This window comes from Streptomyces sp. NPDC050145, from assembly GCF_044460245.1.
Taxonomy (GTDB): Bacteria; Actinomycetota; Actinomycetes; order Streptomycetales; family Streptomycetaceae; genus Streptomyces.
The window spans coordinates 1-54,005 of record NZ_JBITJS010000001.1; the positions used below are offsets into that span (position 1 = coordinate 1).

56 protein-coding genes (1 of these 56 running past the window's edge) are annotated in these 54,005 nt (G+C 72.3%); 29 read left to right on the forward strand and 27 right to left on the reverse strand.

The features are described 5' to 3' along the window. Positions 1-427, forward strand: a 427-nt coding sequence (locus ACIBTU_RS00005; protein ID WP_399123556.1) for an amino acid ABC transporter ATP-binding protein, incomplete at its 5' end; no start/stop codon positions are given. 102 nt (positions 428-529) lie between these two features. Here the strand turns inward: ACIBTU_RS00005 and ACIBTU_RS00010 are convergent. Further along, the gene (locus ACIBTU_RS00010) at positions 530-1,249 is read right to left on the reverse strand and encodes a FadR/GntR family transcriptional regulator (protein ID WP_399123557.1); all 720 of its coding nucleotides are present in this window, start codon (positions 1,247-1,249) and stop codon (positions 530-532) included. Between the two features lie 58 nt (positions 1,250-1,307). Here ACIBTU_RS00010 and ACIBTU_RS00015 point away from each other — a divergent pair, with 58 nt between their 5' ends. After that, a complete protein-coding gene (locus ACIBTU_RS00015; RefSeq protein WP_399123558.1) occupies positions 1,308-2,093 on the forward strand; it encodes a gamma-glutamyl-gamma-aminobutyrate hydrolase family protein in 786 nt (261 codons plus the stop codon). Continuing rightward, on the forward strand, positions 2,090-3,583 hold the full coding sequence (locus tag ACIBTU_RS00020) for an amino acid permease (protein WP_399123559.1): 1,494 nt from the start codon (positions 2,090-2,092) through the stop codon (positions 3,581-3,583). The genes ACIBTU_RS00015 and ACIBTU_RS00020 overlap by 4 nt, the downstream gene beginning before the upstream one ends. On the opposite strand, the gene ACIBTU_RS00025 is transcribed toward ACIBTU_RS00020, so the two are convergent. Continuing rightward, on the reverse strand, positions 3,538-3,999 hold the full coding sequence (locus ACIBTU_RS00025; protein ID WP_399123560.1) for a hypothetical protein: 462 nt from the start codon (positions 3,997-3,999) through the stop codon (positions 3,538-3,540). The two genes, ACIBTU_RS00020 and ACIBTU_RS00025, sit on opposite strands and share 46 nt — an antisense overlap. A 74-nt stretch (positions 4,000-4,073) precedes the next feature. Between ACIBTU_RS00025 and ACIBTU_RS00030 the strand changes: the two genes are divergently transcribed. Further along, positions 4,074-4,493, forward strand: a complete 420-nt coding sequence (locus tag ACIBTU_RS00030) for an ankyrin repeat domain-containing protein (RefSeq protein ID WP_399123561.1) — start codon at positions 4,074-4,076, stop codon at positions 4,491-4,493. A 14-nt stretch (positions 4,494-4,507) separates the two neighbouring features. Here ACIBTU_RS00030 and ACIBTU_RS00035 read toward each other — a convergent pair whose 3' ends face one another. Continuing rightward, complete coding sequence (locus ACIBTU_RS00035; protein ID WP_399123562.1) at positions 4,508-6,154, reverse strand: phytoene desaturase family protein; 1,647 nt, start codon at positions 6,152-6,154, stop codon at positions 4,508-4,510. A 437-nt stretch (positions 6,155-6,591) separates the two neighbouring features. Between ACIBTU_RS00035 and ACIBTU_RS00040 the strand changes: the two genes are divergently transcribed. Then, positions 6,592-6,780, forward strand: a complete 189-nt coding sequence (locus ACIBTU_RS00040) for a DUF6381 family protein (RefSeq protein ID WP_384625962.1) — start codon at positions 6,592-6,594, stop codon at positions 6,778-6,780. Between the two features lie 184 nt (positions 6,781-6,964). After that, positions 6,965-8,326, forward strand: a complete 1,362-nt coding sequence (locus ACIBTU_RS00045) for a cation:dicarboxylate symporter family transporter (protein WP_399123563.1) — start codon at positions 6,965-6,967, stop codon at positions 8,324-8,326. 9 nt (positions 8,327-8,335) lie between these two features. Here the strand turns inward: ACIBTU_RS00045 and ACIBTU_RS00050 are convergent, their stop codons facing one another. Then, the gene (locus ACIBTU_RS00050) at positions 8,336-8,713 is read right to left on the reverse strand and encodes a winged helix-turn-helix transcriptional regulator (RefSeq protein WP_399123564.1); all 378 of its coding nucleotides are present in this window, start codon (positions 8,711-8,713) and stop codon (positions 8,336-8,338) included. 92 nt (positions 8,714-8,805) lie between these two features. On the opposite strand from ACIBTU_RS00050, the gene ACIBTU_RS00055 reads away from it, so the two are divergent. From ACIBTU_RS00055 to rocD, 4 genes are all read left to right on the forward strand, one after another. Continuing rightward, positions 8,806-9,465, forward strand: a complete 660-nt coding sequence (locus ACIBTU_RS00055; RefSeq protein WP_399123565.1) for an NADPH-dependent F420 reductase — start codon at positions 8,806-8,808, stop codon at positions 9,463-9,465. Positions 9,466-9,485: 20 nt separating this feature from the next. Beyond that, positions 9,486-10,013 carry an Lrp/AsnC family transcriptional regulator gene (locus ACIBTU_RS00060; protein ID WP_399123566.1) on the forward strand — a complete coding sequence of 176 codons (528 nt, stop codon included), beginning with the start codon at positions 9,486-9,488 and terminating at the stop codon, positions 10,011-10,013. A 144-nt stretch (positions 10,014-10,157) separates the two neighbouring features. After that, entirely contained in the window at positions 10,158-10,943 is a 786-nt protein-coding gene (ddaH, locus tag ACIBTU_RS00065; protein WP_399123567.1) for a dimethylargininase, read from the forward strand. Continuing rightward, complete coding sequence (gene rocD, locus ACIBTU_RS00070) at positions 10,940-12,163, forward strand: ornithine--oxo-acid transaminase (RefSeq protein WP_399123568.1); 1,224 nt, start codon at positions 10,940-10,942, stop codon at positions 12,161-12,163. Before ddaH ends, rocD begins: the two co-directional genes overlap by 4 nt. A 162-nt stretch (positions 12,164-12,325) precedes the next feature. Here rocD and ACIBTU_RS00075 read toward each other — a convergent pair whose 3' ends face one another. Beyond that, positions 12,326-13,588 carry a hypothetical protein gene (locus ACIBTU_RS00075; protein ID WP_399123569.1) on the reverse strand — a complete coding sequence of 421 codons (1,263 nt, stop codon included), beginning with the start codon at positions 13,586-13,588 and terminating at the stop codon, positions 12,326-12,328. Between the two features lie 66 nt (positions 13,589-13,654). After that, complete coding sequence (locus tag ACIBTU_RS00080; RefSeq protein WP_399123570.1) at positions 13,655-14,650, reverse strand: helix-turn-helix transcriptional regulator; 996 nt, start codon at positions 14,648-14,650, stop codon at positions 13,655-13,657. Positions 14,651-14,741: 91 nt separating this feature from the next. Between ACIBTU_RS00080 and ACIBTU_RS00085 the strand changes: the two genes are divergently transcribed. Further along, positions 14,742-15,116, forward strand: a complete 375-nt coding sequence (locus ACIBTU_RS00085) for a VOC family protein (protein ID WP_399123571.1) — start codon at positions 14,742-14,744, stop codon at positions 15,114-15,116. Between the two features lie 5 nt (positions 15,117-15,121). Here ACIBTU_RS00085 and ACIBTU_RS00090 read toward each other — a convergent pair whose 3' ends face one another. Then, entirely contained in the window at positions 15,122-15,955 is an 834-nt protein-coding gene (locus ACIBTU_RS00090) for a PIG-L family deacetylase (protein WP_399123572.1), read from the reverse strand. Positions 15,956-16,100: 145 nt separating this feature from the next. On the opposite strand from ACIBTU_RS00090, the gene ACIBTU_RS00095 reads away from it, so the two are divergent. Together ACIBTU_RS00095 and ACIBTU_RS00100 are read left to right on the forward strand one after the other, a co-directional pair. Beyond that, positions 16,101-16,604, forward strand: coding sequence for an AAA family ATPase (locus tag ACIBTU_RS00095; protein ID WP_399123573.1), 504 nt, complete (start codon positions 16,101-16,103; stop codon positions 16,602-16,604). Between the two features lie 41 nt (positions 16,605-16,645). Beyond that, on the forward strand, positions 16,646-18,016 hold the full coding sequence (locus ACIBTU_RS00100; RefSeq protein WP_399123574.1) for an FAD-dependent oxidoreductase: 1,371 nt from the start codon (positions 16,646-16,648) through the stop codon (positions 18,014-18,016). A 45-nt stretch (positions 18,017-18,061) separates the two neighbouring features. Here the strand turns inward: ACIBTU_RS00100 and purU are convergent, their stop codons facing one another. From purU to ACIBTU_RS00125, 5 genes are read right to left on the reverse strand one after another with little or no spacing between them, the layout of a single operon-like run. Further along, positions 18,062-18,913, reverse strand: a complete 852-nt coding sequence (purU, locus tag ACIBTU_RS00105; RefSeq protein WP_399123575.1) for a formyltetrahydrofolate deformylase — start codon at positions 18,911-18,913, stop codon at positions 18,062-18,064. Between the two features lie 7 nt (positions 18,914-18,920). Then, entirely contained in the window at positions 18,921-19,547 is a 627-nt protein-coding gene (locus tag ACIBTU_RS00110) for a sarcosine oxidase subunit gamma (RefSeq protein WP_399123576.1), read from the reverse strand. Continuing rightward, a complete protein-coding gene (locus tag ACIBTU_RS00115; RefSeq protein ID WP_399123577.1) occupies positions 19,537-22,398 on the reverse strand; it encodes a 2Fe-2S iron-sulfur cluster-binding protein in 2,862 nt (953 codons plus the stop codon). Before ACIBTU_RS00115 ends, ACIBTU_RS00110 begins: the two co-directional genes overlap by 11 nt. After that, positions 22,395-22,703 carry a sarcosine oxidase subunit delta gene (locus ACIBTU_RS00120; protein ID WP_399123578.1) on the reverse strand — a complete coding sequence of 103 codons (309 nt, stop codon included), beginning with the start codon at positions 22,701-22,703 and terminating at the stop codon, positions 22,395-22,397. Before ACIBTU_RS00120 ends, ACIBTU_RS00115 begins: the two co-directional genes overlap by 4 nt. A 20-nt stretch (positions 22,704-22,723) precedes the next feature. Then, a complete protein-coding gene (locus ACIBTU_RS00125) occupies positions 22,724-23,947 on the reverse strand; it encodes a sarcosine oxidase subunit beta family protein (RefSeq protein WP_399123579.1) in 1,224 nt (407 codons plus the stop codon). Between the two features lie 185 nt (positions 23,948-24,132). On the opposite strand from ACIBTU_RS00125, the gene ACIBTU_RS00130 reads away from it, so the two are divergent. Further along, positions 24,133-24,801 (forward strand): GntR family transcriptional regulator, encoded by a 669-nt coding sequence (locus ACIBTU_RS00130; protein ID WP_399123580.1) that lies wholly within the window; start codon positions 24,133-24,135, stop codon positions 24,799-24,801. An 18-nt stretch (positions 24,802-24,819) separates the two neighbouring features. On the opposite strand, the gene ACIBTU_RS00135 is transcribed toward ACIBTU_RS00130, so the two are convergent. Further along, the gene (locus ACIBTU_RS00135; RefSeq protein ID WP_399123581.1) at positions 24,820-24,945 is read right to left on the reverse strand and encodes a hypothetical protein; all 126 of its coding nucleotides are present in this window, start codon (positions 24,943-24,945) and stop codon (positions 24,820-24,822) included. A 58-nt stretch (positions 24,946-25,003) separates the two neighbouring features. Next, positions 25,004-25,588 (reverse strand): TetR/AcrR family transcriptional regulator, encoded by a 585-nt coding sequence (locus ACIBTU_RS00140; RefSeq protein ID WP_399123582.1) that lies wholly within the window; start codon positions 25,586-25,588, stop codon positions 25,004-25,006. 149 nt (positions 25,589-25,737) lie between these two features. Here ACIBTU_RS00140 and ACIBTU_RS00145 point away from each other — a divergent pair, with 149 nt between their 5' ends. From ACIBTU_RS00145 to ACIBTU_RS00155, 3 genes are all read left to right on the forward strand, one after another. After that, positions 25,738-26,601 carry a class I SAM-dependent methyltransferase gene (locus tag ACIBTU_RS00145; RefSeq protein WP_399123583.1) on the forward strand — a complete coding sequence of 288 codons (864 nt, stop codon included), beginning with the start codon at positions 25,738-25,740 and terminating at the stop codon, positions 26,599-26,601. A gap of 12 nt (positions 26,602-26,613) precedes the next feature. Then, positions 26,614-28,542 (forward strand): SMI1/KNR4 family protein, encoded by a 1,929-nt coding sequence (locus ACIBTU_RS00150; protein WP_399123584.1) that lies wholly within the window; start codon positions 26,614-26,616, stop codon positions 28,540-28,542. A 108-nt stretch (positions 28,543-28,650) separates the two neighbouring features. Continuing rightward, positions 28,651-29,370: a hypothetical protein gene (locus ACIBTU_RS00155; protein WP_399123585.1), complete on the forward strand. Its 720-nt coding sequence runs from the start codon at positions 28,651-28,653 to the stop codon at positions 29,368-29,370. Here the strand turns inward: ACIBTU_RS00155 and ACIBTU_RS00160 are convergent. Both ACIBTU_RS00160 and ACIBTU_RS00165 read right to left on the reverse strand, forming a co-directional pair. Continuing rightward, positions 29,354-30,967, reverse strand: coding sequence for a flavin monoamine oxidase family protein (locus ACIBTU_RS00160; RefSeq protein ID WP_399123586.1), 1,614 nt, complete (start codon positions 30,965-30,967; stop codon positions 29,354-29,356). The two genes, ACIBTU_RS00155 and ACIBTU_RS00160, sit on opposite strands and share 17 nt — an antisense overlap. A 49-nt stretch (positions 30,968-31,016) precedes the next feature. Continuing rightward, positions 31,017-32,543 carry an APC family permease gene (locus ACIBTU_RS00165; protein ID WP_399123587.1) on the reverse strand — a complete coding sequence of 509 codons (1,527 nt, stop codon included), beginning with the start codon at positions 32,541-32,543 and terminating at the stop codon, positions 31,017-31,019. Positions 32,544-32,796: 253 nt separating this feature from the next. Between ACIBTU_RS00165 and ACIBTU_RS00170 the strand changes: the two genes are divergently transcribed. From ACIBTU_RS00170 to ACIBTU_RS00195, 6 genes are all read left to right on the forward strand, one after another. Beyond that, positions 32,797-33,870 (forward strand): maleylacetate reductase, encoded by a 1,074-nt coding sequence (locus tag ACIBTU_RS00170; RefSeq protein WP_399123588.1) that lies wholly within the window; start codon positions 32,797-32,799, stop codon positions 33,868-33,870. Continuing rightward, positions 33,867-34,763 (forward strand): intradiol ring-cleavage dioxygenase, encoded by an 897-nt coding sequence (locus tag ACIBTU_RS00175; protein ID WP_399123589.1) that lies wholly within the window; start codon positions 33,867-33,869, stop codon positions 34,761-34,763. Before ACIBTU_RS00170 ends, ACIBTU_RS00175 begins: the two co-directional genes overlap by 4 nt. Positions 34,764-34,773: 10 nt before the next feature. Next, a complete protein-coding gene (locus ACIBTU_RS00180; RefSeq protein WP_399123590.1) occupies positions 34,774-35,841 on the forward strand; it encodes an Lrp/AsnC family transcriptional regulator in 1,068 nt (355 codons plus the stop codon). Positions 35,842-36,006: 165 nt separating this feature from the next. Then, on the forward strand, positions 36,007-37,473 hold the full coding sequence (locus tag ACIBTU_RS00185; protein WP_399123591.1) for an amidase: 1,467 nt from the start codon (positions 36,007-36,009) through the stop codon (positions 37,471-37,473). A 22-nt stretch (positions 37,474-37,495) separates the two neighbouring features. Next, complete coding sequence (locus tag ACIBTU_RS00190; protein ID WP_399123592.1) at positions 37,496-37,759, forward strand: hypothetical protein; 264 nt, start codon at positions 37,496-37,498, stop codon at positions 37,757-37,759. Further along, positions 37,756-39,183 carry a sodium:solute symporter family protein gene (locus ACIBTU_RS00195; protein ID WP_399123593.1) on the forward strand — a complete coding sequence of 476 codons (1,428 nt, stop codon included), beginning with the start codon at positions 37,756-37,758 and terminating at the stop codon, positions 39,181-39,183. The genes ACIBTU_RS00190 and ACIBTU_RS00195 overlap by 4 nt, the downstream gene beginning before the upstream one ends. 50 nt (positions 39,184-39,233) lie before the next feature. On the opposite strand, the gene ACIBTU_RS00200 is transcribed toward ACIBTU_RS00195, so the two are convergent. After that, a complete protein-coding gene (locus tag ACIBTU_RS00200) occupies positions 39,234-39,431 on the reverse strand; it encodes a hypothetical protein (protein WP_399123594.1) in 198 nt (65 codons plus the stop codon). Between the two features lie 29 nt (positions 39,432-39,460). Beyond that, a complete protein-coding gene (locus ACIBTU_RS00205) occupies positions 39,461-40,102 on the reverse strand; it encodes a maleylpyruvate isomerase family mycothiol-dependent enzyme (protein WP_399123595.1) in 642 nt (213 codons plus the stop codon). A 70-nt stretch (positions 40,103-40,172) separates the two neighbouring features. Here ACIBTU_RS00205 and ACIBTU_RS00210 point away from each other — a divergent pair, with 70 nt between their 5' ends. Beyond that, positions 40,173-40,643: a MarR family winged helix-turn-helix transcriptional regulator gene (locus ACIBTU_RS00210; RefSeq protein ID WP_399123596.1), complete on the forward strand. Its 471-nt coding sequence runs from the start codon at positions 40,173-40,175 to the stop codon at positions 40,641-40,643. A gap of 33 nt (positions 40,644-40,676) precedes the next feature. On the opposite strand, the gene ACIBTU_RS00215 is transcribed toward ACIBTU_RS00210, so the two are convergent. The 5 genes from ACIBTU_RS00215 to ACIBTU_RS00235 all read right to left on the reverse strand — a co-directional run bounded on the left by ACIBTU_RS00215 (position 40,677) and on the right by ACIBTU_RS00235 (position 45,690). Beyond that, on the reverse strand, positions 40,677-41,150 hold the full coding sequence (locus ACIBTU_RS00215) for a hypothetical protein (protein ID WP_399123597.1): 474 nt from the start codon (positions 41,148-41,150) through the stop codon (positions 40,677-40,679). A gap of 74 nt (positions 41,151-41,224) precedes the next feature. After that, positions 41,225-41,683, reverse strand: coding sequence for a hypothetical protein (locus tag ACIBTU_RS00220; RefSeq protein ID WP_399123598.1), 459 nt, complete (start codon positions 41,681-41,683; stop codon positions 41,225-41,227). Positions 41,684-41,741: 58 nt separating this feature from the next. Next, a complete protein-coding gene (locus tag ACIBTU_RS00225) occupies positions 41,742-41,948 on the reverse strand; it encodes a DUF5988 family protein (protein WP_399124202.1) in 207 nt (68 codons plus the stop codon). A gap of 170 nt (positions 41,949-42,118) precedes the next feature. Next, positions 42,119-44,074: a GMC family oxidoreductase N-terminal domain-containing protein gene (locus ACIBTU_RS00230; RefSeq protein WP_399123599.1), complete on the reverse strand. Its 1,956-nt coding sequence runs from the start codon at positions 44,072-44,074 to the stop codon at positions 42,119-42,121. 41 nt (positions 44,075-44,115) lie between these two features. Further along, complete coding sequence (locus ACIBTU_RS00235; RefSeq protein ID WP_399123600.1) at positions 44,116-45,690, reverse strand: long-chain-fatty-acid--CoA ligase; 1,575 nt, start codon at positions 45,688-45,690, stop codon at positions 44,116-44,118. 245 nt (positions 45,691-45,935) lie between these two features. Here ACIBTU_RS00235 and ACIBTU_RS00240 point away from each other — a divergent pair, with 245 nt between their 5' ends. Next, positions 45,936-47,099, forward strand: coding sequence for a TetR/AcrR family transcriptional regulator (locus ACIBTU_RS00240; RefSeq protein WP_399124203.1), 1,164 nt, complete (start codon positions 45,936-45,938; stop codon positions 47,097-47,099). Between the two features lie 109 nt (positions 47,100-47,208). Here the strand turns inward: ACIBTU_RS00240 and ACIBTU_RS00245 are convergent, their stop codons facing one another. Next, positions 47,209-48,417 (reverse strand): oxygenase MpaB family protein, encoded by a 1,209-nt coding sequence (locus ACIBTU_RS00245; protein WP_399123601.1) that lies wholly within the window; start codon positions 48,415-48,417, stop codon positions 47,209-47,211. 172 nt (positions 48,418-48,589) lie between these two features. Between ACIBTU_RS00245 and ACIBTU_RS00250 the strand changes: the two genes are divergently transcribed. Continuing rightward, the gene (locus ACIBTU_RS00250; RefSeq protein ID WP_399123602.1) at positions 48,590-49,753 is read left to right on the forward strand and encodes an acyl-CoA dehydrogenase family protein; all 1,164 of its coding nucleotides are present in this window, start codon (positions 48,590-48,592) and stop codon (positions 49,751-49,753) included. Positions 49,754-49,818: 65 nt separating this feature from the next. Here the strand turns inward: ACIBTU_RS00250 and ACIBTU_RS00255 are convergent, their stop codons facing one another. After that, positions 49,819-50,643 (reverse strand): NAD(P)H-binding protein, encoded by an 825-nt coding sequence (locus ACIBTU_RS00255; RefSeq protein WP_399124204.1) that lies wholly within the window; start codon positions 50,641-50,643, stop codon positions 49,819-49,821. A 110-nt stretch (positions 50,644-50,753) separates the two neighbouring features. Here ACIBTU_RS00255 and ACIBTU_RS00260 point away from each other — a divergent pair, with 110 nt between their 5' ends. Beyond that, positions 50,754-51,173: a winged helix-turn-helix transcriptional regulator gene (locus ACIBTU_RS00260; RefSeq protein ID WP_399123603.1), complete on the forward strand. Its 420-nt coding sequence runs from the start codon at positions 50,754-50,756 to the stop codon at positions 51,171-51,173. A 134-nt stretch (positions 51,174-51,307) separates the two neighbouring features. Continuing rightward, positions 51,308-52,162, forward strand: a complete 855-nt coding sequence (locus ACIBTU_RS00265; protein WP_399123604.1) for a Rieske 2Fe-2S domain-containing protein — start codon at positions 51,308-51,310, stop codon at positions 52,160-52,162. Positions 52,163-52,189: 27 nt separating this feature from the next. Here the strand turns inward: ACIBTU_RS00265 and ACIBTU_RS00270 are convergent, their stop codons facing one another. Both ACIBTU_RS00270 and ACIBTU_RS00275 read right to left on the reverse strand, forming a co-directional pair. Next, positions 52,190-53,146, reverse strand: a complete 957-nt coding sequence (locus ACIBTU_RS00270; protein ID WP_399123605.1) for a DUF389 domain-containing protein — start codon at positions 53,144-53,146, stop codon at positions 52,190-52,192. Positions 53,147-53,226: 80 nt separating this feature from the next. Continuing rightward, positions 53,227-53,613: a hypothetical protein gene (locus tag ACIBTU_RS00275; RefSeq protein WP_399123606.1), complete on the reverse strand. Its 387-nt coding sequence runs from the start codon at positions 53,611-53,613 to the stop codon at positions 53,227-53,229. Positions 53,614-53,743: 130 nt separating this feature from the next. Here ACIBTU_RS00275 and ACIBTU_RS00280 point away from each other — a divergent pair, with 130 nt between their 5' ends. Beyond that, positions 53,744-54,005 carry the beginning of a phytase gene (locus ACIBTU_RS00280; protein WP_399123607.1) on the forward strand. It continues 1,046 nt past the right edge of the window, so 262 of the gene's 1,308 nt are visible here — the first part of the coding sequence; the start codon lies at positions 53,744-53,746; its stop codon lies beyond the right edge, outside the window.

The following is a 54,005-nucleotide window of genomic DNA, read 5'->3' on the forward strand; positions in this document are numbered from 1 at the left end:
GGAGGCCCCGGTCCAGGTCAAGAAGCAGTCCAGGGCCGCGGCGCGGACCCGGGCGGGCGAGCTCCTGGAGCGGGTCGGTCTCGCGGACAAGGCGAAGAACTACCCCTCCCAGCTGTCCGGCGGTCAGCAGCAGCGCGTCGCGATCGCCCGGGCGCTGGCGATGGACCCCAAGCTGATGCTGTTCGACGAGCCGACCTCGGCCCTCGACCCGGAGCTGGTCGGTGACGTCCTCGACGTCATGCGCGACCTCGCCGAGTCCGGCATGACGATGATCGTCGTCACCCACGAGATGGGTTTCGCCCGCGAGGTCGGTGACAGCCTCGTCTTCATGGACGGCGGCGTCGTCGTCGAATCCGGCCACCCCCGCGACGTCCTGACCAACCCCCAACACGACCGCACCAAGTCCTTCCTCTCGAAGGTCCTCTAGTCTCCGGCCGAACGCAAAGAGGGGGCGCCCGGGGTCACATCCCGGACGCCCCCTTTTTTCGTTCTTCGTCCGCGGGCCGGTGGGGGCTGGTTGCGCAGCCGCCTACTGGACGAACGGCAAGAACAGATCCGCCGTCGCCTCCGCGTGGACCGTGAACTGATTTCGCGCCCGCACCGGATCGCCGCCCTCGATGGCCCCGACCAGCGCCCGATGCAGCTGGTCGGGCGTGCTGCGGGCCTCCACCCCGCCCGGATCCTCCGCCAGGAGCCGCGTGAGCTCGTCCTGGATGCCCTGCTCGGCCTCCATCAGCCGCCGGGAGCCGGAGAGTTCGGCGATGTGGAGGTGGAGCCCGGCGTCCAGGGTGCGATAGGCCTCCGGGTCGGCGACCGCCGAGTCCGTCGCGGCCTCGAGTTCGCGCAGCCGCGCGAGACCCGCCTCGGAGGCATGCCGCGCCGCCCGGGCGGAGGCCTCCCCGGACACCGCGATCCGCCACACCGTGAGCTCCTCGATGTCGGCCTGCGTGTACGGGTGCAGGGCGGTCAACTCCCGGATGCGGGTCAGGACTTCGGGGACCACGTACGTGCCCGCGCGGTGTCCGCGCCGGGTCTCGATCAGGCCGTCCTCCCGCAGCACCGCCATCGCGTGCCGCACCGTCATCACGGCCACCCCGAACATCTCGGCCAGGGCCTTCTCCGGCGGGAAACGGTCACCGCCGACGAGGATCCGCGCGCCGATCAGCTCGTTGAGCCGCCGCGCGACGGCCTCCGCCGCTCCCGCCGAACGCACCGGCGCGATGTGTTCTGTCCAGCCCTTGTCGTCCATGAAACCTATCCTCTAGATTTCGCATCTCCACCGCAAGTCGCGATCAGCAGGAGAGCCTATGAGCACGACCGAGCCCCCGGCACCGGCACCCCGCGTCGGGATACCCGTACGCCTGAGCGACGCCGCGGCGCCCGGCGCCGACCAGCGCGTTCTCGAGGCCAACCGCATCTTCGAGGACATCGTCGACCTGATCCGCGCCGCGGGCGCCGAGCCCGTTCTCCTGCGGCCGTCCGAGGACGGGAGCCCGCTCGACGACCGGCTCTCGGCCTGCCGCGGCTTCGTGGTGCCGGGTGGCGGCGACGTCGATCCGGCCCTGTTCGGAGCCGACCCGGACCATCCCGCGCTGTACGACGTCAATCCCGCGCAGGACCGGCTCGACACGGCCGTGATCCGGTACGCCCTGGACGGCCGGCTCCCGCTCCTCGGCATCTGCCGCGGCATGCAACTGCTCAACGTGATGCGCGGCGGCACCCTCCATCTCGACCTGGAGAAGACCTCCGTCGCACACGAGCCGGAACCCGGCCTCGACTGGGCCGTGCACGACGTCGCGCTGTCCGCCGGGAGCGCGGTGGCCGAGGTGTTCGGGCGCGAGCGGATGCCCGTGTCGTCCGGTCACCACCAGGCCGTCGACCGGATAGGCGACGGACTGCGGGTGTCGGCCCGCGCCGACGACGGCTGTGTGGAAGCCGTCGAGGCCGTCGAGTCCGGGGACGACGCCGCATGGACCGTCGGTGTCCAGTGGCACCCCGAGGCGTTCGTCCCCAGCGACGAGCTGCGACTGCCGTTGTTCCGCGCGCTGGTGGAGCAGGTGCGGGCCGAGCCGCGTACGGAGGTCCGGTCATGAAGGACGAGAACGGGACGGTGGCGCAGCGCACGGACGCGACCGGCGAGGCGGACCGGGTCGCGCCGCCGGCCGGCACCGCCACAGGGGGTGGCCCGGCGGTGCTGGCCCGGAGCCTGCGCAGCCGGCACATCACCATGATCAGCATCGGCGGTGCGGTCGGCGCGGGACTCTTCGTCGGCTCGGGTGTGAGCATCCAGCAGGCGGGCCCGGGCATCCTGATCGCGTACGCCGTCACGGCCGCCGTGGTCATCCTGATCATGCGCATGCTGGCCGAGATGTCGATGCCGCGACCGGACACCGGCGCCTTCGCCGTGTACGGCCGGCTGGCCTTCGGCCGTTGGGCCGGGTTCGCGAGCGGCTGGCTGTACTGGGTCGGCTGGCCCCTGGGGTTGTGCGTCGAGTCGATCGCGCTCGCCCAGATCGTCCACGGCTGGCTGCCGGCCCTGCCGGTCTGGCTCACGGCCCTGGCCATGGTCGCCGTCGTGAGCGCGGTCAACCTGACCTCCGTACGCGCCTACGGCGAGATGGAGTTCTGGGTCGTCTGGATCAAGGTCGCGGTGATCGCCCTGTTCATCGCGGTCGGCATCGTCGCGGTCGCCGGCCTGCTGCCGGGAACGCCCGCACCCGGAGCCGGGAACCTGGTGGACCACGGCGGCTTCCTGCCCATGGGGCTCAGCGGTGTCGTCATCGCCACCTCGGGCGCCATGTTCTCCTTCTCCGGCACCGAGATCGTGACCATCGCCGCGGGCGAGGCGCAGGACGCGGCGGACGCCATCCGCAAGAGCACCCGCACCATCCTGGTCCGCGTCACCGTGTTCTACCTCGGCTCGCTGTCCGTGGTCGTCCTGCTCCTGCCGTGGAACAGCGCGGCCGTCGGGGAGAGCCCGTTCGCCGCCACCCTCAGCCACCTCGGCCTGGACGGCGCGTCGACCCTCCTGAACATCGTGCTGTTCGCGGCCCTGCTGTCCACGATGAACTCCCAGCTCTACGCCAGCTCCAGGATGCTCTTCGCGCTGGCCCGGGACCATGACGCCCCGGCCTGCCTCGCGCGCGTCTCGCGGCGCGGGGTGCCGTACACGGCGATCCTGCTCACCGTCGCGGTCGCGGTGCTCTGTCTGCTGCTCCAGGTGTTCCATCCGACGACGGCCTTCACCCGGCTGGTGAACATCACCGGAGACACCGTCTACATCACCTGGATCGGCATCGCGGCCTCGCACTTGGTGCTCGGCCGCCACGACCGGACCGGCGGGCGCCGACCCGCGGCCGGCACCGGGGTCTGGCTCTTCCCGTGGCTCACCTGGGCGACCCTGCTCGCTCTCGTCGCGCTGTACGCGGTGATGATCTCCCTGCCGGAGGCGCGCGAGGACGCTGTACTGGCCCTGGGGTTCACCGTGGCCATCGCGCTCGCGGGCCTGTGGCTGCAACGGAGGCGGCCGGTGCCCGGTCAGCCGAGCGGGCTCCAGTCGAACCAGCCTCGGGAGGTCTCGTAGAGGGCCGTGGGCTCGTCGCACCCCTGGGTCGTCCAGATCTCGTGGGCGACGGCGTCCGCGCGCGCCGCACAGCCGTCCGCCAGCACCACCGAGAGCAGGATCACCGGCAACAGGAGTACGGGTACGACGCGTTGGCGGCGCACGCGGGACAGCACCAGGGCTGCCACGGCCAGGACGAGGCCGGTCAGCAGGAGCCATCGGTTCGTGGCGGCTTCGTGGGCGAGCCGCTCGGACAGGAGGTGGACGTCCGGGCACAGGATGTACGTCTCCGGCCCGTTGAAGAGTGACAGGCAGCGTTCCAGGACCGCGGCCAGCACGATGAACAGGCCGACGACCGGCAGCAGACTCGGATCTTTCTCCGTAGCCGTAGCCGAAGCTGTGGTGGTGGCCGGTTCCGGCTCGGGCGCTCTCCCCATCGGCCCCTGCTCCTCGATCAACTCGCTGAATATCCGGCCGAGTTTACGGGGGCGGGGCGCTAGCCTCACCGGCTATGAAGGAGCGCCGTCAGAAGAAGCTGTCCCGTCGCCTGTTCGAGGCGATCCTGTCCGGGGACGCCCCGAGCGTACGGGCCCTGTTGCGCGGGGGAGCGCACCCCGAGCGGCGGGACAGCGACGGGACGACCCCGCTGTATCTGGCGGCCGTGCAGGGCGAGGCCGAGGTGGCCCGGTTGCTGCTGCGGGCCGGCGCTCTCCCCGACACGGAGAGCGCCGGACTCGGCTCCGAGGGCACCCCGCTGTGCGCGGCCGCGTGCTGGGGACACAGCGACACCGTCCGCGTACTGCTGGCGCACGGCGCCGACCCCGACCTCCGCGAGGACCGGGGCACGGGCCTGGCCCCGTTGGACTGGGCGAACCACGGCCCGCACCCCGTCACGGCCGAGTTGCTCCGGGCGGCGTCTCAGGCTCCCTGACCGGGGCCGGAGGCTCAGCTCTCCAGAAGTGACATGGCCGCGTTGTGGCCCGGGATGCCGCTGACGCCGCCACCGCGGACGGCGCCCGCTCCGCACAGCAGGACGTTCGGGTGCGCGGTCTCCACGCCCCAGCGGCCGGTGCCCTCGGTGCCGTAGGGGAAGGACAGGTCGCGGTGGAAGATGTGGCCGGACGGCAGCCCCAGGTCCGCTTCGAGGTCCAGCGGGGTCTTGGCCTCGATGCACGGGCGGCCGTCGGCGTCGACCGCCAGGCAGTCCGCGATCGGCTCGTCCAGCACGGCGTCCAGCGAGGCCACCGTGGCGCGCAGGGCCGCCTCGCGCGCCGCGTCCTGGTCGCCGGCGAAGAGCCGGGCCGGCATGTGCAGGCCGAACAGGGTCAGGGTGTGGAACCCGCGGTCCACGAGGTCGGCGCCGAGGATCGACGGGTCGGTGAGGGAGTGGCAGTAGATCTCGGACGGGGCCGTCCCCGGGATGCGCCCCGCCGCGGCATCGCGGTAGGCGGCCTCCAGCTCGCTGTACGACTCGGCGATGTGGAACGTACCGGCGAAGGCGTCCCGGGGGTCCACGGCGCGGTCGCGCAGGCGCGGGAGGCGGCGCAGCAGCATGTTCACCTTCAACTGCGCGCCCTCGGGGGCGGGTTGGTTCGCATCGGGTGCGTCACCGAGGAGGCGGGCGAGGGTGGAGGGGGCGACGTTGGCCAGGACCGAACCGGCGGCGACGCGCCCCTCCGTCTCCGGAGACCGGTAGCGGACCTCCGCGCCGGTGTTGTCCGAGTCGATACCCAGGGCGTCGTGGCCGACGACGATCTCGGCCCCGGCCGCGCGGGCGGCGTCCGCGAGCGCGCCGGTGAGCGCGCCCATGCCGCCGACGGGGACGTCCCAGTCCCCGGTGCCGTTCCCGATCACGTGGTAGAGGAAGCAGCGGTTCTGCACCAGGGACTCGTCGTGGGCGTGCGTGAACGTGCCGATCAGTGCGTTGGTGAGCACGACGCCCCGCACCAGGTCGTTCTCGAACCGCGCCTCGATCGCCTCGCCCAGCGGACGCTCGAACAGCGCCTCCCAGGCCTCCTTGTCGTCGACGATCCGCTCCAGCTCGGCGCGGCTGGGCAGCGGCCCGGTCAGCGTCGGGAAGACCCGCCGCGCGACCCGCCCGGTCATCGCGTAGAACCGCTGCCAGGCCTCGAAGTCCCGGTCGGAGCCGGTGAGCCGGCGGAAGGACTCACGGGTCCGGGCCTCGTCGTTCTGCACGAGCAGCCCGGTCGGGCGCCCGTCCACGACGGCAGGGGTGTACGAGGAGATCCGGCGCTGCCGCGTCCGAAAGCGCAGTCCGAGATCCTCGACGATCCGGTGGGGCAGCAGGCTGACCAGGTACGAGTACCGGGAGAGCCGCGCGTCCAGGCCCTTGAACGCCTGGGCCGACACGGCGGCCCCGCCGACGTGGTCCTGGCGTTCGAGCACGAGGACGCTGCGCCCGGCGCGGGCGAGGTAGGCGGCGGCCACCAGGCCGTTGTGCCCACCGCCGACGATCACGACGTCGTACGAGGACCGGGCCGGACGGGAGGGGGCGGGGGAGGCGGAAGCGGAAGCGGCGGAGTGCACAAGGGCTCCAGAGGGTGAGGCGGAGTGGCAGGGGGACGCGCGCACACTCGCTCCCCGGGACACGGTTCCCCGGCCTGCGGAAAGGGAAGCAGGCCTGACGCACCCTGGAATCGCAGGGGAAAAGGGGAAACGGCCGCCGGAGAGCGAGCGGATCTACAGCCCGGTCTGCCAGTGCGGCTCAGGAATGACGGGGCACAGGACCGCGTACAGCCGCACCATCACCGATCCCGGTGCGGGCGTCATGTCGCGGCTCCGTCGCTTGGTCACCGGGATTTTCTAACACGGCGCCCAGGGCCGGGCAATACCGCGACCACGGACCGGACTTGCGCCTCCGCGATGCCGATGGGGCCCGGTCCGAGGGGCTCCCGGGCTGCGCGTCCCGCGTCTGCGGCGCACGCTGGAGGCAGGGCGCGGCGGTCCGCGGCACGCGTATCCGCGCGCCGGCGGGGCAGGCGGGTCTCTACCGACGATGCGAGGTCGACATGAGTTCTGAGGAAATCCACGAGCGCCTCCAGCACATGCGCGAGAAGGCCGAGAAGCTCCACGAATCGGCGGAACGGGCCAGTGACCCGAAGGAGCGCGAGCGCCTGGAGGAGAAGTCCCGCAAGCTCCGCTCCCGCACCGAGCAGGAGAGCGCCATGCGCAGCGGGGACATCTACCCCATGGAGTGAGACCCCCGAGGCCCATGGAGTGAGTCCCTGAGGCCTCAGATGACCCGAGGACTGGAGCAAGGGACGAAATTCACTCAGCGTCCGGTGACCCCTTCCCTGTGTGATGGGTACAACGACATAGTTGCGGCCGAACGGAAGTCATATTCCGTACTTCGGAAGTTCTTGCGCATCTGGAGAGTCGCACATGTCGAACACCGGTCCGTCCCCGGCCCGACGTATCGCGCGTTTCCTGCGGAAGTCACTGTTCGCCCAGGTCGCCGGAGCCCTCGTGCTCGGCGTCCTGGTCGGGCGTCTGTGGCCGCACGCGGGCACCGCTGTCCAACCCCTCGGCGACGGCTTCGTCCGTCTGATCAAGGCGATGATCTCGCCGCTCGTCTTCTGTGTGGTCGTCGCAGGCATCACCAAGGCGGGCGACCTGAAGGCCTTCGGCCGCATCGGCCTCAAGGCCCTCCTCTGGTTCGAGGCGGCCACCACGATCGCCCTCGTCGTGGGCCTCGTCGCCGGCAACGTCGTCCGCCCCGGCGCGGGCATGAACGTCGACCCGTCCACGCTCGACGCCTCCGCCGTCGACGACAAGACGGGCGGCGGATCCCTGCCGTCCACCAGCGAGTTCATCCTGCACTCGCTGCCCGACAGCGCCATCGGCGCCTTCGCCGAGAACTCGCTGCTGCAGGTGCTGGTCCTCGCCTGCCTGGTCGGCGCTGCGCTGCTCCACCTGGGCAGCACCCGCGTCCCCGCGATCCTCCCGGCCATCGAACAGGCCCAGGACGTCGTCTTCGCCATCGTCGGCTTCATCATGAAGCTCGCCCCGCTCGCCGTGTTCGGCGCGACCGCCCACCTGGTCGGCGAGTACGGCATCAGCGCGATGACGACCTACGGGAAGCTCATCGCCGTCTGCTACGGCGTCGCCCTCGCCTTCCTGATCCTCCTCGGCGTCGCGCTGAAGGCCCTCACCGGCGTCAGTCTCTGGAAGTTCGTCCGCTACACCCGCGAGGAGATGCTGCTCGCGCTCGGCACCGCCTCCAGCGAGTCCGTCATGCCGCGCATGATGCAGAAGCTGCGCCAGGCCGGCTGCCGCGAGGACGCGGTGGGACTCGTCCTGCCGACCGGCTACTCCTTCAACCTCGACGGCGCCTCCATCTACCTCTCCGTCGGCACCCTGTTCATCGCCCAGGCCGTCGGCGTCGACCTGACGCTCGGTCAACAGGTCACGGTGGTCCTGGTGTTGATGCTCACGAGCAAGGGCATGGCCGGCGTCCCCGGCTCGGCCTTCCTCGCCCTGTCGGCGACCGCCGCCGCGCTCGGGGTCATCCCGGCCGGAGCCGTGGCCCTGCTCCTGGGCGTCGACCGCATCATGGACTCCATGCGCGTCGCCACGAACCTGCTCGGCAACTGCGTCGCCGTCTTCGTGGTGTCGAAGTGGGAGGGCGTGTTCGACAAGGTCCGTATGACGAAGGTCCTCGGCGGCGAGATCCCGTTCGTCCCCGAGCAGGAGCGGGTCGGCGCCACGGCGCAGCCCGCCGACCCGAAGCAGATCTCGGGCTGACCGCCCCGTTCACGTGCGCGGGCCCGTCACCGACGGGTCCGCGCACGCCGCTTCCTGAGCGGCCATCACCTCGTCGCCGTGCTCGAAGGCCCACGCGCCGAAGGCGTCGATCGGCGCGAGCAGGGTCCGGCCCAGATCGGTGAGCCGGTACTCGACCCGGGGCGGCGCGCCCGGCAGCACCTCCCGCTCGACCAGCCCGTTGAACTGCAAGCGGCGCAGCGTCTCCGTGAGCACCTTGGAGCTGATGCCCCCGATCCGCTCCCGGAGCTCGACCGGCCGCACCGGCCCGTCCCGCAGCGCCCAGAGCAGCACCGCGTTCCAGGTGTTGGAGAGCAGGTCGAAGGCGAGGCGGGCCCGGCAGTCGGCGAGGAAGGCGTCGGTCGTCACGTACCAAATGGTGCCTGAGTCGGCTCCTAGCGTCGGGGTGAACGTGCGAAGCGGCACGGAACTTCGCAGCGGCACAGAACTGGGAGCACGAGATGAGAATCGGCGTACTGGGCACGGGCAACATGGCCGACGCGCTGGCCGGCCACTGGGCGCGGGCCGGACACGAGGTGACCATCGGCGGACGGGACCCGCGCAAGGCGGAGCGCCTCGCGGCACGCGTCGGAGGCGGCGCACGGGCGGCCGGCCTGCGCGAGGCGGCCGCGTCCGCCGAGGACGTGGTGCTCGCCGCACTCCCCTTCGGAGCGGGAACCGACGTCGTACGGGACCTGCGCGCGTCCCTCGACGGCAAGACACTGCTCGACTGCTCCAACCCGGTCGGCCCCGGCTTCCGCCTGCTGACGGAAGGAGCCCCCTGCGCCGCGCGGCAACTGGCCGCGGCGGCCCCCGGCGCCCACGTGGTCAAGGCGTTCAACCTCTGCCACGAGGACGTCTGGCGCATGCGGCCCCCGGTCTTCGACGGACGCCCCCTGTCCGTCCCGGTCTGCGGGGACGACGAGACATCCGTGGCCCGCGTGCACCAACTCGTACGGGACACCGGCTGCGCCCCCGTCACCGCCGGCGGCCTCGACCAGGCCGGTCTCCTCGAAGCGACCGCCGCCCTGTTCATCACCCTGTGGGTCGCAGAAGGCGCGGACGCCCAGGCGATCGCGCCTCCGCTCGCCTACGCGACCGGGCCCGCGCCGCGCGGCTGAGCGCTGGGTACCGTACCGCCATGAACAGCAAGCACGTGGCGTTCGACGAGCTCGACCGGAAGATCGTCGCGGCGCTCATCGCGAACGCCAGAACGAGTTTCGCGGAGATCGGCGCGGCCATCGGCCTGTCCGCCACGGCCGTCAAGCGGCGGGCCGACCGGCTGCGCGAGAACGACGTCATCACCGGATACACCGCCACGGTCCGGCCCGCCGCCCTCGGCTGGAGGACCGAGGCGTTCGTCGAGGTGTACTGCGACGGCGCGGCCCCGCCCAGGCGCCTCGCCGAGGTCGTCCGCAACCATCCCGAGATCACCTCCGCGATGACCGTCACCGGCGGCGCCGACGCGCTGCTGCACGTCAGGGCCACGGACGTGGGGCACTTCGAGGAGGTCCTGGAACGCATCAGGGCCGAACCGTTCATCCGGAAGACGATCAGTTACATGGTGCTCTCCCACCTGCTGCCGGACAGCGCGGAGGCCGGGGCCCGTGACGCGGCGCCCGACCTGACGCCCGAACCCGTCCTTGGTGACGCAGCGAACCTGCGCTGACCACGGGATACGCGCAGCATTCCTGCGGGGGCACGCATTCAAATGTCCTTGTCGAGCGCGACCACCGCTTTCTACCGTTGGAGGAGATCCCCGGTCGTCTCCCGCAGGAAGCGGAGGTACCCGTCTGTGCCCAGGCGCTATCTGGTGTGCGAACCCCGATACTTCGACGTTCGCTACGCCATCAACCCGTGGATGCGTGAGGACGCGCCGGTCGACACCGCGCTCGCCCTCGCGCAGTGGCAGAACCTGATCGAGGCCTACCGCGCCCACGGCCACACCGTCGAGACGGTGCAGCCGGTCCCGGACCTGCCCGACATGGTGTTCGCCGCGAACTCGGCGCTCGTCGTCGGCGGACGCGTCCTCGGCTCGAACTTCCACGCCGAGCAGCGGCGCCCGGAGTCCGTCGAGTACGCGACCTGGTTCAAGGCCGCCGGCTTCGACGTCCAGCGACCCGAGTCGGTCTGCGAGGGCGAGGGCGACCTCGTCCCCGTGGGCCGCTACGTCCTCGCGGGCACCGGCTTCCGCACGACCCGGGAGGCGCACGCCGAGGCGCAGGAGTTCTTCGGCGTCCCGTTCATCGGCCTGCGCCTGGTGGACCCGTACTTCTACCACCTGGACACCGCCCTGTTCGCCCTCAACGACCCCGAGGGCGACGGGAACATCGCGTACTACCCGGAGGCCTTCTCCGCCGGCAGCCGCGAGGTGCTCGCGCACCTGTTCCCCGACGCGATCCTCGCGACCCGCGACGACGCCATGGCCTTCGGCCTGAACTCGGTCTCCGACGGGCGCCACGTCTTCGTGGCCCCGCAGGCGACCGGCCTCGTCGACCGGCTCGCCGAGCGCGGTTACGTCCCCGTCCCCGTCGACCTGTCCGAGTTCCACAAGGCCGGCGGCGGCATCAAGTGCTGCACCCAGGAGATCCGTTCATGACCCTCGCCCCCGTCCAGGCCGCGCGTTCCTCCGCCGAGCTGATCAGCGCCGAGACGCCCGTGCTCGCGCACAACTACCACCCGCTGCCCGTGGTCGTCGCCCGCGCCGAGGGCACCTGGGTCGAGGACGTCGAGGGCCGCCGCTACCTCGACCTGCTCGCCGGCTACTCGGCCCTCAACTTCGGCCACCGCCACCCCGACCTGATCGACGCGGCCCACCGCCAGCTCGACCAGCTCACCCTGACCTCCCGCGCCTTCCACAACGACCGCCTCGCCGGCTTCGCCGAGGGCCTCGCCCGGCTGACCGGCCTCGACATGGTGCTCCCGATGAACACGGGCGCCGAAGCCGTCGAGAGCGCCGTCAAGGTCGCCCGCAAGTGGGCCTACGAGGTCAAGGGCGTCCCGGCGGACCGGGCGACGATCGTCGTGGCCGACGGCAACTTCCACGGCCGCACGACCACCATCGTCAGCTTCTCCACGGACGAGTCGGCCCGCGCCGGGTTCGGCCCCTTCACCCCGGGCTTCCGCGTCGTCCCGTACAACGACCTCGCGGCCCTCGAAGCGGCCGTCGACGAGACGACCGCCGCCGTCCTGCTCGAACCCATCCAGGGCGAGGCCGGCGTCGTCATCCCCGACGACGGCTACCTCACCGGCGTACGGGACCTCACCCGGCGGGCCGGCTGCCTGTTCATCGCCGACGAGATCCAGTCGGGGCTCGGCCGCACCGGCCGCACCCTCGCCGTCGACCACGAGGGCGTACGGCCCGACATGCTGCTCCTCGGCAAGGCGCTCGGCGGCGGCATCGTGCCGGTGTCGGCGGTCGTCGCCGGGCGGGACGTCCTCGGGGTGCTGCGGCCCGGTGAGCACGGCTCGACGTTCGGCGGGAACCCGCTGTCCGCCGCGGTCGGCTCCGCCGTCGTCGACCTGCTGGCCACCGGCGAGTTCCAGCGCCGGGCCACCGACCTCGGTGAGGTGCTGCGCAGCGGCCTCGAAGCCCTGACCGGCAAGGGCGTCACGGGCTTCCGGGCGCGCGGACTGTGGGCGGGCGTCGACATCGACCCGGCCCTCGGCACGGGCCGCCACGTGAGCGAACTCCTCATGGCGGAGGGCGTGCTGGTCAAGGACACCCACGGCTCGACGATCCGCATCGCCCCGCCGCTGACCATCACGCGTGAGGAGCTGGAATCGGCGCTGGACGCGCTGGGCCGGGTGCTCGGCTAGGGCGTGTGCGGGGCGGTGACCTGTTGATTCGGCTCTCCCGCCGTGGGGGCTGGTCGCGCAGTTCCCCGCGCCCCTGAAGGCATGCGCCGCGCGCAGCCTTCTCCGGCCGGCCGGGCGCGGGGCGCGTCGGACCGCCCCGCCCGCCCCGCGAGGTCCGCCCGCTCAGGCCTCCTCGCCGCTGGTCCGCTCGGTGTCGCCCCCGCGGCGGCGGAGCGCTCGCTCGGTGATGCCGGTGGAGAGTCTGCCGGTCGCCGAGCGGGCCCGGCCGAGGGTTTCCGTGCCGAGGCGTCGGGCGGCGTCCACGTTCTCGGCGCCCTTCTCCAGTGCCCGGTCCCGCACCTCCACGGCCGCCTCCTTCCAGCGCCGTGCCGCCAGTGACTCCGCATCGCGCTCGATGCCGAGCCGCCCGTGGAAGTCGACGACGGCGACCTCCACCTCGTTGCGCGCCTGCACCACGTCCCGGGACGTGGTCGGGTGCAGCAGCACCTTCGCGTTGGCCGTGCCGGCCGCCGCGTGCAGCCGGGCCATCAGCCGCTCGGTGCTCCGCGAGATGAGCTCCATCCGGTTCCGCCGGGCCGTGCGGACCCCGAGCCGGTGCCGGTCCAGTTCCTCCGGGGACGTGTCCATGACCCGGTCCAGCTCGAGGACGGCCAGCGCGTCCTGGAGGCGGAAGCAGTGCGCCAGCACGGCGATCCACTCGCGGACCCGGGGCTCGACCTCCTTGGACGCCTTCGCCAGGTCGCCGACCTTGGACGTGCGCTCCAGCTTCTCCGCGAGCGCGTCGAGCCGGCGCAACGCGTACACCTGGGTCTGCGCGATCGTCGCCGCCGTGGCCTGCACCTTCGACCACGTGACCTCGGAGACCCGGTCCACCTGCTCCCGGATCGCCATCGCCTCCTCGATCACGAGGTCCACGCCGCCCATGGCCGCCACCGCCGCGTCGTCCTGCGCGCGGAGCACGTCGTCGACCTTCTCGTCGATCACGGCGAGATAGTCGCTGATCTCGTCCATGGCCGTCTGCATCGCCAACTGCGCCATGAGCGCGGCCGCGTTGGCGAGCCGCGCCGGGTTCGCCCGCAGCGGCCCCACGCCGCCCTTCGCGAACTCGACGAACCCCTTGATCCGCCCGGAGTCCCCCTTCAGAACCCCCGTCTGCAGCCCCGACGCGGCGTTCTCCCGCAGCCCGTACTTCTCGATGGCCTGCGCCGACTCCTTCGTCAGCTTCACCCAACGCCCCGAGTCCGCGGCCAGGTCGGACCCGGCCTGCGCGACCCCGGCCGCGCTCCCGAGCGCCTCGCCGAGCCGTCGCCGCCCCAACTCCTTCGACGGCAGCCCCTCGGCGACGAGAAAACGCTCGACCGCGCTCGCGTCCCCGAGGACCGCGAGCCCCTCACCGTCACTGATCAGCTGAACTTCGTCCCGCATGTACGCCCCCTCGCGCCGCTCTCCCCGCCCGCCGTGACGGTACCGCGACGCGGGAGCCGTTCGCCGTCAGATCCGGCGGGCGCCCGCCGCGAGGCGCTCGGCCAGCGCGATCACCGCGTCCCGCAGTTCCCCGGGCCGCTCGATGACGAACGGGCGGTCCAGGCCGGCCAGGACGCCGGGGAGCCAGTCGAGGCGCCGGGCGCGGACTTCGACGCGGAACCAGCGCGCGGCCGGCTCGGGTCCGTCCGCCTCGGGCCGCCCGTACTCCGCCACGTGCGCGACGCTGACGGGCAGGCGCGCGCGGATCTGCTCGACCGTGCCGTGGATCCGCAGGACCACCTCGTGCTCGTACGCGGCCGAGGCGAAGCCCGACAGGACGCGCTGCGCCGGGTCGGGTCCGTCGGGCGGCGGGTCGAACGAGCCGGAGAGGGTGCGCGGGTCCGCGATGCGGTCGAGGCGGAACGTGCGGTCCTCGCCGAGGCCGTCGTCCCTGCCCGTGACGTACCAGCGGCCCGCGTGGGCGACGATCCCGTAGGCGTGCAGGGTCCGTTCGGTGCGCCGGCCCTCGCCGTCGGTGTAGCGGATCGAGAGCGGGCGGCGGTGGCGCACCGCGTCGGCGACGGACAGCAGGACCGAGGCGTCCGGAGTGTCGGGCTCGCCCGGCCGCCCGGTGAAGTGCAGCGCCTCCGTGAGCGCGTCGAGGCGGGCGGCGAGGTGCCGGGGCAGCACGCGCCGGATCTTCGCCGACGCCGTCTCGTTCGCCGTGCGCTGCGCCGTCGTCAGCCCCGCCCGGCGCCCGGCGAGCAGACCGAGCAGCACGGCCAGCGCCTCGTCGTCGCCGAACATGAGCGGCGGCAGCCGGTAGCCGGGGGAGAGCCGGTACCCGCCGTAGCGGCCGCGCACCGACTCCACCGGCACGTCCAGGTCGACCAGCTGGTCCACGTACCGCCGCACGGTGCGTCCCTCGACGCCGAGCCGCTCGGCGAGCTCGGACACGGTGCGCGTGCCGCCCGACTGCAGCAGTTCCAGCAGGGTCAGCACGCGGCCGGTGGGTCGGGACATGGACCCAAGCTAGCGCGAATAGCGGACCGATTCTGTCCCCTATCCCGCCTAGCCTGCGAAGCGTCCCGCCCGCACAGCCCAGGAGATTCCCATGGACTTCGTCTCGATCCGCATCATCACCGGCGACGTGGCACGCCTCGTCGCCTTCTACGAACGGGCCACCGGGGTGACGGCGACCTGGGCCACCGAGGACTTCGCCGAGCTCAGGACCCCGGCGGCCACCCTCGCGATCGCCGGCACCCGCACCGTCCCGCTGTTCGCCCCCGGCTCCGCGCGCCCGGCGGCGAACCACAGCGTGATCACCGAGTTCCGCGTCGACGACGTGGACCGTGTCTACGAGAACCTGACCGGTGTCGTCACCGACTTCGTCACGGAGCCCACGACCATGCCCTGGGGCAACCGGTCACTGCTGTTCCGCGACCCCGACGGCAACCTCGTCAACTTCTTCACGCCGCCTGCCCGCTGAGCGGTTCAGCGCAGCCCGGCGAACAGGTCGTCCTCGCGCTCGCCCGCGACGCGGCCGTCGTCGACCCGTACGAAGGTCTCCACGCCCATCAGCTCGCCGAACCTCTCCTTGCCCATCCGGAGGAAGAAGATGTTCTCGCCCTGGCTGGCGTGGGCGGCCAGCGCGTCGAACTTCTGGCCGCTGAACGCGGTGGTGTCGACCCATGTGGTGATCTCGTCGTCCGGCAGACCGATCTTCGCCATCTCGGCGGCCTCGGCGGGGTCCGGCTCCGGCATGTCCTCGTGGAACTCGCGCATGATCTCCCCGAACCGGCCCATCATCGAGCGGGGCGCCGTCGTCCAGTACACCTTCGGCGACAGGTCGGTCAGCTCCAGCGCCGCCATCGTGATGCGGTGGGCCTGGATGTGGTCGGGGTGACCGTAGAAGCCGTTCTCGTCGTACGTGACGACGACGTCGGGCCGGTAGTGGCGCATCAGCTCGGCGAGGCGGGCGGCGCCGACCTCGACGGGGGTCTTCCAGAAGGAGTTGGGGGCGTCGTTGCTCGGCCAGCCCATCATTCCGGAGTCGGCGTAGTCCAGCGTCTCCAGGTCGCTGACCTTGAGGACGTCACAGCTCGCCTGGAGTTCCTCACGGCGCATCAGGGCGACGGCGGCCGGATCGTGCCCGGGATCGCCGGGCTTGACGCCTCCGGGTCCGTCACCGCAGGCGCCGTCGGTACACGTCACCAGAACCGTGCGGATGCCCTCCGCCGCGTACCGCGCGAGAACCCCTCCCGTTCCGGTGGCCTCGTCGTCGGGGTGGGCGTGCACGGCCATGAACGTCAGGGGTCGGTCGGTCATGAGAAGTCCTCCAGCGGAAACATGTGGTCGTCCAAGTGGTGGCAACAGTGTCGGGTGTCCGGCCTGTTCCCCGCACGCAGACTCGACCTCGCCGGTCCGTCCCCCTCACCGAACCGTCCACCCCGCCCGGGCCTGACCTGCCGGTGTGACAGGACGATCGAGCACGGTGGTGCTGATGTGCGGTCTGCCCGGATCGGGCAAGTCCACGTACGCGAGGGAGCTGGTGCGGCGCGGTCATGTCCGGCTCTCGATCGACGAGGAGGTCTGGCGGCGGCTCGGAGGGCGCGACGCCGGGCTCGTGCTGGAGCCGGAGGCGTTCGCCGCGCTCAAGGAGGAGGTCCGCGGCGAGCAGCGCCGGGAACTGGTCGCCCTGATGGAGGCCGGGCGCGACGTGGTCGTCGACTACACCTTCTGGAGCCGCGCGGCCCGCGACGACTACAAGGCCCTGATCGAACAGCACGGTTGCCGCTGGGAGCTGGTCCACCTCAAGGCGGACCCGGAGACCCTGGCCCGTCGCCTCGCGGCGCGCAACAGCCAGGCGGGCGCCGATTCCGTCACCGTGGACGAGGCGCTCTTCCGCAGTTACGTGGCGAAGTTCGAGGAACCGAGCGGTGAGGGCGAGGAGTTGGTCGTGCAGACCTCTCCCTGACCAGTAGGCTCGTTCCGCAACACGACGCGAAGGGGAGTTCGGTGGCGCGGGTTGCGGTCATGGGCGGCGGGATCAGTGGGCTGGGTACAGCCCTCATGCTGGGGCGGCGGGGCCATCCGGTCACGTTGTTCGAACAGGACGTGCGGCAGGCCGGGGACGACCCGGACGAGGACTTCTTCCACTGGGACCGGCCCCGCGTCCCGCAGGCCGATCAGCCCCACTCCCTGCTCGCCCCCGTACGCACCGTGCTGCGCGCCGAGGCCCCGGACGTCTACGAGGACCTGCTGGCGCGCGGGGCCCGGGAGTACCACGACTTCGACTGGTTCGACGAGCATCCGCCGCGCCGCGAAGGCGACGAGGACCTGGTCACCCTGCGCACCCGCCGCATCGTGCTGGAGGCCGCACTGGCGGCGGCCGTGCGCCGCGAGCCCGGCGTCGACGTGCGGCCGGGCGTCAGGGTGAGCGGACTCGTCTTCCGGGAAGGCCGCCCCGCCCGGGTCACGGGCGTGCGTGTGGGGGACGAGGTGCATGCGGCGGACCTCGTCGTCGACGCCTCCGGGCGTCGCTCGCCGGTGCCGGCGTGGCTGACCGAGGCCGGCTGCCGTCCGCCCGCGGTCCAGAGCCACCGCGCCGGGATCGCGTACCTGTGCCGCTGGTACAGCCTGCGCGCCGACGGACCCCGTGACCCCGGTCGCGTGAAGACCGGCTCGGCCGCACCGTTCGCGCTCGGCGGCGTCTTCCCCTCCGACAACGGCACGTTCGCGGCGAGCCTGGTGCTCTCCACCAGCGATCCCAGCCGCGCCGCGCTCACCGACCCCGCCGTGTTCGAGGCCGTCGCCCGCCGGTTCCCGGCGATCGCCGCCTGGCTGGACCTGGACCCCGAGCCGCGCTCGGCCGTCCTGCCCATGGCGGGCCTGGACAACCGCTGGACCGCCCTGACCGACGCGGACGGACCCGTGGTCACGGGCCTGGTCAACGTCGGGGACAGCCTCATCCACACCAACCCCACCTTCGGGCACGGTGTGGCACTCGGACTGCGCGCCGCCCAGCACCTCGCCGCCCACGCCGACGAGATCGCCGAGGACCCGACCGGCTACCACGCGTGGGCGACCCAGACCCTGCGCCCGTGGTTCGACACACAAGTGAAATCCGACCGCGGCGACGAGGAACGCCTCGCCGTGGGCGCGCAGTCCACGGACCGTCGGGCCGCCGCCCGGGGCGCTAGCGCCTTCGACGACCCGGTCGTCATGCGGGCCCGGGCCCAGGTCCGCCACCTCCTGAAACACGCCGACGAGGCCTACGGGACCGAGGAGGTCGAGCGGCACATCACCGCCTGGCTGGACGCGCACCCGGAGTTCATGCCAGGGCACGACGGCCCGACCCGCGCCGAGTGGGACGGCCTCGTTCCCTGAGGGCGCCGCCTTCGTCGCGCGCCGGACGCGGGGTGCTCGGTCGACTCAGTCGAAGACGACCGTGCGGTTGCCGTGCAGCAGGACGCGGCTCTGGCAGTGCCAGTTCACCGCGCGGGCCAGGGCCAGGCGTTCCGCGTCACGCCCGACCCGTACGAGTTCGTCGGCGCTCTTGCGGTGGTCGACGCGGATCACCTCCTGCTCGATGATCGGACCCTCGTCCAGGTCCGCGGTCACGTAGTGGGCGGTGGCGCCGACCAGTTTGACGCCGCGCCGGTGGGCCTGGTGGTACGGCTTGGCACCGGCGAAGCTCGGCAGGAACGAGTGGTGGATGTTGATGGCCCGCCCCTCCAGGGCCTTGCACAGGTCGTCGGAGAGGATCTGCATGTAGCGGGCCAGGACGACGAGGTCGACGGCGTGCTCCTCGACCAGAGCCAGCAGCCGCGCCTCGGCCTCGGGCTTGGTGTCACGGGTGACGGGGACGTGCAGGAAGGGGACCCCGGCCTGCTCCACCTGGGCGCGCAGGTCGGGGTGGTTGGAGACGACGAGGGCGATGTCACCGTCGAGCGTTCCGCTGCGCCACCGGTACAGCAGGTCGGCGAGGCAGTGGTCGAACTTCGACACCATGACCAGCAGCCGCGGCGCGGCACCGGCGTCCCGCAGCCGCCACTCCATCGCGTAGGCCTCGGCGGTGGCGGCGAAGCGCTCCTGGAGGGCGTCGAGCGTCGTGTCGTCGGGGGCGCTGAAACTGGTGCGCAGGAAGACGACCCCGTTGTCCGTGTCGTCGAACTGCTGGTGCTCGGTGATGTCACAGCCCTGGCCGACGAGGAACGCCGTGACGGCGTGCACGATGCCGGGGCGCTCGGGGCAGTTCAGGGTCAGGATGTAGGGCTGGGGCACGGCCGGCTCACCTCTCCTCGGCGTACGCGACGGGCTCGGTGTCCTCCTGGTACTCGGCGCACGCGTCGGTCAGCCACGCGGCGAGGTACCCGGCGAAGGAGGACCGGACGAGCAGCCGGACCTCGCGCGGCCCCGCCGGACCCTGCTCGCGCACCACGAGCGTGACACCGGCCTGCGCCAGGAGGGTCGTGCGGCAGGAGCCCTCGGGTGCGCTGCGCGGAGCGAGGTCCAGGGCGCAGCCGTGCGCCAGGACGTCGGGGAGCAGCGCACCGGACAGGGCGAGCACGGTGCGCTGCGCGGAGGTGTCGGTGACGGTGGCGAACGCGTCGCCGATCGCGGCCCGCAGCCCCGCCACCAGCTCCCCGGCACGGTCGGGCTCCGCCACCAGCAGCCATTCGTCGGGCCCGAGCCACAGCGCCTCGACGCCGGCGCCGAGGCGTGCGGTGCCCGGGCCGGGCAGCGCGTACCCGAGGTGCCCCTCCACGGCCCGGGCCGCGGGGGTGCCCGGCTCGACGCGCAGGGTGAGCTGGGTGAGGAAGGGCAGCTCGCGGACGCTCAGTCCGGGCGGCAGGGACGGGTTCCACCCTGCGAGCGGGCTGATGCGGACCGGGCGTGCTGAGGTGTCAGCCGTCACGGCGGGCCCCTTCCTTGTCGTGGAGCACGGGTTCGGCGACGGTCACCGCGACGGTGCGGCCGTCCAGCGGGACGTAGAGGGTCTCGCCGATGCGCTCGGTGCCGGAGCGCAGCAGCGCGAGCGCGAAGGTGCGCCGGAGGGCGTCGCTGCGGTAGCTGGAGGTGACGTGGCCCAGCATCGGCACCGGAGGTGCGGGCACCGTCTCGGTGGCGATGATCTGCGCGCCCTCGGGGAGCAGGGTGTGCTCGTCGGCGGGCAGCAGCGCGACGAGCTGCTTGCGGTCGGTCCGCCGGTTCTCGGCCCGGTCGAAGGAGCGCTTGCCGACGAAGTCCTTCTTCTTCTTGGAGATCACCCAGCTCATGCCGAGGTCCTGCGGCGTGACCGTGCCGTCGGTGTCCTGCCCGATGATCGGGTACGCCTTCTCGGCCCGCAGCACGTGCATGGTCTCCGTGCCGTACGGGGTGATGCCGAGGGGCTGCCCGGCGTCGTACAGCGCCTGCCAGACCGTCGTGGCGTACCAGGCGGGCACGTTGACCTCGTAGGCGAGTTCGCCGGAGAAGCTGATGCGGCACACCCGCGCCTCGACGCCCGCGATGACGGTGTCGCGCCAACTCATGAAGGGGAACGCCTCGTTGGAAACGTCCAGGCCGTCGCGGGCCACGGTGGCGAGGACGTCGCGCGAGCGCGGGCCGACCAGGGGGATCGTGGCCCAGTGCTCGGTGACCGAGGTGAGGTGGACGCGCAGCTCCGGCCACTCCGTCTGGAGCCATTCCTCCATCCACTCCAGGACCTTGGCCGCGTTGCCGGTCGTGGTCGTGACGAGGAACTCGCTCTCGGAGACTCGGATGACGGTGCCGTCGTCCAGCGCCATGCCGTCGACGCCGCACATCACGCCGTACCGGATCCGGCCGGGCTTCAGATTGCTCATCAGGTTCGTGTAGAGCCGGTCGAGGAGGATCCCCGCGTCGGGACCTTGCACGCTGATCTTGCCGAGCGTGGAGCCGTCCATCATGGCGACGCCGGTGCGGGCGGCGCGGCACTCGCGCAGCACGGCCTCGTCCATGTCCTCGCCCGGGAGCGGGTAGTACCAGGGCCGCTTCCACTGGCCGACGTCCTCGAACAGGGCGCCGTGGTCCACATGCCAGGCGTGCAGCGCGGTCACCCGGACCGGGTCGAAGAGCTCGCCCCGGTTGCGCCCGGCGAACGCCGCGAACGCGACCGGCTGCACCGGGGGCCGGAAGCTGGTGGTGCCGAGCGCGGCCACACTCGTGCCGAGGGCCTCGGCGACGATGCCGGACGTGAGGATGCCCGAGGTGCGGCCCTGGTCGTGGGCGGTGCCGATGGTCGTGTAGCGCTTGACGTGCTCGACCGAGCGCAGCCCCGCGCCCGTCGCCCGGAACACGTCGCTGACCAGCGCGTCCCGCTGGAGGTCGACGAACTGCGCGGACCCGTCGGCCCCCTCCTGCGGGCTCGGCACCCGCCACAACTCCAGGGCGGGGTGCGGCAGTTCGACGGCCGCCGCGGGCACTCCGATGGGCGGGACGGCGATGCCGAGCGCGTCCAGGGCCGCGGCCGTCGCGGCGATCCCGTCGGCCAGGCACTCGCCGAGTGTGCGCAGTCCGTCGGCGGCTCCCGCCGTCCGCACGGTGGGCAGGGCGGCGGCGGGCACGAACGTGGAGAGGCCCGCGTCGTGGCGGAGCTTGCCGCGGGCCTGGCTGAACAGCGCCACCGACGGGTTCCAGCCGCCGGAGACCAGCAGCACGTCGCAGTCGATGCCGCGCCGGTGCGCGACCGCCCCGTCCCGCTCGGCCACGTGGACGCGCGAGATGCGGGCGATGCCGCTGGTCCCGGTCACGACGTGCCCGGCGTGCACGGGGATGCCGCGCTCTGCGCAGGCGGCCGCGAGCCGCTCGGGGACGGCCGCGCGGGCCTCGATCACCGCCGCCACCTCGACGCCGGCGTCGGCCAGATCGAGCGCCGCGTCGTACGCGCTGTCGTTCGTGGTGAACACGGTGACCCGACGGCCGACCAGCACGCCGTACCGGTGCAGATAGGTGCGGGCCGCGGAGGCCAGCATGATGCCGGGACGGTCGTTGTCGTCGAAGGCGACGGGGCGCTCGGTGGCGCCGGTCGCGTGCACGACCTGCCGGGCACGGATCCGCCACACGCGCTGGCGGGCCTTGCCGGCCGGGGCGGCCGCGCCGAGATGGTCGGTGCGCTTCTCCAGGGCCAGCACGAGGTTGTCGTCGTAGTGGCCGATCGCGGTGGTGCGGGTCAGGAGCGTCACGTCCGGGTCGGCCGCCAGGCGGGCCGTCGCGGCGTCCACCCACTCCTGGGCCGGGCGGCCGTCGATCGTCTCCCGGGTGCCGAGCAGGCTGCCGCCGAACTCCGGGGCGCTGTCCAGGAGGACGACCCGGACGCCGGTGCCGGTCGCGGCGAGCGCGGCGGCGAGCCCGGCCGGTCCGGCGCCGACGATCAGCAGCTCCGCGTGCAGGTGCTTGGTGTCGTAGTGCGCCGGGTCGGGTGTGGTGGCCAGCCGGCCCTGACCGCCGAGACCCCGGGCGGCCAGGCCCTCGTACAGCTCGACGGTGGTGGCGGTGAGCATGGGCTCGGGGAACGGCGCCTCGATCTGCACCAGCGCGTTGGGCTCCTCGACGCCGGCGGCCATGATGCCGCGCGGGCGGCCGTACTTGATGCCGGTCGCCACGTGGTGGACGCCGTGGGCCAGGAGCGCGGAGGCGAGGGTGTCGCCCGGGTGTCCGGTGTAGGCCGTGCCGTCGAACGTGAAGGAGAGGGAGGTGGAGCGGTCGATGCGGCCGTATGCCGTGCCCGTCCGGAACTCGGTGCTCATGCGGTGGCCTCCTGGTCCTCGCGCGGCGTCGCGGCGAGCGGGCTCGGGGAGCCGGTGGCGTACACCGACAGGAACTCGTAACTCACCGTGTCGCGCACGGCGTTGAACCAGCGGCGGCACCCGGCGGTGTGCGCCCAGCGCTCCGCGAAGGGGCCCTTCGGGTTGTCGCGGAAGAACACGTACCCGGCCCACTCCTCGTCGTCGAGTGCGAAGGGGTCCTCGGGGTGGGCGACATGGGCCTGGCCGCCGTAGTGGAACTCGGTCTCCTCGCGCGGTCCGCACCAGGGACAGGGGATGAGCTGCATGGCTGTCTCCTCGGAAGGTCTCAGTGCGCGACGGCGGCGGCGCCGTGCTCGTCGACGAGGGCGCCTGTCGTGAACCGGTCGAGCGTGAAGGGCGCGTTCGTGGGGTGCGGCTCGCCGGTGGCGATCGTGTGGGCGTAGGCCCAGCCGACCCCCGTCGTCGCCTTGAAACCGCCCGTGCCCCAGCCGCAGTTGAGGTACAGGTCCTCGACGGGCGTGAGGCCGACGATGGGGGAGGCGTCGGGCGTCGTGTCGACGATGCCGCCCCAGGTGCGCAGCATGTGGGCGCGCGCGAACACGGGGAACAGCTCCAGGGCGGCCGCCATCTGCCGTTCGATGATGTGGAAGGCGCCGCGCTGCCCGTACCCGTTGTAGCTGTCGATGCCGGCGCCCATCACGAGCTCGCCCTTGTGTGCCTGGGAGACGTACACGTGCACCGCGTTGGACATCACGACGGTGGGGTGCACGGGTTCGAGGAGCTCGGAGACCAGCGCCTGGAGCGGGTGGCTCTGCAGCGGGAGGCGCAGGCCGACCATGGCGGCGAGCACCGAGGTGTGTCCCGCGGCGGCGAGCGCGACCTTCCCGGCGGCGATCCGGCCGCGCGTGGTGTTCACCCCGGTGACCCGGCCGCCGCTCACGTCGATGCCGGTGACCTCGCAGTTCTGGATGAGGTCGATGCCGTACGCGTCCGCGCGCCGGGCGAAGCCCCAGGCCACGTAGTCGTGCTTGGCGATGCCCGCGCGCGGCTGGTAGGTCGCGCCGTGCACGGGATAGCGCACGTCGGGGCTGATGTTGACGATCGGGCAGACCTTCGCGACCTCGTTCGGCTCCAGCCACTCGGCGTCGATGCCGTTGAGCTGGTTCGCGTACACGCGCCGCTTGCTGTCGCGCACGTCCTGGAGGTTGTGTGCGAGGTTGAGGACGCCGCGCTGGCTGAACAGGATCGGGTAGTCGAGATCCTCCTCCAGCGTCTCCCACAGCTTGAGCGAGTGCTCGTAGATGCCCGAGCTCTCGTCCCACAGGTAGTTGGAGCGGATGATCGTGGTGTTGCGGGCCATGTTCCCGCCCGCCAGCCACCCCTTCTCCAGGACCGCGATGTTCGTGATGCCGTGGTTCTTGGCGAGGTAGTAGGCGGTGGCCAGCCCGTGCCCGCCGCCGCCGACGATCACCACGTCGTACGAGGGCTTCGGGTCGGCGTTGCGCCACAGGAATTCGGGGTGGTCGGGCAGGACGTCGCCGGGGGTCATGAGGACTCCTTGAAAGCCAGCATGCGACACACTGATATATCAGAGACGCGAGAACGCTAACCAGCGTGGGCGCGGGCCGTCAATGGTGCGTGGGCAGCTGTCCGCGGACTGATATATCAAGAGGGTTCTGCGTTACAGTCGTCCCCCCGTCCCCCCGGAAGCGGGGCACACCGAGGGAGATTCGCATGGCCTCCGGAGCCGTGGCGCAGGAGCAGCCGCACGGTCCGACGCTCGCCGAGCAGGCGTACCGGACGATCACCGACCGACTGGTCACCCTGGAGATCCGCCCCGGCGCGCCGGTCCACGACGGCCGTCTCGCCGAGGAGCTGGGCCTCGGCCGGACCCCCGTGCGCGAGGCCCTGAAGCGCCTGGAGACCGAGCGGCTCATCGTCTCCTACCCGCGCCGCGGCACCTTCGCCACCGAGGTCCAGATCGCCGACCTGAGCCACATCTCCGAGGTGCGCCAGCAGCTCGAACCGCTGGCGGCGTCGATCGCCGCGCGCCGCGCCACCGCCGCCGACCGCGAACGGCTGGGCGGGTACCTCACCCGCCTCGAGTCCGCCTCGGGGGAGTCCGGCGGCGAGACCGAGCTGCTGCGGCTCGACATGGCCGTGCACCGCGCCGTCTACGCGGTCACGCACAACCCGTACCTCGAGGCCACGCTCATCGGCTACGACAACCTCGCCACCCGCATCTGGTGCCTGTTCATCGACCGCCTCGAAGGCCTCGACCAGCATGTGCACGAGCACGAGCAGATGCTCCAGGCGGTCATCGAGGGGGACGCGGCGAAGGCGTCCGTGCTCGCGGCGGAGCACGTCGACAACTTCGAGCGGGCGATCCGGGCGCTGATCTGAGGGCTGCCGGGAGGCCGGTCACTTCCGGCGTCGCCAGAACAGCCACAGCCGGGCCGCCAGGAGCCCGAGGACGACCACGCCGAAGAGGACGCGCAGCCACGGAGGCACCGCGCCGGCGTCGGGCAGGTAGGCGAGACACCTCATCGGTCGGGCCTCCGCTCGTGCATCCCAGGCCTCCGCTCCGTGTCCTCGTCCCTCCCGGTTAGCCTCCCACCAACGCCCGGACCAGGCGCCGCACGGCGGGCCGCGGGTCGGGCGCACCGGGCCAGGTCGTCAGCAGCAGATGGTGGGCCGCACCGACGATCGCGAGGGCCGCGGAGTCCGGATCGACGGTGCCCGCCACCCGGCCGACGCCCTGTTCGGCCTTCAGGTAGGCGGTGACGGCCTCCTGGATCGTCGTGTAGCCGGGCGCCCCGGCCTCCAGCGCCTCGCGGACCAGGAGCGCGGCGGCGGGGCGGGTCATGACCAGGCCCGAGATGCCGGGACCACCGGCGTCGAACAGCGCGAGGGCGACAGCCTCCAGGTTCCCGGCCGGCGTACCCTCCCCGACGAGCGTCGGCAGTTCCCGCGCCCGCGCCGCCGTCCGGGCGAAACGGTCGAGGCAGAGCTCGGCCACGAACGCGTCGAACCCCGCGAAGTGCGTGTGCAGCAGGCCCTTCGCGCAGCCCGCCTCCGTCGTGACCGCCCGACTGGTGAGCGCGCCCGGCCCCTGACTCTCCACGACGCGCTCCGCCGCCGCGAACAGCCGCTCGCGCACGTCCGGTGTCGCCACTCCACGCGGTGACATGGCCCTCTTCTCCGCTCCGCCCCTGCCGCCCCGCGCTGTCGGCGTGGGGCGTCCTGACTCCCGAGCGTAGCCGTGATTGTCAGTTTGGGCATCTGCCCATACTGTTTGGGCACACGCCCATTCTCGGTAGCTCACCACAGGAGGCACCCGTGCGCGACATCGTCAACGCCGAGCAGGCACAGGCATGGAACGGCCCGGAAGGCGTCCACTGGGCCCGGCACCAGGACCGCTGGAACGCCGTGAACGGAGGCTTCGACGAGCCACTCCTCGACGCCGCCCGCATCGCCGCCGACGGCCGCACCCTCGACGTGGGCTGCGGCGCCGGCCGCACCACGCGCCTTGCCGCGCTCCGGGCGCCCCAGGGGCACGCACTCGGCCTCGACCTCTCCGCGCCGATGCTGGCCGAGGCCCGGGCGAGCGCCGAGCGGGAAGGCGCGACCAACGTCCGCTTCACGCAGGGCGACGCGCAGACCTACCCCTTCGAGCCCGGCTCGTTCGACACCGCGATCAGCCGCTACGGCGTGATGTTCTTCGCCGACCCCGTGGCCGCCTTCGCCAACGTCGCCCGGGCGCTGCGGCCCGGCGGACGCCTCGCCTTCGTCGTCCCCGCCGACGCCGCGCTCAACGAGTGGGTGACCGCGATGGCGACCCTGCGCGACCTCCTGCCCGTCGGCGACTTCGGACGCCCGGGGCAGCCCGGCATGTTCTCCCTCGCCGCACCCGACCGGGTCCGCGACATCCTCACGTCCGCCGGATTCACCGGGATCACCCTCACCAGGACGGAGGCGTACGGGATCTGGGGTCACGGGGCCGAGGACGCGGCGGAGTTCCTGCTGGGGACCGGCCCCGGCCGCCACCTCATGGAACAGGCCGACGCCGATGCCCGGGAGGCCGCGCGACGCACCCTCACGGACCATCTGCGCGGCCACGAGGCGATGGACGGCACGGTGCGGCTGCGCAGCACGTCGTGGCTGGTCGGCGCCGATGTCAGGGGCGATGTCAGTGCCGGATGACATCCTGCGGGCATGAGCGGTGGGGATGCTTTCGAGGCTTTCGACTGGCAAGAGTTCCTGGGGCGTTGGCAGGCGGAGTGGGTTCCGCGCGCGGACGACGAGGACGACGCGGACGGCGAGGAGTTCGGGGGAGAGGGAGCGTGCGGGCCGCGCAAGCCCGCCGCGGACGAGGCGGCGATCGCCGCGGCCGAGAGGCGGCTGGGCCGCCGACTGCCGCCCTCCTACCGGGAGTTCCTCGCCGTCAGCGACGGCTGGCACGTCGACCAGACGGCCGCGGTCTACTGGCTCGGCGGCGTCGCGGACATCGACTGGTTCCAGGACCCCTACCAGCTGGCCCCGTTGTACGAGGGGAACCTCGGCGACGACCCGCGCGAGGAGGACGTGCTGCTCGCCGGCATGTGGCGCAGGGCGCTCCGGCTGGAGACGGACTCCGACATGTCGCACGCGCTCCTCGACCCGGGTGACATCGGCCCGGACGGCGAGTGGGCGCTCTACGTGCACAGAGGCTGGGGGCACGAACCGCCGGATCGGTACCCGTCGTTCCGCGCCTACATGGAGGCCGCGTACGCCGGCTTCCACAGCGACCGGACAGAACGGCCCGACTTCGAGAACGCGACGACCCGTGCCCTGGACGCGCAGGTGGACCAGGCGCTGGAGCTGGTGCTGAGCGGCCGCCACGAGGAGGCGGTGCCGCTCCTGGAGAAGGCCCAGTCCTTCGGGCGCCCCCGGAGCAGACAACTGCTCAACCAGGTGCAGAATTTCCGGGCGCCCGGCAGTTCCCGGGACTACGGCTTCCTGGTGGCCGACCCGAGCCATCTTCCGGAGCTGCTGCCCCTGGCCGCGATGGCACCGGCCCGTGGTGAATGGCGGCTGGGCGGGGACGACCACTGGCTCGGGATGATGGTCGCCCGCGGGGTCGCCCGGGACACCGGTGAAGCTCTGCTGAGCGCACTGCGCGACGGCACGCATCGCTACGCCCCGCCCGGCGCCTGGGGCCGGGCCGTCGCCGAGGCCCGGGAGGCCGCCTACCGGGGCGCGACCGACACCGCGTGGCGACTGCTCAGAGAGGCGCTTCCCCGCTGGGAGGCGCCCGGCACGTCGCTGATCGCCCCGATCGGCCTGCTCGCCGACCCGGTCCTGGGCCCGCTGGTCACCCCGGAGCGCGGCCGGGAGATCCTCGCGACCCCTCGGGCGGGACGGACGGGCCCCGCCCCGCAGCCGGTGCCGGACCTCGACCCGGCGGGCCTGGCGTGGCTGACGGAGCCCGCGCGGAACCGGGGGCCGCGCGACGGATACCGCGGTGTCTGGGTCCAGGGCGCCGACCCCGCAGACCTGCCCGCTCTGATCGGAGAAGAGGGCGCCCGGCTGAGCGCGCCCGTGGGTTCGCTGGAAGCATCCCGGCGGGCACCGCGGCCGCACGAGCGGGACGGCGTGGAGCTGTGGGAGGACCGGGCCGCCGTCGCCGTGGGCTCCACCGAGGAAGGGTGGGCCTTCGCCTTCGACGGCCACTGCGACCGGCGCCTGGGCGCGAGGTTCCGATCGCCCGCCCCGGCCGCCTCCGTGTCCGGCCGCGCCGTGACGGTGTGGCGCGACCCGCGGAACCGGTTCGAGGACGAGCATCCGTCCGCGTTCCACCTCTCGGTGGCCGAACGGGGCGAGGAGCTCTACGCGTTCACCGTGCGCGGTGCGGAGATCGAGTGCTCCGGCGCGATACCCGACGCTCTGGACCCCGTGCGTCTGTGCCGCCCCGAGGAGCCGGAGCTCGACCGTGAACGGCGCGTACTCGAAGCCCTGCACGCCGAGTTGGGGCTCTCGCTGCCCCGGTTCGCGCTGACGAAGGGCCGGTTGCCCACCTTCACCACCTGCTCGTGGACCCGGGCCCCGCGCGGGGGAGAGGGATTCACGTACGCCTACATCGGCACCGGGAGACCGCGGCGCTGAACGCGGTCCGGCGGCGCCGGAGGGCAGGGCCGTGCCCTCCGGCGCCCCGCACCGCGCGGTGGCATCCTGGACGTGTGGCTCCGCCCGGTCCCGAGCGAGGTGACCGTCATGATCGATCTGGCAGCGCGGCTGTCCGGGCCGCCGGTGTCCGGCGGGTCGCCGCCGTGGCCCGGCTACGAGTACGCCAAGGGGTGGGGTGTCTTCGGGCTGCCCTTCGACTCCGGGCACGTCCTCGCCCTGCGGGTCTTCCCGGAGAGCTCCTTCGGCCCGTACCGGACCGTGTGGCACGGCACCCCCGACGGCCGGTGGTCCATCCACGTCGACGGGCCGCGCCCCGACACCGCCTGCCCGAGGTACTACGGCCTGGCCTGTGAGCACACCGGCCGGGCCGAGATCCACCTCGCGTGGACGGGCCCGGCCTCGTTGCGCGTGACGATGGACGCGCCCGCCCTCGAGTGGACCCTCACCGCCCGCTCCACCCCGGTGCTCACCGCGCTGAACGCCGTCAGCGCGGCCCTGCCCCTCGCGAGCTGGCGCCCGCGCGCCCTGGTGCGCTGCCGGGAGGAGCTGGCACGGGCGCTCGGGCTCGGCCGCTTGCAGATGAGCGGGACGATGCCGAGCGGGCACCAAGGCACCCTCATGCCCGGGCGCATGTACTACGTCGACGAGGCCCGCGCCGTCCTCGACGGCACGGACCTCGGCCGCCCCGCCCGCCTGGACCACAACCCCCGCATCGGCGACGTCCCTCTGCCGGCGCGCGGCATCCTGGCGATCGGTGAGGCCGCCTGGCGGATCAAGGAGGAGGGCGCCGTCAGCGCACCGCCGTGATCACCTCCCCGGCCGCGCGTGCCCCTTCGGTCGCACCGCCCTCCATGAAGCCCTGGAAGTCGTACGAGCAGTGCTCGCCGCCGATGTGGACGCGGCCCTGGGCCACACCCTCGTAGCCCGCGTACCGGTGGAGGTAGCCGACGGGCCAGTACGAGTAGGCGCCCAGGGCGTACGGGTTCTTGTGCCAGGCGGAGAGCTGGGCCTTGCCGGTCCAGGCCGCCCGCGTGCCGGGGAACACCTGGTCGATCCGGGTCAGGTGACGGGCAGCCAGATCGCGGACGTACGGGTCGTCCTCGAACGCGAACGGGGTGGACGGGGCGAGGGACGCGGCGAGGGAGCCGCCGCCGTACTGGATGAGGATGCCGCCCGTGCCCGGCTGGACCTTGGTGGTGTCCCAGGTCTGCTGGAAGTCGGCGTCCGTGAAGCAGTCCCCGGCCGAGACACCCGGCCAGGCGCCCGTGCCCCGCCAAGGGCGGCTGCCGAACTGGAGGTTGAGCTTGGTGCAGTGGCCCATGCGGGCGTCCCGGAGCAGATTCGTCATACGGCTGTCGAAGCCGGCCCGGGACAGGTCGAGCCGCTGGAGCACGGGCAGGGGCACGCACAGGATCGTGTGGTCGGCGGTGACGGTGCGGGTCGTGCCGGAGTCGGTGAAGGTGAGGGTCTGGGTGCCGTTCGTGTTCGCCGCGACCGCCGTCAGGGACCAGCCGTGCCGGACCGTCCCGTCGGGCAGGGCGGCGGCGATGGCGTGCGGCAACTGATCGTTGCCGCCGACGACGTGGTAGCGCTCGTTGGACAGCCCCCAGATGTTGAAGTTGCCGGGATTGGTCTGATAGCCCATCAGGAGGACGAGGGCCAGGGCGGATTGGTCGACCGTGTCGGCGCCGTACTCGACGTTGTACGCGACGTCGAACCAGCGCCCGAGCGGCGACGTGTGGCCGCCGGGCACGCGGGAGTCGATCCACTCGTACAGCGACATGTTGTCCAGGGCCGTCCCGGTCGGCGTGGTCTGGTTCCAGAACACCTCGCCCGAGTTCTGCAGGTCCTGGTGCAGGGCCTGGTAGACCGCCTTGAAGTCCTCGTCGGCCTGCGCGCGGGGGTAGTACGCGCCGTTGAACCAGAGGATCTCCTCGGCACCGTTCGGCCCGCCGCCGAGGAAGTCCTCCAGCGGCAGGTTGAAGCGGCGGCACAGTTCCTGCATCTTCTTGTGGCTGGTGTCGATCAGCTCGCCGCCGATCTCGGACGTCTGCCCGTACGCCCAGTGCGCGCGCTGCGAGTACATCCGGCCGCCGACCCGGTCCGGGTGCGCCTCGTACACGGTGCAGCCCAGGCCCGCGTCCTGGAGGGTGAGGGCGGCGGTCAGGCCCGCGATGCCCGCGCCGACGACGGCGATCCGGGGAGCGCCGGCGGGCGAGGCCGCTCTCGCTCTCGGGGCGGGGAGCGCGGCCGCGGCCACGCCGGTGGCCGCGGCGGCCTTGAGGACGGTACGGCGGGTGGCGTTCCGCTCGCGGAACTCGTTGACGGGGACGCGCAGTTGGGCGGCGGCGTGGTGCTCGGCGGTGAGGTGGCGCAGGGCGTGCATCAGATGCGTACGAGCCATGGTGCGTACTCCCTCTCTCGACTGGCGGTGCCCGCTGGGTCCGCGTCGCTCACACGATCGCGGTCGTCCGCACCTCCTCCTCCCGCTCCTTGGCGTCCTCGAGCACGATGCGGCCGATCACCTCGTAGCGGTCCGGACGCCGGGACCGGAGGTACAGACCGAGGCCCAGGCCGCCGCAGAAGACGAGGCCGACGATCCACGGGATCGCCTTGAAGAACAGGGAGTCGGCGGCCGAGCCCGCGGCCGTCTCCATGTTCAGGACCAGCAGCACCACGACCGCGATCATGCCGATACCGCCGAGGAGCGGGGCCAGGAAAGTACGGAACCAGTGCCGGTCCTCGGGATGGTTGCGCCGGAAGTAGCCGATCACCGCGAACGAGCAGAGCGTCTGCACGATGAGGATGGCCATCGTGCCGAGGATGGCGAGCAGCGTGTAGAGGTGCAGGTAAGGGTCCTGGCCGGTGAGCCAGAAGGCGGCGACGATCGCCACCGCGATGACCGACTGGGTGAACGAGGCGAGGTACGGGGAGCCGTGCCGGTGGTGGGTGCGGCCCAGGGCGGGATGCAGGAAGCCCTCGCGGCCGATCGCGTAGAGATAGCGCGAGGCGCACTGGTGGAAGGCCATGCCGCACGCGAACGACCCGGTGATCAGCAGCCATTGGAACGCGTCGACGGCCCACGCCCCGATGAAGCTGTGCGCGGGGTTGAAGAACAGGTCCAGCGGGCTCGTGCTCGCGGACACCTTCACCGCTCCCGACAGGCCGTTGCCGGCGATCGTCATCCAGGACACGTAGATGTAGAAGACGCCGACGCCGACCACCGAGATCAGGGTGGCGCGCGGCACGACGCGCTTGGGGTCGCGGGACTCCTCGCCGTACATCGCCGTCGACTCGAAGCCGACCCACGACCAGAAGGCGAAGAACAGCCCGAGGCCCGCGGAGGTGCCCGTGAAGGCGTTCTTCGGATTGATGGGCTCGACCGGGATGCCGTCCGGGCCGCCGCCGTGGACGAGGACCGCCGTGGCGACCGCGAAGAGCACCGCGATCTCGGCGATGAGCATGACGCCGAGCGCCTTGGCCGTGAGGTTGATGTCGAAGAACGACAGGGCCGCGGTGACGAGGAGCATGGCCGCGGCGTAGACGATCCAGGGAACGTCCCAGCCGAGCTGGTCGTGGACCGTCGTCTGCGCGAAGTACGAGAACACGCCGACGATCGACGCCTCGAACACGACGTACGCCAGCACGGCGAGCATCCCGGACGCCATGCCGGCGATCCGGCCCAGGCCGTGCGAGATGTACCCGTAGAAGGCGCCCGCGGCGGTGATGCGCTTGGCCATGGCGACGTAGCCGACGGAGAACACCGTCAGGACGAGCGTCGCGAAGAGATACCCGGCGGGCGCTCCCGTGCCGTTGCCGAAGCCGACGGCGATGGGAAGGTTGCCGGTCATGGCGGTGATCGGTGCGGCCGTGGCGACGGCCATGAAGACCACCCCGACGAGCCCGACCGAGTTGGCTTTCAGCCGGTGGACCGGAGGATCCTGGTGTGCGCCGTTCGCCGCTGTTTCGGGCATTTTCATCCCTCTCTGGGGGCTGCCACTGCGAAATCCGTAGGTGAGAACGTGGTGCGCTTGCGGATGCGTCAGTGTGGCGGCGTGGTGAGCCGGGTCACAACGGACAGGGCGTCGTGCAATCCCCGCCGGGGCGCGACGAGTTGTCGGGGCCGCGCGCGTCGGGGCGCGGCGCGGGCGGCTGGGTGGAGAGTATGGGTGGGCGGCGGTGCCCCGCGGCGCCGCCACGCCCGCCGGTCCATCGCCCTGCCCAGGAGGCGTGATGCACACCTTCGCCTACGACGCCCTGCCCGGGCGGGTCGTGTTCGGCCCGGGCGCCGCCCGCCGGAACCTGACCGACGAGATCGACGCGTTCGGCGCACGCCGGATCCTGCTCGTCGCCGCAGGCTCCGCGACCGGACCGGCGCGTGAGCTGTGCGCCCCGTTCGCCGACCGGGTCATGGCCGCGTTCACCGAAGTCCGCCCGCACGTCCCCGCCGAGACCGCCGAGCGCGCCCGCGCGGCGGCCGTCGGCGCGGATCTGGTGCTGTGCGTGGGCGGCGGATCCACGACGGGCACCGCCAAGGCGGTCGCCCTGACCACCGGCCTGCCGATCGTGGCCGTGCCCACCACCTACGCGGGCTCCGAGGTCACCCCGGTGTGGGGCCTGACCCGGGGCACCCGCAAGACGACCGGCACGGACCCGCGCGTGCTGCCCCGCACCGTCGTCTACGACCCCGAGCTCACCCTGACCCTGCCGGCCGCACTGTCGGCGGCCAGCGGCCTCAACGCCGTGGCCCACTGCGTCGAGGCGTTCTGGGCTCCACGGCGCAACCCGGTGTCCAGTGCCGTCGCTGAGGACGGCATCCGGCACCTCGCGGCCGGGCTGCCTGGCGTCGCCGCCGACCCCGCCGACGCCGAAGCCCGTACGGCGCTGCTGCTGGGCGCCTACCTCGCCGGGTCGGCGTTCGCCGGCGCCGGTTCCGGCCTCCACCACAAGATCTGCCATGTGCTCGGCGGCGCCTTCGACCTGCCCCACGCGCAGACCCACGCGATCGTGCTCCCGCACGTGCTGGCGTTCAACGCCGCGGACGCTCCCGAGGCCGCGGCCCGCATCGCCGTCGCCCTCGGCAGGACCGATCCGGCCGCCGGACTCCACGACCTCGGCAGGCATCTAGGCGTCCCGTCCGGCCTGCGCGAACTCGGCCTGGCAGAGGGCGACTTGGCCACCGTCCTCGGCGACATCCTCGCCGTCGCGCCCGCCGACAATCCGCGCACCGTTACCGCGGACAACCTCGCCGGGCTGCTGCACGCGGCATGGGAAGGCGCGGCGCCGTCGAGGGGGACCGACGCATGAGCGGCGCGCACGAGAACGCCGCCGAACGGGAGCGGGCGATCACCGAAGAAGTACTCGCCGCCTTCAGTGCCACCCCCGACCCACGGCTGCGCGCGATCATGCGGAGCCTGATCGGGCACCTGCACGCCTTCGCCCGCGAGGTCCGGCTCACCGATCGGGAGTGGCAGACGGCGATCGCGTTCCTCACCCGCGCCGGCCACCTCACCGACGAGCGCCGCCAGGAGTTCATCCTCCTGTCCGACGTCCTCGGACTGTCCATGCTGACCGTCGCCCTCAACGCACCGGACACCCCCGGGGCGACCGAGGCGACGGTCCTCGGACCCTTCTTCGTCGACGACGCCCCCGAGATCCCGCTCGGCGGCGACCTCGCCCAGGGCGCGCCGGGCACCCCCTGCCACGTGTCGGGCCGGATCCGGTCCACGGACGGCAGTCCGGTCGGCGGAGCGCTGCTCGACGTCTGGGGAGCCGACGAGGACGGCCTGTACGACGTCCAGTACCCCGGCGAGCACTGTGCGGGACGCGGGCGCCTGCGCGCGGACCCGGACGGCGGCTTCCGGTTCTGGACCGTGCTGCCGACCCCGTACCCGATCCCGCACGACGGCCCGGCCGGCGACCTGCTCACCGCCTGCGGACGCGGCCCCATGCGCCCGGCCCACCTCCACTTCAAGGTCACCGCGCCCGGCCACCGCACCCTGATCACCCACCTCTTCGTGGCGGGCGACCCCCACCTGGACCGCGACGCGGTGTTCGGCGTCAGGGACAGCCTCGTCGTCGAGGCCGAACACCACGAGGGCGGCACGGCACCGGACGGCTCACAGCCGCGGGGCGCGTGGGCCAGCATGACCCACGACCTGGTCCTGGCACCGGACCACGGCTCCGCACCCGGTCGCTAGGGTCGTGCCTGTGACGCACCCCGTACCGGCCACCAGGACCGCCCCCGCCGCCTCGCCCGCGCGCCCCTCCACCCACCCCGCCGTGCCGGACGGTGTGCCCGGTGGGCCGCTGGAGGGGCTGGACCGGCGGATCGTCGCCGCGTTGCAGATCGACGGGCGGGCCTCTTGGCGGCGGATCGCGGCGGCGCTCGGTGAGCCGGAGCGGAAGGTGGCGCGGCGTGGGCTGCGGCTGCTGGAGAGCGGGGACGTCGCCGTGCGCGGGCTCGTCATGCGGGGCGAGACGGTGATTCTGCGGATGACCTGCCGGCCGGGCACGGTGCGGGACGCCGCCGTGGCCGCCGCGCGGCGGCCGGACTGCATCTTCTCGTACGCGCTGGCCGGGCCGGTCGACTGCGTGGCCGAACTGCAGTGCCCGCCGGGCCGGTTGGCACCGCTGATGCTGGACGAGGTGCCGGAGCTGCCGGGCCTGGTCTCGCAGAGCGTGTCCCCGGTGCTGCGGTACTTCCGCACGGTGCACGAGTGGTCGCCGGGGATCCTCGACGCGGACGAGGTGGAGGCGCTGGGCGGGCAGCCCAGGGACGTGGGGCAGCCGGTGGCGCCGAGCATCGAGATCGGGCCGGAGGAGCTGGCGATCCTGGGGGCGCTCGCCGAGGACGGGCGCAGCACGTACGAGGACCTGGCCGCCGTCGCCGGGGTGTCCGTGGCGACGGCGCGGCGCCGGGTGGAGGTGCTGACACGGGAGGGCGTCGTCAGCATCCGGGCCGCGGTCGAGCCCGCGCTGCTCGGCCTGCCGGTCGAGGCGCTGCTGTGGATCAAGGTCAGGCCCGACGAGGTCGAGAAGGTCGGCGAGCTGCTCGTCGAGTCGCCGCTCGTGCGGTACGCGGCCGTCGTGATGGGGGAGCACCAGCTCCTGGTCGACGTGACGCAGCCGTCGAAGACGGCGCTGCACGCGTTCCTGACCGCCTCCCCGTGGGTGCGGCACGTGGAGTCCGTGCAGTCCCATCTGGTCGTCGAGTCCTTCAAGCGCAGTGGCGTCGAGTTTCCCGGTATCGATCACCAGATCGCAGGTGGCGACTGAAACCGTCAGGCACGCTTGTCTGGCGTCTTAAAAATTCATCAGTCATCAAGCATTGACTGAAACAGTCATCGGCTCCAGTGTGGTGCACCACACGCGTCGTGCTCTCCGCTCCGTCCGCTGCCCTGCGGCGACGACGCTCCTCGTGCCTGCTGCCCAAGGAATGCCATGCCTGTTTCCCCCGGCCCTGTCGTATCCGGCTCTCCCGCGTCCGATCCCGCCGGCGAGGACATCTGCGCGCTCGACGCCGTGGACCTCGCGGCGCGGATCCGGCGCGGAGAACTCTCGGCCCGCGAGGTCGCCCAGGCCCACCTCGACCGCATCGAACGCCACAACCCGGCGGTCAACGCGATCGTCACCCTGGACGCCGAGGGCGCGCTGGCCGCCGCTGCCGCCGCCGACGCACGGCAGGCGCGCGGCGAGGAGCTGGGCCCGCTGCACGGCCTGCCCATCGCCTTCAAGGACACCCACAGCACCCGCGGCATGCGCACCACGCACGGCTCGCCCCTCTTCGCCGACCACGTCCCGCTCGAGGACGAGCTCCTCGTCCAGCGTATCCAGGACGCGGGCGCCATCCGCATCGGCAAGACGAACGTCCCCGAGTTCGCGGCCGGTTCGCACACCTTCAACCCCGTCTTCGGCGCCACCCGCAACCCCTACGACCTGACGCGCTCCGCGGGCGGCAGCAGCGGCGGCGCCGCGGCCGCGCTCGCCTCCGGGTTCCAGCCGCTCGCCGACGGCAGCGACATGGGCGGCTCCCTGCGCAACCCGGCCTCCTTCTGCAACGTCGTCGGCCTGCGCCCCACCCCCGGCCGCGTCCCCTCGCACCCCACCGGCAACCTCTGGGACACCATGGGCGTCGCCGGACCCATGGGCCGCACCGTCGCCGACACCGCCCTGCTGCTGTCCGTCATGGCCGGACCCGACCCCCGCGTCCCGATCTCCCTGGACGAGCCGGGCGCCGGATTCCGGGCTCCGCTCGCCCGCGACCTCACCGGGCTGCGCGTCGCGTACGCCCCCGACCTCGGCGGCCGGGTCCCCGTCGACCGCGACGTGCGCGAGGTCGTCGAGCGCCAGGCCCGGGTCTTCGAGGACCTCGGCTGCGAGGTCACCGAGGACTGCCCCGACCTGGACGGCGCCGAGGACGTGTTCCGCACTCTGCGCGCCCAGGAGTTCCACCACGGTCTCGGCGCGCTGCTCGACAGCGACCGTGACTCCCTCAAGGCCAGCCTCGTCTGGAACATCGAGGAGGGGCGGCGCCTGACCGGCGCCGACCTCATCCGCGCCCGTAACGGGCACGCCCGCATCCACCTCGCCGCCACCGCCTTCTTCCAGCGGTACGACGTGCTGATCGCCCCGGTCAGCCAGGTCACCCCCTTCGCCGTCGAGTCGGAGTACCCCACCGACATCGACGGGGAGCCGCAGCGCACCTACCTCGACTGGATGCGCTCGGCGTACTTCGTCACCGTCCTGGGCTCACCCGCCCTCTCCGTCCCCGCCGGCTTCACCCAGGCCGGGCTTCCCGTCGGCCTCCAGATCGTGGGCCCGCCCCGCGCCGAGAGGACCGTGCTCGAGACCGGTGCCGCCTACGAGGCCGCCACCGGGCACGGACGCCGCCGCCCCTCCCTCCCGTAGCCGTACGCCGTATGGAGCCCCGATGAGAAAACCGCACGTGCTCTGGGCCCTCGTGCCCGTGGTGGCTTTCCTCAGCACCCCCTTCCTGCCCTTCGTCAACGGCCCGCACCTCTGGCTGGGCATCCCCTCCGTCCTCGCCTGGTGCCTGTTCTGGACGGCCGGCACGACCGCGTCGCTCGCGGTCGTCGAACACTTCGCCCGACACCCGGACGAGGACGAGGACACCGATCCCGCCGACGCGAACGACCGTGCGGCGCACGACAGTTGTCAGGAGGCCGTCGCGTGAACACCACCATGGCCATCACCCTCGTCGGCATCGTCACCATCGCGATCGTCGGCATGAGCGGACGCAGGCCCGGCCGCGGCGAGTTCGGCGAATGGACCGTGGGGAAGCGGAAGTTCTCCACCTTCACCACCTGGTTCCTCCAGGCGGGCGAGTCCTTCACGACCTTCAGCTTCCTCGGCCTCGCGGGCATCGCCTTCGGCGGCGGCGTGGCCGCGGTCTTCGCCCTCTGCTACCTCTCGATCAACTTCATCCTCCAGTACTTCACCGCGCCCCGCATGCGTGAACTGGGCCGCAAGGGCGGCTATCTGACGCAGGCCGACTTCTTCGCCGACCGCTTCCGCAGCCCCCTGCTCGGCAAGGTCGTCGCCGTGGTCGGCGCCGTCTTCCTGCTGCCCTACCTCCAGCTCCAGATCACCGGTCTCGGCCTGATCGTGCAGCTCGCGACCGGCAGCCGCACCGGCGGCAACCTCAGCATGGTGCTCGCCACCGTGCTCACCGTCGGCTTCGTCCTGTGGTCCGGTATCCGCGGCATCGCCCGCGTCGCCTACCTCAAGGACGCCCTGATGATCATCGGGCTCGTGGTCCTCGTCGTCGGCGTGGCCCTGTCCGTGAACGGAGGCATCGGCGGCCTCTTCTCGACGGTCCGGGACAGTCACCCGAACCTCCTGACGTTCCATCAGGAAGGCTATGACACCACCTTCTTCGTGACGGCCGTCGTCATCTCCGGTCTGGGCGGCGGACTCGGCACCATGGCCCACCTGTGGCCGCCGGTGCTCGCCGCCGGCAGCGGCCGCGCCCTGCGCAAGAACGCGATCTGGCTGCCGCTCTACCAGATCGCCCTCGGCATCCCCGTCGTCGTCGGCTTCGCCGGGATCCTCCTGGTCGAGCGGGGCTCGGCGCCGAACGGCGTCGCCCTGACCCTCGCCGGGCAGACCCTGCCCGGCTGGCTCGTCGGCGTCGTCGCGGTCGCCGCCGCCTCGGCCGCGATGGTGCCGTCCGCCGCCATCGTCGTGGGCATCTCCAGCCTCCTGTCCCGCAACCTCCTCAGTGCCGGCAACGAGCGCGCGCAACTGCGCACCAACCACATCTGCGTGATCGTCGCCGCGACCCTCGCCCTCGTCCTCGGCCTGACCCGGCCCGGACTCCTGTCCGACCTGCTCCTGCTCACCTACGGCGGCCTCACCCAGCTCGCCCCGGCGATCGTCATGGGCCTCGCCAGGAAGGTCCGCCTGGACGCCGTGCCCGCACTGCTCGGCATCCTGACCGGCGTCGGCCTCCTGATCTGGCTCACCTTCGGGGGAGTGGACGTCGGCACCTTCGACACCGGACTCATCGCCCTCGTCCTGAACGTGGCGGTCACGGCCTTCGCCCAACTGGTGGTGCGCTCCCGGTCCGTCGCCCCGGTCCCGGCCGAGGCGAACTGAACGGCCGCCGGGCCGTGCGCGGTGTGGGGCCGCGCGCGACCCGGCGGCAGTCACTCCCGAGGCGTCGCCCGCGCCCATCCGCGCCGCTCGCCCTCGTCGATGAGGCGCCGCCCGGCCTCCCAGAGCGAGCCGGACGCGTCCCCGATCACCGCCTTGCGGGCCCGGACGTCGTCGGCGGTGACACCCGGGGTACGCCAAGTGCCGCCGCGGGCCATCCAGTTGAGCAGCAGCGGCTGCAGGCGGTCCATCGCTTGCGCCTCGATGTACGAGGAGGGCATCAGCCTCGCCGGCTCGCGACCCGGAGCAGGTCGGCTCCCTCGCCCCGCAGGGCGTGCAGGCCGGCGGTGCGGCCGGTCGAGAGGAGCAGCAGGGCCAGGGCGGGGCCCGCGATCTCCGGCCCGTCGCCGACCTCCCACTCGGTGTCCGTGGCCCGCAGTGTGAAGCCGGCCAGACGGCGCCCGGCGTGGAACGGCCAGCCCATCGACCAGACCCGGCGCAGGCCCTCGCGGCTGTGCTCGGCCGGTACGGGAATCCGCCGGTCGAGCGGGAGGGCGATGTCCTGGCTGTGGATGATCGCGTCGAACAGCGCGTTGCGCGTGTCCAGCACCTTCGCCGTCCGCCGCGTACCGGCGTGCTCCCGGATCGTGGCGACCAGGTCCGCCGGTGCGCGGCGGCCGTGCCGGCGGGCCAGCGCCGTGTTGATCCGGTCGGGGTCGAAGCGTGCGCGCGGGGCGGCCGCCAGCATGTCCCAGGTGGTGAGGGTGGGGACCAGGGCCAGGTGCCCGGCGACGTCCCGTACCCGCCAGCCCCGGCACAGCGATTCCCGCTCCCATTCGGCGGGGCTGAGGTCCTCCAGCAGATCCGCGATCCGCAGACGGGTGGCGCGGACCGCCGACCAGTACGGGGCCGAGTCGTCCATGACAGCCTCCAAAGGTCCGAACCTCGGACTATTTTAGTACGAGATTCGGACCTTCTGTAATGATGGCGACATGACGGACGACGAGGCCGGTGCCGCTTCCGGTGTCACTGACGAGGGCGAGCTCAATCTGGGCCTCCTGATGTTCATCCCGTACCGCTTCATGGAGTCGGCAGTGATGGACGCCCTGAAGGCGGCGGGGCACGACATCTCGCTCACGCAGGCCCGGGTCTTCCAGCGGATCGGCCCGGACGGCTCGCGCCTTGCCGAACTGGCCGCGGCGTCGCAGGTCAGCAAGCAGACCATCGGCTCGATCGTCGACCAGCTCGAACGCGCCGGGTACGTGCGACGCGTGCCCGACCCGCGCGACGCGCGCGCCCGACTGGTCACCCTCACCGACCAGGGTCACCATCTCGTCGAACTGAGCCTGCCCGTCGTCCGCGACATCCAGGACCAGTGGACGGCCCGCCTGGGCCCCACACGCACCCGGCAGCTGCGTCAGGCCCTGGAGGCGCTGCGCGAGATCAGCGACCCGCACCGCTGACGGCCGAGCCGCCCGGTCCGCTCGCGGGCGGTGTCACGGGCTGAGCCAGCTCTCCCGCGACCTCCTGCGCGGCCGCAGGATCTTGCGGCCGGTGACCAGGACGAGGGACGTGGCGGCGAGGGCGAACAGCACCACCGCCCAGATGACATGTGCCGTCGTGTCTCCGTGGGCGAGCGTCAGGACCCCTCCGGCGATCGTGCCCAGGGCCAGGCCGAGCGCGGGCGGCCAGCGGTCGGTCACCAGCCCCATGATCGCGACCACCACGGCAGGAATCCCCAGGACGAAGAACGCGAGCGACGCCACCCAGTGGTAGCTGGCGTCGACCAGGCAGCCACCGCGCGGTCCCCGCACGCAATTGCGCGGGAGTTCCACGGCGAACGGATCGATCCACGCGTCCACGGTTGCCCAGGCGATGGCGAACATGACGGCCGCACCGACGACGATCCACCACGGCTTCCGCCACGTGTCCTCGATGTCGCCGCCACCCGCCGGACCCTGACTGCTCATCCTGCTTCCCCCTTGCGCGAGCCGACCGTGACTATACGACGATCAACCCACGCACCCGCACGCCCGTGCGGTGCTCACTCGGAGTCCGAACGGCGCGGGTCGAGCGCCGTGTTCTCCTCGTGCTCCTCCGGCACGGGCAGCGGCTGGCGGCACGGCGTGGAGGTGTCGAGATCCGGGGCCCGCCCGCCGATGGCCCGTGCCCGGTCCCGGGCCTCCGCGAGTGTGGCGACGGAGGTGGCCAGAAGGCGGAAGGGTGCCGGGTCCCGGAACTCGACACAGACGACCGGCCTGCCGTGCCGGATGGCGACGAAGTCCGAACCACCCTCGTACGCGCGGGTGCCGATGCAACGCGTCCCGGCGGTCCAGCGGCCCTTGCCCGGGACCCCGCGCAAGGGGCGCCACCAGGAGGGTTCCACCGTCACCCGGCTCACCGAGCTGAGCGGAGCGCGCACGTCGCCCCTGCGTGCGGCTGCCCTCTCGCGCCAGGACAGGTGCACGACCACATCGTCACCATCGACGAACATCCGTGCCATCACTCGACTCCACCTCCATCGTCGCGCGGGAGGCCACGGATGTCACGGGAGGGGGACGCTAGCCGGGCAGTTCCGTGCGCTCCCACCACTCGTAGACCGGCAACGAACCCTCCGAGGTGTCCTGGCTGCGCGGGGTGGCCCTGAAATGCTCGTACCCGCCACGAAAGGCGATCTTGATGTCTTCCCCCGGAGTGGACACGGAGACGATCCGCTCGGTGAGATCGTCGGGCCCGCCTTCGAGAACTGCTTTGGTCGCATCGCTCATGGCCGCATCTTCGGTGCCGCCGAACACGACGCGCCCAAGACGCGCCGACAGCCCCGCCACCATTCACACGTGTGTCAGCTCTCGGCCACGGATCCGGCCCCGCACCGCGGACGACAACACATGTGCCCCGCAAGGGAATTGCCGTGCTGCCTACCACTGACCTCCGGCGACTACCGGCCCAGCCGCTCCGCCAGCCTCGTCGCGTTCATATGGGCGATCGCCTCGATGGAGATCATGGGGTTCACCCCCGACGAGGTGGGGAAGCAGGACGCGTCGGCGACCACGACATTGGGGACCTCCCAGGTCGCGCCGTCGGGGTCGGTGGCGCTGGTGTCCCGGGAGCCGCCCATGCGGGCCGTGCCCATGATGTGCAGCGCGGCGATCGCGCAACGGCCCGGCGCGTAACCGGCCTTGCGGCAGGCGGCGGTGAACTCCTCGTACGAGCCGCTGCGGCCCGGCTCGTACGAGGGGCCCGCCTGATGGGCGGACCGGATGCGGCGGGCTCCCGCGGCGGCCAGGATCCTGGTGGCCCCCTCGATCCCGGCGTGCAGGTGCGCCGTGTCGTACGCCGAGAGCCGGTAGTGCGGGACGGGCTCGCCGTCGCGCCCCACCTTGACGACCCCGCTGTCGCGGTCGCGGGTGATGACACCGATGCCCGCCGTGTGGCCGAGGTCCTTCAGGGCCGCGAGATGGGCCCCGGCGCCGCGCCAGTTCATGAATCCCTGGAGGGCGGCGGGGTTGCCCGGCCCGGTCTCGTAGATGACGCCGTGGCCGTGGCCGTCGAGGTCGCTGTGCTCGCGGGAGTACCGGGTCTGCATGCCGCCCTCCCAGGGGCGGATCTCCTCGTCGAAGACGCCCCACACGGCAGTGGCGGGGTGCAGGCGCAGATACCGCCCGATGTTCCGGTCGGTGAACCCCGAGCGGCGCAGCAGGGCGGGTGTCTGGACGGCGCCGGCCGCGACGACGACGGCGCGGGCCCGCACGGTGACGGAGTGGCCCGACGAGGTGACGGCGCGGACGGCGACCGCGCGGCCCTGCTTCACGTCGATCGTCCGGACGGCGGTGTCGACGACCAGACGCGCGCCCGCGGCCTCGGCGTCCGCCAGCCAGGTCTTCGTGACGGACTGCTTGGCACCGAGCCGGCAGCCGTACCCGCAGCGCCCGCAGTCGGTGCCCATGTCGCAGCCCACGACGTTGCGCGGCATCGCGTCGACGTGCCAGCCCAGCGCGCGCAGGCCCCGCTCCATCACGGCGTCCCGGGCCGACGCGGCGCTGTGGTCGCTGTTCACGGACAGCCGGTCGGTGACGGCGTCGAGCGCCCGCGTGTACTCCTTCTCCGCGAACTGTGGGGCGCCGAGGCCCGCCCATTCGGCCCGGATCTCGTCGGGCGTACGGAAAGAGGTCGTCCAGTTCACCACGGTGCCGCCGCCCAGGCAGGACCCCGCGACCAGGGAGATCTGGCCCTCGGCGGTGACCGCCGGGCCGCCCGCGTACAGCCGGGTGAGCCCTGAGTGTTCGCCGCCGTCGAAGTCCGCGTCGTCGAAGTACCCGCCACGCTCCAGCACGACCACGTCGAGCCCCGCTCCGGCGAGGACGGCCGCCGCGGTCCCGCCCCCGGCGCCGGAGCCGACCACGACGACATCGCAGTCGAGCGCCGTGTCGGCCGCCGGCGACAGCGGGGAGAGGCGGGGGAGCGGGGCGTCCGGCCGGGTGCCCAGGGGGCCGGGGTAGCCGATGGCCTCCCAGACGGGCGAGGTGCCGGTCGGGCCCGGGGCCAGCAGGTACGCCGAGGTCGCCAGGGAACGCAGGGCCTGGAACAGCACCCGTTTGCGCTCGGACGGCGCGTCGCCGAGGCGGAGCAGCAGCTCCTCGCGCGCGGTCGGCGTGAGATCCGAGAACCGGCGCCCGCCGGTCCCCAGGAACAGTCCGGTCAGCCTCGTGTTCCACAGGCCGAGCAAGGTGGAGAGCTGCTTGCGGTCGGCGGCGCGCGGCAGGGCGCGTACGAGGGACTCGGCGACGGGCACCGCGCCGAGCGCTCCGGCGGACGGGATCATCGCGCCGTCCCCCGGGGCGAAGGTGTCGCAGATCGCGGTGAGCGCCGCCCGTCGGCGGGAGTCGAGCTGCATGGGACCGTCCGTCCTCAGAGGTGGGTTCGGAGCGCAGGTGCTCAGGCGTTCCGTCGTGCCTGCTGCTCGTCCTGGGCGCGCAGCGTGTGTTTGACGACCTTGCCGCCCGCGTTGCGGGGCAGCCCGTCACCGACGACGAGGTCTTTGGGCATCTTGAACGACGCGATCCGCCCGTCGAGAAACTCGGTCAACTCTGCGAGAGACAGGGATGTTTGGGGTGCGAGGGTGGCGTACGCGACCGGCACCTGGCCCCAGCGCTCGTCGGGCCGGCCGATCACCGCGACCTCCAGCACCGAGGGATGCCCGGCGACGGCGTTCTCCAGCTCGGCGCAGTAGATGTTCTCGCCGCCGCTGATGATCATGTCCTTCTTCCGGTCGACCACCCACACGAAGCCCTCCTCGTCCATCCGGACCAGGTCGCCGGAGTGGAACCAGCCGCCCTCGAAGGCCTCCGCGGTCTCCTGCGGCTTCCGCCAGTACCCGCGCGTCACCGTCGGACCGCGGTAGACGATCTCGCCGACCTCGCCGACGGGTACGTCGTTCATCGCCTCGTCGACGATGCGGTACTGGAGGGTCGGGATCGGGCGGCCGACCGAGCCGAGCTTGCGCAGCGATTCCTTGCCCCGCAGGACGCAGGTGATCGGCGAGGTCTCGGTCTGGCCGAACACGGCCACGTTCAGGGCGTCCGGGAACGCCTCGCCCATGGCGCGCAGCGTCGCGTCACTCGCGGGCGCGGCGCCCCAGCTGATGACGCGCAGCTTCAGGTCCCGCTTGTCGATGTCGGGCTGGGCGCAGAGCAGGTCCCACTGCTGCGGCACGTTGAACACCACGGTCGCGCCCTCGCGTTCGTACGCGTCGAGCACGGCCTTCGGGTCGAACGCGCCGAGCGGGTGGATCACGACGGTGCCGCCGACCAGGATGTTCGCGACGATCGAGCCGAGGCCCGCGATGTGGAAGAAGGGCGCGGTCAGGAAGCCGACGTCAGAGTCGTCGAAGATCTCCATCGCCCGGATACAGGTGATCGCCTGCACCTGCATGTTGCGGTGCGACAGCAGCACGCCCTTCGGTCGCCCGGTCGTGCCCGAGGTGTACATGATCAGCGCCGAGGCGTCCTCGGCGACATCGGGCAGCTCCATCGGCTCGTGCGTGGCGAGGAAGTCCTCGTACGCCAACTCGCCTTCACCCGCGCCGTTTTCTCCGATGACGACGACGGTGCCGATGGGCGTCGCGGTCGGGACCGAGCGGAGCAGCGGCAGGAGCTGGGCGTCGACGACGACCGCGGACGGGGTGCAGTCGTCCAGGATGTACCCGAGTTCGAGCGGCGCGAGCCGGAAGCTGAGCGGGACGGCCATGGCCCCCAGGCTGTTCGCGGCCAACACGCTTTCCACGAACCACGGGTGATTGAGCGTCAGCAGCGCCACCCGGTCGCCCTCGCCGACGCCCCGGCCGGAGAGTGCGGCGGCCAGCCCCAGGGACCGGTGCGAGAGCTCGGCCCAGGTCGTGGTCGCTCCGAGGTGACGCAGGGCGGGCTTGTCGGGCCGCATGGCCGCGTGGGTGGCCGTCTGTGCCATCCAGTGGTGCCGGAAGGACCAGGCGGGAGCCGTATCGGTGGACATGCCACTCCTCGGGTTCCGGAAGGACGGGCGGGGCGGGGGCGGGGCCGGCGGAACGGGGTGGGGCGCGAGCGAGGGCCATTATGCCCGCGCGGGCACCGCCCAAGAAGCCCTTTGTTAATGGAAAATCACATGGGATGTGAACGGCGCGTCACGTGAGGACCGAGGCGTGGAGCGGGCTCCGTCCGTCCGGATCCGTGTGATTGACTGGTGCGCATGGCTCCGTCTCTACGACCTTCTCCCTGCCGGTGACCGCCGAGCCGATCGCGGCCGCGCGCCCGCGCAACCGCAAGCAGTTGATCGTCGGTGCGGCCGGCCGGGTGTTCAGCGAGCGCGGTTACCACGCGGCGTCCATGGAGGAGATCGCGGCCGCCGTGGGCATCACCGCCACGGCCCTCTACCGGCACTTCCCCAACAAGTACGCGCTGTTCGCCGCGTGCGCGAACGTCATGGCGGACCGGCTCGTCGCGACCCTCGACGAGGTGCCGTCCGGCGCGGACCTCGCGGAGGTGCTCGGCGCCGTCACCCGGGTCGCGGTGGAGCATCGCACGTCCGGGGGGCTGTACCGCTGGGAGGCGCGCTACCTCGACGCGGAGGACCGGCGGCTGCTCAAGGGCAAGTTCGCGCGCGTCGTCGGTCGGGTGACGGAGTGCGTCCGGCGCGAACACCCGCGGCCCGGCGCGCAGGTGCGTGCCGTGGCGGCGCTCGGTGTGATCGGGTCCATCACCCAGCACCACAACTCGATCGCCAGGAGACGCCTGGAAGAGGTGCTGCTCGCCTCCGCCCTGCGCGTCGCCGCGACCACCCCCGCGCAGGCCGTCCGCGCCCCGCGTCCCGTCGGGCTGCCCGCACAGCCCGTGCCGCGCACGCGACGGGCGGAGATCCTGGCCGCGGCGGTCCCGCTGTTCGCCCGTGACGGGTTCGCCAAGGTCACCAACGGGCAGATCGCGCAGGCCGTGGGTCTTGCCCCGTCCGCGCTGTACCGGCACTACGCCACCAAGGTGGACATCCTGGTGGCCGCCTGTCTGCAGGCGGCGGGACTGCTTGCGCAGGCGGTGGACCGGAGTCTCGACGAGGTGACCGACCCGAGCGAGGCGGTGGTCGCGCTGGCGTCGGCGTACGTCGGCTACAGCTTCGAGCACACCGGGCTCATCAGCGTCGCGGAGGCCGAGGTCGCCGGACTGCCGGACGATCTGCGGCAGCCCCTGATCCTCGCGCAGCGCGAGCACATCGCGGTGTGGGAGCAGCAACTCCGGCTGGCACGGCCGGAGTTGGACGCGCGTCAGGCGAGGGTTCTGGTGCACGCCGGGTTCGGTGTGGTCGTCGAGGCGGGGCGCCGGCTGCGGTGGCAGGACAGCCCGGACCATCGCAGCCACATCACCACCCTGGTCGTCCGGGCGCTGGGCCTGTAGCGGATGCGGCAACTGTCGTGCTTCTGACGCCGGTTACGCCGGTTACGCCTGTTGGGCCTGTGGCGCCGCCCCGGGATCCGGGCGAGGGGCGGCGCCACAGGGGCACGGCTCAGGCGCCCGGCCTGTTGGTGGCCGGGAGCGTCACCGGGGTCTGCGTGGCCGAGGTGCCGTTGTTGAGGTAGAGCATCGCGATGCCGCGCAGGGCCTGGTCGAACAGATAGCCGCTGCCGGGCAGCACCCCCGACGTCCCCTCGCGGAAGGCGACGTACAGCGGCCACTCCACCTTGATCAGGGCGGCCTGAGCCCAGTCGCGGCGCAGCCCGAGCCAGTCGCACATCTCGTCGCCGAGCAGATAGCGCACGAACTCGTGGACGAAGCCGGTGGCGAGACCCAGCGTGGGCTGTGTGATGTAGCCCAGCAGCGTCTCGGCCAGGCTGGTTCCCTCGGTGGTGGGGCCCAGGTTCGGCCACAGCATCTGCTCCGCCTGCGCCAGCGCGTCGGGCCAGGTGGCGGGGATGAACTCCCGCCGCACGCCCAGCAGATGGAGCGCGACCTGCCACGCGTGCAGGTCCGCCTCCTGCTCCGCCGCGGACAGGCGGATGCCCCACTTGAGCAGGTTGCTGTGCGCGTACGTGGCCACCGAGTGGAAGGTGCGCAGGATGTCGCCGTTGCTGATCGGCTTCGGCTGGTCCGAGGTCTCCATGAAGCGTGCGGACGTCGGCAGCAGATTGCGCACCACCGAGTGCACCAGGCGGGTCTTGTTCGCCGTGACGACGAAGTGCCCCGTGGGCTGCCAGGCGGTCTCCGAGTTGAGGTCGTAGCCGAAGGTGAACGTCTTGGCCGCGCGTTCCTTCATGTCGGCGCCGCCCGCCGACCAGTAGACGGCCCTCGCCTCCCGGGGGATGACGGTGCTCATGATGCCGCTGCCCAGGCTCTGCGAGACGAACAGGTACGAGGCCAGACGCTTGTAGTAGCGCTCGGACGCGGCGAGCTTGGTCGTGTCCGCCCAGGACGGCAGCCCGTTGACCTGCTGAAGGTAGCTGGTGAGATAGCCCGGCATGCCCGCCGGCAGCGGGTCCGCGTTGTCGACCCAGGAGCGCCAGGCGGTGTTGACCGCCGGAATCACACCGTCGGCCAGGAGCCGCGCGGCCACCTCGTCCGGCTCGGGATCCCACACCTGGAACGGATCGGTGACCGTGTCGGTGCCGGCGAGCGAGCCGCGGGACGACCAGGCCCACGCCTCGGGCGCCGCGGCCACACTCGCGAGACCCAGTACGGCGCCCAGCGACAGCACACGTCGTCTGCTGATATTTCCCATTCACTTACCTACTTCCAAGTAGGTCGAAACTGCCCTCGACTCGCCTGCACTGATTGCGAGTTGACTGATCGGCAGGACTGCCCATGGGTGTGATTTCTGATTAACATAACGACGCGTGCCGGGGTCGGCAAGAGTCGACGCGTCAAGCGTCAGAATCAGGAGTGGTGACCGAATGACCCGTGTGATCTCCGCCCAGCGGTCCCTCTACGACGGCGAGCACGAGCTGCTGCGCGACACCGTCCGCGCCTTCGCCGACCAGCACGCCGCACCTCACGTGGAGCGGTGGCGGGCCGAGGGCAAGGTCGACCGGACGCTCTTCAAGGAGGCCGCCCGCGTGGGCGTCCTCGGCTTCAACATCCCCGAGGAGTACGGAGGCGGCGGCGTCACCGACTTCCGCTTCAACGCGGTGATCGGCGAGGAGTTCTCCCGCCACCCCGCGGCGGACGCGCTCGCGTGCGTGGGCCTCTCCAACGACATCGTCGTGCCCTACTTCACCGATCTGACCGACGACGAGCAGAAGGCCCGCTGGCTGCCCGGGATCGCCGCCGGGGACCTCGTCGTGGCCGTCGCGATGACCGAACCCGGCACCGGCAGCGACCTCGCCGGCATCGCCACCACCGCCGTCCGCGACGGCGACACGTTCGTGCTCAACGGAAGCAAGGTCTTCATCTCCAACGGCCAGAACGCCGACCTCGTCGTCACCGCCGTACGGACCGGCCCCGACCGGCACGGCGGGCTCAGCCTGCTCGTCGTCGAGGCCGACCGCCCCGGCTTCTCGCGCGGCCGCAACCTGGAGAAGGTCGGCCTCCACGCCCAGGACACCAGCGAGCTGTTCTTCCAGGACGTGCGGGTGCCGGCCGCCAACCTGCTCGGCGCGGAAGGCACGGGCTTCACGTCCCTGATGCGGAACCTGCCCCAGGAACGCATCTCGATCGCCGCCAACGCCGTGGCGTCCATGGAGGGAGTCCTCGAACGCACCCTGGACTACGTCAAGCAGCGCACGGCGTTCGGCAAGCCGATCGGCTCCTTCCAGAACACCCGCTTCGAACTCGCCGAGATGGTCACCACGGCCCGCGTGGGCCGCAGCCACCTCGACGACCTCCTCGCCCGGCACTCCCGCGGCGAGCTCACGGCGGTGGACGCGGCCGCCGCGAAGTTCTGGGCCACCGAGACGTACGTCAACATGGTCGGCCGCTGCCTCCAACTCCACGGCGCCTACGGCTACATGCTCGAGTACCGCATCGCCCACGACTACCTGGACTCGCGCATCAGCACCATCTACGGCGGCACCACCGAGATCATGAAGGAGATAGTCGGCCGCGACCTGGGCCTCTAGGGCGTGTGTCGAAAGTCCCGCCTGCCCCGCCCTTCGGGCGGACGACGGGACTTTCGGCACACGCCCTAGCCGCGGTCCCGGGGCGGCCGTGCGGCGGACGCCGCCGAGGCGGCCGTGGCCAGTGGGTCGCGGGGAGGGCGGCCGAGCAGACCGGTGAGGTCGGGGGTCGTGCCGGCCAGGAAGCCGTGCCGGACGCCGGTGGCGATCGAGGCGAGCATGGGCGGCTGGAACGGGAGCAGCCCGGGCGTCTCGTCGAGGAGCCGGCGCCGGTACTCGCCCAGGCCGATGGCGTGGTGCGGGACACCGAGCCGGCCGGCCACCTCCTGCGCCGTGATCGGCGTACCGACGAGGTCGTGGACGCGTCCCGCGTGCGGTGCGGGATCCGCCGCGACGAGCGCCGCCGCGTCGGCGAGGTCCCGGCGCGCCACGGCGGCCAGGGCGCCGCCCCCGAAGGCCGACTCCACGCCCTCGCCCGTCCACATCAGCAGGCCGCCGAAGAGTTCGGCGTACAGGCCGTTGCGCAGGATCGTCCACGGGAGTCCGCTCGTGCGGACGAGGCGTTCGGTGGCGCGGTGCGCGAGCGCGAATCCGAGATGGTCGCCTGCCGTGGTCAGGCTCGTGTAGACGACATGACGGACGCCGTCGCGGACGGCGGCGTCCAGCACCGCCGCGTGCCGCGCGACGACCTGGTCGTCCTCGGCGTAACCGGCGGAGACCAGGACCAGGGTCGCCACCCCGGTGAGATCCAGCGTCGTGGGGTCGTCGAAATCGAGGCGCCGCATTCCCTCGCCGGGCGTGCGGCTGCCGCCCGCGGCGGTGGCGCCGTTCGCCCGCAGCGCCGCCAGGGTGGCCGAGCCGAGGCCCCCGTTGGCTCCCGTCACCAAGATCATGTTCATCGCAGAGCAGTCTTTCGTCGGTGGTTCTCATCAGTAACTACGCTTGATCAGGAACTACGCTCGATCCTCGATCGCACGACCACCGGCGACAAGAAGGCACTCTGATGTCACCCACGCACACCGGGGTAACCACCCCCGCCGAGCTCGACCCCTGCGGGCGCGAGGAGCACCCCGACTGCGGCATCCGCGACGTCCTCGACCGCATCGGCGACAAGTGGTCCGTGCTCGTGATCGTCGAACTGGCCGGTGGACCGCGCCGCTTCCGCGAACTGCAGCGTGCCATCGACGGCATCTCGCAGCGCATGCTCACCCTCACCGTGCGCAGACTCGAACGGGACGGACTCGTGCTGCGCACCGTGTACCCGACCGTCCCCGCCCAGGTCGACTACCGGCTCACCGAGACCGGAGCCGGACTGACCCACCTGGTCAAGGCCCTCGCCGACTGGTCGCTCGCCCATCGCGCCGTCATCGCCGAGGCCCGCCACGCGTACGACGAGGCCCACCCCGACCACGACATCCGCTGACCTGAAAGGCGCGTCACCGCCCGCGGCGCACGGCGGCGGCTCGACATGCAGGGGCGGCGGGGGAGGTTTTAGGTTGTGGGAAGACTCGCTGGTTCCGCACCCGCCCGAATCCGCTCCCGACGTGAGAGGCGACCATGGCACAGCACCTGATCAAGCAGGTCGAGGGCATGGAAGCACTGGACGGCCTGTGCCGTTCCGCCACCGGACGGGTGGGGCGTGCGACGCGCAGCGCGGCGGTCAAGAACGCCCTGTCGGGCACCTGGCTGGGGCATCAGCTGCACCCGATGCTGACGGACGTCCCCATCGGCGCGTGGGCGATGGCCTCGGTACTGGACGTGACGGCGGGCCCGGCTGGGGCCGCCGCCGCGCGCCGACTGGTCGGGGTGGGGCTGCTCGCCGCGGTCCCGACCGCCCTCTCGGGGGCCTCCGACTGGTCCGACACGTACGGCCCCGAACAGCGGATCGGCGCCGTGCACGGAATCTGCAACGCGACCGCGACGGTGCTGCAGACGGCGAGCTGGATCGCCCGGCGGCGGGGCCGGCGGGCGACCGGCGCCGTGCTGAGCGGCGTCGGATTCGCGTTCACCGCGAGCGCCTCCTACCTCGGTGGCCATCTGACCCTGGTGCGCGGCGTCGGCGTGAGCCACACCGCGTTCCAGCCGGAGGTCGACGAGTGGATGGATGTCGCCGCCCTGGACGCGCTGAGCGAGGGCGAGCCCATGCGGGTCAAGGCCGGTGAGGTGCCGGTCGTCCTCGTCCGCCGCGGTCCGACGGTGTACGCGCTCTCCGCCGTCTGCACGCACGCGGGCGGCCCCCTCGACCAGGGCGAGGTGCTGGACGACGGCGACTGCGTCCGGTGCCCGTGGCACGGCAGCGAGTTCCGGCTCGCCGACGGCAGGGCGGTGCGCGGGCCGGCGGCGGCGGACGCGACGCGCTGGGAGACGAAGGTCGACGACGGCCGTGTCCATGTCCGTTCGGCCGCGTCCTGAACGTTCGGCCACCTGGCCCCGCGGTGGTCAGTCGGCCGTACGGGCGGCCGGGGGAGCCGTCAGCGGCAGCCCGTACCGTGCCCAGAGCTGCTTCATGACGATCAGGGTGGCGGTGCCGGAGATCAGCATCCCGGCGAGATTCAGGCCGAGTTGAACCAGTGACGCACTCACCTCGTCCCAGTGCGCGAGCGGCACGGCGAGCGCGAGGTTTCCGGCGGCGGGCACCGTGGTGACCGAGATGAAGACGCCCACGAGCACGGCCGACTTGCCGGCGGTCAGCGAGAGGGTGCCGGCGACACCGGCGAGCAGCGCCACGATGAACGACCACCGGTCCGGATGCACGATGAAGTCGGTCAGCGGGCGGGTGACCAGCATGTCCGGGGTGACCCAGCCGAGCGCCCGCCCCACGGCCGCGCACGCCGTCGTGAACGCGATGGCGAAGGCGAAGCCGATCACCAGCGTGCGGGCGGCGCGACCGACGGCTCTTCGGTCGCCGCGCACCAGGCCGAAGCAGATGGCGGAGACGGGACCGAACTCCGGGCCGAGCACCATGGCGCCGACGATGAGGACCGGTTGGTCGAGGAGCGCGCCGATGGCCGCGATCTGCGTCGCCAGGGTGAGGAAGGCCAGGAACGCCCAGGTGAGCCGGGAGTCGGCGGCCGTGTGCGCCGCGAGCTCGTCCCAGACGACGGCGTCGTCGGGGTCGCCCGGTACGAGCTGTTCGGCCCGGTCCGCCGCGCGCGACAGTGAGACGTCGAGCTGCTCCACCGTGATACCGCCGCTCTCCTCGAGGCCGAGCGCGCGCAGTTCGCGCAGCACGGTGTCGGCGGCCTCGCGGGCGACGTCGAACTCCACGACGTCGCCCGGCGGGCGGTGCGCGGCGCCGCGGAGCAGGATCACGTTCACCGCGGCGGGGCAGTCCACGGCGATGCGCGCGGCGGCCTCGGTGCGGTCGGGCGGGGCGATGAGTCGTACATGCAGCACGGGCCGATTCTGGCCGGTCCCGGTGCGGAACCCCGTACCGCGACCGGCGCGTCGCCCTCGGGACTCGCGCGGCCCGGTGCTCAGTCCATCCGGGCCTGCCACCGGCGCAGCAGGAACAGCACGAGCAGACTGAGCACGATCAGGGCCACGAGACCGCCGAGCCCGTACGTGGCGTAGACCCACCAGGACACCGCGGCACCGGCCACGTAGTCGCCGGTGCCGGGGCGCTCGCCGTGCCGGCGCTTCGAACCCTTACCGGTGCGGCTGCCCGGCTGGCGCTTGGGGCGCGGCCTGGATTCGGCGACCGGGCGCATCGCGCCGGCGTCGGACATCTCGGGGACCGAGGGCGCTGCCCTTGAGGCCGCGGCCGTCGCCGCCGGGGCCGCCGATATCGGCGCACCCACCAACACGGCCAGTACAAGAAACAGAGCAGCGATCCGCACGATGATCCCCCCGATGAACGTCACGGCGACGAACATGATGCCTCACGCTCTTCACTCTTGGGACACTTCCCGATCACCTCGCCCCCCGGACTGCTTCACCGTGCCGCCCGACCGTGAGGTGGTCGTGATCGTGACAACGAGAGGATTCCCCTTCATGGCTCCGTCCCATCGGACCCGCCAAGTCGTCGGCCGGCTCGCGCTGTTGACCGCGCTCGCCGCCCTCTCCACCGTCGTACCCGGATCCGCCGTCGCGGCGGACGACCTGCCCGCCGTGCGGCCGACCGCCGAGACGCCGGCGGTGTACGACGACGAGGCGGGCGGCAACGCGGACGCCGACGACCCCGCGATCTGGCGCAACCCGGCGGACCCGGACCGCAGCCTGGTCATCGCCACGGTGAAGGAGGGAGGCCTGCGCG

What these genes read in the sequence shown, in the direction of transcription:
- ACIBTU_RS00010 (WP_399123557.1), bottom strand. Translation starts at nt 1,249, where the DNA reads ATGGACGACAAGGGCTGGACAGAACACATCGCGCCGGTGCGTTCGGCG.
- ACIBTU_RS00015 (WP_399123558.1), top strand. Translation starts at nt 1,308, where the DNA reads ATGAGCACGACCGAGCCCCCGGCACCGGCACCCCGCGTCGGGATACCC.
- ACIBTU_RS00020 (WP_399123559.1), top strand. Translation starts at nt 2,090, where the DNA reads ATGAAGGACGAGAACGGGACGGTGGCGCAGCGCACGGACGCGACCGGC.
- ACIBTU_RS00025 (WP_399123560.1), bottom strand. Translation starts at nt 3,999, where the DNA reads ATGGGGAGAGCGCCCGAGCCGGAACCGGCCACCACCACAGCTTCGGCT.
- ACIBTU_RS00030 (WP_399123561.1), top strand. Translation starts at nt 4,074, where the DNA reads ATGAAGGAGCGCCGTCAGAAGAAGCTGTCCCGTCGCCTGTTCGAGGCG.
- ACIBTU_RS00040 (WP_384625962.1), top strand. Translation starts at nt 6,592, where the DNA reads ATGAGTTCTGAGGAAATCCACGAGCGCCTCCAGCACATGCGCGAGAAG.
- ACIBTU_RS00045 (WP_399123563.1), top strand. Translation starts at nt 6,965, where the DNA reads ATGTCGAACACCGGTCCGTCCCCGGCCCGACGTATCGCGCGTTTCCTG.
- ACIBTU_RS00055 (WP_399123565.1), top strand. Translation starts at nt 8,806, where the DNA reads ATGAGAATCGGCGTACTGGGCACGGGCAACATGGCCGACGCGCTGGCC.
- ACIBTU_RS00060 (WP_399123566.1), top strand. Translation starts at nt 9,486, where the DNA reads ATGAACAGCAAGCACGTGGCGTTCGACGAGCTCGACCGGAAGATCGTC.
- rocD (WP_399123568.1), top strand. Translation starts at nt 10,940, where the DNA reads ATGACCCTCGCCCCCGTCCAGGCCGCGCGTTCCTCCGCCGAGCTGATC.
- ACIBTU_RS00075 (WP_399123569.1), bottom strand. Translation starts at nt 13,588, where the DNA reads ATGCGGGACGAAGTTCAGCTGATCAGTGACGGTGAGGGGCTCGCGGTC.
- ACIBTU_RS00080 (WP_399123570.1), bottom strand. Translation starts at nt 14,650, where the DNA reads ATGTCCCGACCCACCGGCCGCGTGCTGACCCTGCTGGAACTGCTGCAG.
- ACIBTU_RS00085 (WP_399123571.1), top strand. Translation starts at nt 14,742, where the DNA reads ATGGACTTCGTCTCGATCCGCATCATCACCGGCGACGTGGCACGCCTC.
- ACIBTU_RS00090 (WP_399123572.1), bottom strand. Translation starts at nt 15,955, where the DNA reads ATGACCGACCGACCCCTGACGTTCATGGCCGTGCACGCCCACCCCGAC.
- ACIBTU_RS00115 (WP_399123577.1), bottom strand. Translation starts at nt 22,398, where the DNA reads ATGAGCACCGAGTTCCGGACGGGCACGGCATACGGCCGCATCGACCGC.
- ACIBTU_RS00120 (WP_399123578.1), bottom strand. Translation starts at nt 22,703, where the DNA reads ATGCAGCTCATCCCCTGTCCCTGGTGCGGACCGCGCGAGGAGACCGAG.
- ACIBTU_RS00125 (WP_399123579.1), bottom strand. Translation starts at nt 23,947, where the DNA reads ATGACCCCCGGCGACGTCCTGCCCGACCACCCCGAATTCCTGTGGCGC.
- ACIBTU_RS00130 (WP_399123580.1), top strand. Translation starts at nt 24,133, where the DNA reads ATGGCCTCCGGAGCCGTGGCGCAGGAGCAGCCGCACGGTCCGACGCTC.
- ACIBTU_RS00135 (WP_399123581.1), bottom strand. Translation starts at nt 24,945, where the DNA reads ATGAGGTGTCTCGCCTACCTGCCCGACGCCGGCGCGGTGCCTCCGTGG.
- ACIBTU_RS00140 (WP_399123582.1), bottom strand. Translation starts at nt 25,588, where the DNA reads ATGTCACCGCGTGGAGTGGCGACACCGGACGTGCGCGAGCGGCTGTTC.
- ACIBTU_RS00150 (WP_399123584.1), top strand. Translation starts at nt 26,614, where the DNA reads ATGAGCGGTGGGGATGCTTTCGAGGCTTTCGACTGGCAAGAGTTCCTG.
- ACIBTU_RS00155 (WP_399123585.1), top strand. Translation starts at nt 28,651, where the DNA reads ATGATCGATCTGGCAGCGCGGCTGTCCGGGCCGCCGGTGTCCGGCGGG.
- ACIBTU_RS00160 (WP_399123586.1), bottom strand. Translation starts at nt 30,967, where the DNA reads ATGGCTCGTACGCATCTGATGCACGCCCTGCGCCACCTCACCGCCGAG.
- ACIBTU_RS00165 (WP_399123587.1), bottom strand. Translation starts at nt 32,543, where the DNA reads ATGAAAATGCCCGAAACAGCGGCGAACGGCGCACACCAGGATCCTCCG.
- ACIBTU_RS00170 (WP_399123588.1), top strand. Translation starts at nt 32,797, where the DNA reads ATGCACACCTTCGCCTACGACGCCCTGCCCGGGCGGGTCGTGTTCGGC.
- ACIBTU_RS00175 (WP_399123589.1), top strand. Translation starts at nt 33,867, where the DNA reads ATGAGCGGCGCGCACGAGAACGCCGCCGAACGGGAGCGGGCGATCACC.
- ACIBTU_RS00185 (WP_399123591.1), top strand. Translation starts at nt 36,007, where the DNA reads ATGCCTGTTTCCCCCGGCCCTGTCGTATCCGGCTCTCCCGCGTCCGAT.
- ACIBTU_RS00190 (WP_399123592.1), top strand. Translation starts at nt 37,496, where the DNA reads ATGAGAAAACCGCACGTGCTCTGGGCCCTCGTGCCCGTGGTGGCTTTC.
- ACIBTU_RS00200 (WP_399123594.1), bottom strand. Translation starts at nt 39,431, where the DNA reads ATGGACCGCCTGCAGCCGCTGCTGCTCAACTGGATGGCCCGCGGCGGC.
- ACIBTU_RS00205 (WP_399123595.1), bottom strand. Translation starts at nt 40,102, where the DNA reads ATGGACGACTCGGCCCCGTACTGGTCGGCGGTCCGCGCCACCCGTCTG.
- ACIBTU_RS00210 (WP_399123596.1), top strand. Translation starts at nt 40,173, where the DNA reads ATGACGGACGACGAGGCCGGTGCCGCTTCCGGTGTCACTGACGAGGGC.
- ACIBTU_RS00215 (WP_399123597.1), bottom strand. Translation starts at nt 41,150, where the DNA reads ATGAGCAGTCAGGGTCCGGCGGGTGGCGGCGACATCGAGGACACGTGG.
- ACIBTU_RS00220 (WP_399123598.1), bottom strand. Translation starts at nt 41,683, where the DNA reads ATGGCACGGATGTTCGTCGATGGTGACGATGTGGTCGTGCACCTGTCC.
- ACIBTU_RS00225 (WP_399124202.1), bottom strand. Translation starts at nt 41,948, where the DNA reads ATGAGCGATGCGACCAAAGCAGTTCTCGAAGGCGGGCCCGACGATCTC.
- ACIBTU_RS00230 (WP_399123599.1), bottom strand. Translation starts at nt 44,074, where the DNA reads ATGCAGCTCGACTCCCGCCGACGGGCGGCGCTCACCGCGATCTGCGAC.
- ACIBTU_RS00235 (WP_399123600.1), bottom strand. Translation starts at nt 45,690, where the DNA reads ATGTCCACCGATACGGCTCCCGCCTGGTCCTTCCGGCACCACTGGATG.
- ACIBTU_RS00245 (WP_399123601.1), bottom strand. Translation starts at nt 48,417, where the DNA reads ATGGGAAATATCAGCAGACGACGTGTGCTGTCGCTGGGCGCCGTACTG.
- ACIBTU_RS00250 (WP_399123602.1), top strand. Translation starts at nt 48,590, where the DNA reads ATGACCCGTGTGATCTCCGCCCAGCGGTCCCTCTACGACGGCGAGCAC.
- ACIBTU_RS00255 (WP_399124204.1), bottom strand. Translation starts at nt 50,643, where the DNA reads ATGATCTTGGTGACGGGAGCCAACGGGGGCCTCGGCTCGGCCACCCTG.
- ACIBTU_RS00260 (WP_399123603.1), top strand. Translation starts at nt 50,754, where the DNA reads ATGTCACCCACGCACACCGGGGTAACCACCCCCGCCGAGCTCGACCCC.
- ACIBTU_RS00265 (WP_399123604.1), top strand. Translation starts at nt 51,308, where the DNA reads ATGGCACAGCACCTGATCAAGCAGGTCGAGGGCATGGAAGCACTGGAC.